General features: G+C 60.5%; 52 protein-coding genes and 1 tRNA gene. 22 read left to right on the forward strand and 31 right to left on the reverse strand.

Going from position 1 to position 57,239, the window contains the following annotated elements; all coding sequences use genetic code 11:
* From ACFIQF_RS17685 to ACFIQF_RS17725, 9 genes are all read right to left on the reverse strand, one after another.
* Positions 1-186 (reverse strand): hypothetical protein (locus ACFIQF_RS17685; protein ID WP_393944876.1); only part of this gene is annotated, 186 nt, incomplete at its 3' end.
* Positions 187-196: 10 nt separating this feature from the next.
* Positions 197-2,089, reverse strand: coding sequence for a site-specific DNA-methyltransferase (locus ACFIQF_RS17690; RefSeq protein ID WP_393944877.1), 1,893 nt, complete (start codon positions 2,087-2,089; stop codon positions 197-199).
* Positions 2,090-2,125: 36 nt separating this feature from the next.
* Positions 2,126-3,790, reverse strand: a complete 1,665-nt coding sequence (locus tag ACFIQF_RS17695; RefSeq protein WP_393944878.1) for a GmrSD restriction endonuclease domain-containing protein — start codon at positions 3,788-3,790, stop codon at positions 2,126-2,128.
* 11 nt (positions 3,791-3,801) lie between these two features.
* The gene (locus tag ACFIQF_RS17700) at positions 3,802-4,638 is read right to left on the reverse strand and encodes a DUF4391 domain-containing protein (protein ID WP_393944879.1); all 837 of its coding nucleotides are present in this window, start codon (positions 4,636-4,638) and stop codon (positions 3,802-3,804) included.
* Entirely contained in the window at positions 4,635-7,865 is a 3,231-nt protein-coding gene (locus tag ACFIQF_RS17705; protein ID WP_393944881.1) for a helicase-related protein, read from the reverse strand. Before ACFIQF_RS17705 ends, ACFIQF_RS17700 begins: the two co-directional genes overlap by 4 nt.
* A gap of 54 nt (positions 7,866-7,919) precedes the next feature.
* A complete protein-coding gene (locus ACFIQF_RS17710) occupies positions 7,920-8,339 on the reverse strand; it encodes a type II toxin-antitoxin system RelE/ParE family toxin (protein WP_393944883.1) in 420 nt (139 codons plus the stop codon).
* A gap of 4 nt (positions 8,340-8,343) precedes the next feature.
* Positions 8,344-8,646, reverse strand: a complete 303-nt coding sequence (locus ACFIQF_RS17715; RefSeq protein ID WP_393944884.1) for a type II toxin-antitoxin system Phd/YefM family antitoxin — start codon at positions 8,644-8,646, stop codon at positions 8,344-8,346.
* A 151-nt stretch (positions 8,647-8,797) separates the two neighbouring features.
* Entirely contained in the window at positions 8,798-9,601 is an 804-nt protein-coding gene (locus ACFIQF_RS17720; RefSeq protein WP_393944885.1) for a hypothetical protein, read from the reverse strand.
* A gap of 4 nt (positions 9,602-9,605) precedes the next feature.
* On the reverse strand, positions 9,606-10,322 hold the full coding sequence (locus tag ACFIQF_RS17725) for a cysteine peptidase family C39 domain-containing protein (protein WP_393944886.1): 717 nt from the start codon (positions 10,320-10,322) through the stop codon (positions 9,606-9,608).
* Between the two features lie 379 nt (positions 10,323-10,701).
* Here ACFIQF_RS17725 and ACFIQF_RS17730 point away from each other — a divergent pair, with 379 nt between their 5' ends.
* Together ACFIQF_RS17730 and ACFIQF_RS17735 are read left to right on the forward strand one after the other, a co-directional pair.
* Positions 10,702-10,923, forward strand: a complete 222-nt coding sequence (locus ACFIQF_RS17730) for a helix-turn-helix domain-containing protein (protein ID WP_393944887.1) — start codon at positions 10,702-10,704, stop codon at positions 10,921-10,923.
* Positions 10,924-11,098: 175 nt separating this feature from the next.
* Complete coding sequence (locus tag ACFIQF_RS17735; RefSeq protein WP_393944888.1) at positions 11,099-12,130, forward strand: phage/plasmid replication protein, II/X family; 1,032 nt, start codon at positions 11,099-11,101, stop codon at positions 12,128-12,130.
* 51 nt (positions 12,131-12,181) lie between these two features.
* On the opposite strand, the gene ACFIQF_RS17740 is transcribed toward ACFIQF_RS17735, so the two are convergent.
* A complete protein-coding gene (locus tag ACFIQF_RS17740; protein ID WP_393944889.1) occupies positions 12,182-13,357 on the reverse strand; it encodes a hypothetical protein in 1,176 nt (391 codons plus the stop codon).
* A gap of 667 nt (positions 13,358-14,024) precedes the next feature.
* Positions 14,025-15,026 carry a heat-inducible transcriptional repressor HrcA gene (gene hrcA / locus ACFIQF_RS17745; protein ID WP_393944891.1) on the reverse strand — a complete coding sequence of 334 codons (1,002 nt, stop codon included), beginning with the start codon at positions 15,024-15,026 and terminating at the stop codon, positions 14,025-14,027.
* A gap of 28 nt (positions 15,027-15,054) precedes the next feature.
* On the opposite strand from hrcA, the gene ACFIQF_RS17750 reads away from it, so the two are divergent.
* Genes ACFIQF_RS17750 through rapZ form a run of 3 tightly spaced genes read left to right on the forward strand, consistent with a single transcriptional unit; the run spans position 15,055 to position 18,495 of the window.
* Positions 15,055-15,957 (forward strand): NAD kinase, encoded by a 903-nt coding sequence (locus tag ACFIQF_RS17750; RefSeq protein WP_393944893.1) that lies wholly within the window; start codon positions 15,055-15,057, stop codon positions 15,955-15,957.
* Positions 15,954-17,612: a DNA repair protein RecN gene (gene recN, locus ACFIQF_RS17755; protein ID WP_393944894.1), complete on the forward strand. Its 1,659-nt coding sequence runs from the start codon at positions 15,954-15,956 to the stop codon at positions 17,610-17,612. Before ACFIQF_RS17750 ends, recN begins: the two co-directional genes overlap by 4 nt.
* Entirely contained in the window at positions 17,602-18,495 is an 894-nt protein-coding gene (rapZ, locus tag ACFIQF_RS17760) for an RNase adapter RapZ (protein ID WP_393944895.1), read from the forward strand. The genes recN and rapZ overlap by 11 nt, the downstream gene beginning before the upstream one ends.
* A gap of 11 nt (positions 18,496-18,506) precedes the next feature.
* Here rapZ and mutY read toward each other — a convergent pair whose 3' ends face one another.
* Both mutY and mutM read right to left on the reverse strand, forming a co-directional pair.
* Positions 18,507-19,541 (reverse strand): A/G-specific adenine glycosylase, encoded by a 1,035-nt coding sequence (mutY, locus tag ACFIQF_RS17765; RefSeq protein ID WP_393944897.1) that lies wholly within the window; start codon positions 19,539-19,541, stop codon positions 18,507-18,509.
* Between the two features lie 22 nt (positions 19,542-19,563).
* Positions 19,564-20,376 (reverse strand): bifunctional DNA-formamidopyrimidine glycosylase/DNA-(apurinic or apyrimidinic site) lyase, encoded by an 813-nt coding sequence (gene mutM, locus ACFIQF_RS17770; protein WP_393944899.1) that lies wholly within the window; start codon positions 20,374-20,376, stop codon positions 19,564-19,566.
* 45 nt (positions 20,377-20,421) lie between these two features.
* Here mutM and ACFIQF_RS17775 point away from each other — a divergent pair, with 45 nt between their 5' ends.
* From ACFIQF_RS17775 to pth, 7 genes are all read left to right on the forward strand, one after another.
* Entirely contained in the window at positions 20,422-22,191 is a 1,770-nt protein-coding gene (locus ACFIQF_RS17775) for a tetratricopeptide repeat protein (protein WP_393944900.1), read from the forward strand.
* Positions 22,188-22,703: an outer membrane lipoprotein LolB gene (locus tag ACFIQF_RS17780; RefSeq protein WP_393944902.1), complete on the forward strand. Its 516-nt coding sequence runs from the start codon at positions 22,188-22,190 to the stop codon at positions 22,701-22,703. Before ACFIQF_RS17775 ends, ACFIQF_RS17780 begins: the two co-directional genes overlap by 4 nt.
* Before the next feature lie 47 nt (positions 22,704-22,750).
* Entirely contained in the window at positions 22,751-23,608 is an 858-nt protein-coding gene (gene ispE, locus ACFIQF_RS17785; RefSeq protein ID WP_393944904.1) for a 4-(cytidine 5'-diphospho)-2-C-methyl-D-erythritol kinase, read from the forward strand.
* 39 nt (positions 23,609-23,647) lie between these two features.
* A tRNA-Gln gene (locus tag ACFIQF_RS17790) sits at positions 23,648-23,724 on the forward strand.
* 56 nt (positions 23,725-23,780) lie between these two features.
* Complete coding sequence (locus ACFIQF_RS17795; RefSeq protein WP_393944906.1) at positions 23,781-24,743, forward strand: ribose-phosphate pyrophosphokinase; 963 nt, start codon at positions 23,781-23,783, stop codon at positions 24,741-24,743.
* A gap of 127 nt (positions 24,744-24,870) precedes the next feature.
* A complete protein-coding gene (locus ACFIQF_RS17800; RefSeq protein ID WP_393944908.1) occupies positions 24,871-25,473 on the forward strand; it encodes a 50S ribosomal protein L25/general stress protein Ctc in 603 nt (200 codons plus the stop codon).
* Between the two features lie 91 nt (positions 25,474-25,564).
* Positions 25,565-26,173 (forward strand): aminoacyl-tRNA hydrolase, encoded by a 609-nt coding sequence (gene pth, locus ACFIQF_RS17805; RefSeq protein ID WP_393944909.1) that lies wholly within the window; start codon positions 25,565-25,567, stop codon positions 26,171-26,173.
* Between the two features lie 77 nt (positions 26,174-26,250).
* Here the strand turns inward: pth and ACFIQF_RS17810 are convergent, their stop codons facing one another.
* Positions 26,251-26,505: a YfhL family 4Fe-4S dicluster ferredoxin gene (locus ACFIQF_RS17810; RefSeq protein WP_393944910.1), complete on the reverse strand. Its 255-nt coding sequence runs from the start codon at positions 26,503-26,505 to the stop codon at positions 26,251-26,253.
* A gap of 197 nt (positions 26,506-26,702) precedes the next feature.
* Here ACFIQF_RS17810 and ACFIQF_RS17815 point away from each other — a divergent pair, with 197 nt between their 5' ends.
* The 7 genes from ACFIQF_RS17815 (at position 26,703) to ACFIQF_RS17845 (ending at position 34,834) form a co-directional block, all read left to right on the forward strand.
* Positions 26,703-27,665, forward strand: a complete 963-nt coding sequence (locus ACFIQF_RS17815) for an ABC transporter permease (RefSeq protein WP_393944911.1) — start codon at positions 26,703-26,705, stop codon at positions 27,663-27,665.
* Positions 27,666-27,668: 3 nt separating this feature from the next.
* Positions 27,669-28,556: an ABC transporter permease gene (locus ACFIQF_RS17820; protein WP_393944912.1), complete on the forward strand. Its 888-nt coding sequence runs from the start codon at positions 27,669-27,671 to the stop codon at positions 28,554-28,556.
* A 9-nt stretch (positions 28,557-28,565) separates the two neighbouring features.
* On the forward strand, positions 28,566-29,561 hold the full coding sequence (locus tag ACFIQF_RS17825) for an ABC transporter ATP-binding protein (protein WP_393944914.1): 996 nt from the start codon (positions 28,566-28,568) through the stop codon (positions 29,559-29,561).
* The gene (locus tag ACFIQF_RS17830; protein WP_393944916.1) at positions 29,558-30,397 is read left to right on the forward strand and encodes an ATP-binding cassette domain-containing protein; all 840 of its coding nucleotides are present in this window, start codon (positions 29,558-29,560) and stop codon (positions 30,395-30,397) included. The genes ACFIQF_RS17825 and ACFIQF_RS17830 overlap by 4 nt, the downstream gene beginning before the upstream one ends.
* A gap of 104 nt (positions 30,398-30,501) precedes the next feature.
* Entirely contained in the window at positions 30,502-31,992 is a 1,491-nt protein-coding gene (locus ACFIQF_RS17835) for an ABC transporter substrate-binding protein (RefSeq protein ID WP_393944917.1), read from the forward strand.
* 95 nt (positions 31,993-32,087) lie between these two features.
* Positions 32,088-33,494, forward strand: coding sequence for an amidase (locus ACFIQF_RS17840; protein ID WP_393944919.1), 1,407 nt, complete (start codon positions 32,088-32,090; stop codon positions 33,492-33,494).
* Between the two features lie 11 nt (positions 33,495-33,505).
* Positions 33,506-34,834, forward strand: a complete 1,329-nt coding sequence (locus ACFIQF_RS17845; RefSeq protein ID WP_393944921.1) for a tetratricopeptide repeat protein — start codon at positions 33,506-33,508, stop codon at positions 34,832-34,834.
* Positions 34,835-34,841: 7 nt separating this feature from the next.
* On the opposite strand, the gene ACFIQF_RS17850 is transcribed toward ACFIQF_RS17845, so the two are convergent.
* The 17 genes from ACFIQF_RS17850 to ACFIQF_RS17930 all read right to left on the reverse strand — a co-directional run bounded on the left by ACFIQF_RS17850 (position 34,842) and on the right by ACFIQF_RS17930 (position 53,567).
* Positions 34,842-35,501 (reverse strand): LysE family translocator, encoded by a 660-nt coding sequence (locus ACFIQF_RS17850; protein ID WP_393944923.1) that lies wholly within the window; start codon positions 35,499-35,501, stop codon positions 34,842-34,844.
* Positions 35,502-35,570: 69 nt separating this feature from the next.
* Positions 35,571-36,437 carry a DUF429 domain-containing protein gene (locus ACFIQF_RS17855; protein ID WP_393944925.1) on the reverse strand — a complete coding sequence of 289 codons (867 nt, stop codon included), beginning with the start codon at positions 36,435-36,437 and terminating at the stop codon, positions 35,571-35,573.
* Between the two features lie 4 nt (positions 36,438-36,441).
* Positions 36,442-37,332 carry an EamA family transporter gene (locus tag ACFIQF_RS17860; protein WP_393944927.1) on the reverse strand — a complete coding sequence of 297 codons (891 nt, stop codon included), beginning with the start codon at positions 37,330-37,332 and terminating at the stop codon, positions 36,442-36,444.
* An 86-nt stretch (positions 37,333-37,418) separates the two neighbouring features.
* Complete coding sequence (folE, locus tag ACFIQF_RS17865) at positions 37,419-38,159, reverse strand: GTP cyclohydrolase I (RefSeq protein WP_393944929.1); 741 nt, start codon at positions 38,157-38,159, stop codon at positions 37,419-37,421.
* Between the two features lie 130 nt (positions 38,160-38,289).
* The gene (locus ACFIQF_RS17870) at positions 38,290-39,045 is read right to left on the reverse strand and encodes an endonuclease/exonuclease/phosphatase family protein (protein WP_393944930.1); all 756 of its coding nucleotides are present in this window, start codon (positions 39,043-39,045) and stop codon (positions 38,290-38,292) included.
* Entirely contained in the window at positions 39,042-39,518 is a 477-nt protein-coding gene (gene nudB, locus ACFIQF_RS17875) for a dihydroneopterin triphosphate diphosphatase (RefSeq protein ID WP_393944932.1), read from the reverse strand. Before nudB ends, ACFIQF_RS17870 begins: the two co-directional genes overlap by 4 nt.
* A 225-nt stretch (positions 39,519-39,743) precedes the next feature.
* Complete coding sequence (gene aspS, locus ACFIQF_RS17880; protein ID WP_393944934.1) at positions 39,744-41,552, reverse strand: aspartate--tRNA ligase; 1,809 nt, start codon at positions 41,550-41,552, stop codon at positions 39,744-39,746.
* Between the two features lie 37 nt (positions 41,553-41,589).
* A complete protein-coding gene (locus ACFIQF_RS17885) occupies positions 41,590-42,222 on the reverse strand; it encodes a DUF502 domain-containing protein (RefSeq protein WP_393944936.1) in 633 nt (210 codons plus the stop codon).
* Positions 42,223-42,236: 14 nt separating this feature from the next.
* Positions 42,237-42,545 (reverse strand): FmdB family zinc ribbon protein, encoded by a 309-nt coding sequence (locus ACFIQF_RS17890; protein ID WP_393944938.1) that lies wholly within the window; start codon positions 42,543-42,545, stop codon positions 42,237-42,239.
* A gap of 102 nt (positions 42,546-42,647) precedes the next feature.
* Positions 42,648-44,117, reverse strand: a complete 1,470-nt coding sequence (locus ACFIQF_RS17895; RefSeq protein WP_393944940.1) for a high affinity choline transporter 1 — start codon at positions 44,115-44,117, stop codon at positions 42,648-42,650.
* A gap of 27 nt (positions 44,118-44,144) precedes the next feature.
* Entirely contained in the window at positions 44,145-45,710 is a 1,566-nt protein-coding gene (ubiB, locus tag ACFIQF_RS17900; protein ID WP_393944942.1) for a ubiquinone biosynthesis regulatory protein kinase UbiB, read from the reverse strand.
* Entirely contained in the window at positions 45,707-46,336 is a 630-nt protein-coding gene (locus ACFIQF_RS17905; protein WP_393944943.1) for a ubiquinone biosynthesis accessory factor UbiJ, read from the reverse strand. Before ACFIQF_RS17905 ends, ubiB begins: the two co-directional genes overlap by 4 nt.
* A 78-nt stretch (positions 46,337-46,414) precedes the next feature.
* Positions 46,415-47,410, reverse strand: a complete 996-nt coding sequence (locus tag ACFIQF_RS17910; RefSeq protein ID WP_393944945.1) for a Tim44 domain-containing protein — start codon at positions 47,408-47,410, stop codon at positions 46,415-46,417.
* Between the two features lie 162 nt (positions 47,411-47,572).
* A complete protein-coding gene (gene ubiE / locus ACFIQF_RS17915; RefSeq protein ID WP_393944947.1) occupies positions 47,573-48,304 on the reverse strand; it encodes a bifunctional demethylmenaquinone methyltransferase/2-methoxy-6-polyprenyl-1,4-benzoquinol methylase UbiE in 732 nt (243 codons plus the stop codon).
* Positions 48,305-48,504: 200 nt separating this feature from the next.
* Positions 48,505-48,921, reverse strand: a complete 417-nt coding sequence (locus tag ACFIQF_RS17920) for a gamma-butyrobetaine hydroxylase family protein (protein ID WP_393944950.1) — start codon at positions 48,919-48,921, stop codon at positions 48,505-48,507.
* Between the two features lie 115 nt (positions 48,922-49,036).
* Positions 49,037-49,498, reverse strand: a complete 462-nt coding sequence (locus ACFIQF_RS17925) for an HIT family protein (protein ID WP_393944952.1) — start codon at positions 49,496-49,498, stop codon at positions 49,037-49,039.
* Between the two features lie 157 nt (positions 49,499-49,655).
* On the reverse strand, positions 49,656-53,567 hold the full coding sequence (locus tag ACFIQF_RS17930) for a DUF3683 domain-containing protein (RefSeq protein ID WP_393944953.1): 3,912 nt from the start codon (positions 53,565-53,567) through the stop codon (positions 49,656-49,658).
* A gap of 474 nt (positions 53,568-54,041) precedes the next feature.
* Between ACFIQF_RS17930 and ugpB the strand changes: the two genes are divergently transcribed.
* The 3 genes from ugpB to ugpE all read left to right on the forward strand — a co-directional run bounded on the left by ugpB (position 54,042) and on the right by ugpE (position 57,199).
* Positions 54,042-55,358 (forward strand): sn-glycerol-3-phosphate ABC transporter substrate-binding protein UgpB, encoded by a 1,317-nt coding sequence (ugpB, locus tag ACFIQF_RS17935; protein WP_393944955.1) that lies wholly within the window; start codon positions 54,042-54,044, stop codon positions 55,356-55,358.
* 108 nt (positions 55,359-55,466) lie between these two features.
* Positions 55,467-56,348, forward strand: a complete 882-nt coding sequence (ugpA, locus tag ACFIQF_RS17940; RefSeq protein ID WP_393944957.1) for a sn-glycerol-3-phosphate ABC transporter permease UgpA — start codon at positions 55,467-55,469, stop codon at positions 56,346-56,348.
* 2 nt (positions 56,349-56,350) lie between these two features.
* A complete protein-coding gene (gene ugpE / locus ACFIQF_RS17945; RefSeq protein WP_393944959.1) occupies positions 56,351-57,199 on the forward strand; it encodes a sn-glycerol-3-phosphate ABC transporter permease UgpE in 849 nt (282 codons plus the stop codon).
* Positions 57,200-57,239: the final 40 nt, after the last annotated feature.

A 57,239-nucleotide genomic window follows, 5' to 3' on the forward strand; every position in this document is an offset into this window, starting at 1 on the left:
CTCAGACGGCAGCCGTGGCATAGCCACGGCTGGGGTTTGGGGGAGCTTGGCCTGAAATCGATTTATGCAACAACGCCCCGTGACGGTGAACACCGAGCGGCAGACCTCCTGCCCACGGAAAAGATCGCAAACCGCCTCAATGGCGGCGGCCTGGTAAGGCAGGTCGGACTCGAAATGAAGTTTCATCCGACTGTCCTTACAAGCTGCGCACGTGCTTCACGCCGTGCTGCTCCAAGATGGCAGCCAGATTGCTCTTGGCTACATCATTCTCGAAAGCACTGTCCCTGAATACAACGGTGGTTTCTGTCGCGGTGCCTTGTTGCTCGCGCCACTGGGCCATGCCCAAAGCCAAGGGCTCCGCATCTGCCACGCTGATGTGTTCGTCCAGGCAGGCCAGCAAAGCGCCTTCACCGATGCTGTGTACTGACTTGCCTGCGATCAGCTGCTGCTCAATTGGAACGCACAGGTCCAAGCCCAGTTTGAGCAACACTTCGTAGAGGACATCGTCATTGCTTCTTCCCGGTTCGATGTGTTCAAGGTTGGCGAGTAAAGTACTCGCCATGTCCTGAGAATCTGGATTCCATGGTCGAATATTGGATGTGTCCAGCCGGAAGGATCGGAAGCCCAAATCCTGAGTATTTATTGGCGTAGCATCTTTGATGCGCGCTGAAACTCGCTTGAGCCGTTCCCTTGTTACTCCCGACAAAGTAGCAATTGGGCGATCAGGAGCAGGCTCTGGTAGTTGCACCAGTACGAATCGTCTTTTCCCACCATCCTCTGCGTTCTGATCGAACACTGCCTGACCTGTTGTTCCGCTGCCAGCGAAGAAATCAAGAACCAGATCATCTGATTCTGCTGAGGTTGCAATCTGGAGAATTCGTCGGATTAGTCGAGTTGGCTTTGGTGTGTCAAAGGGCAGCCCGTCTTGAAAGAGACTCTTAAGCTCTTTTTTTGATTCGTCGTTGTGACCTGCATCCTCATGTGTCCACCACGTAGTCGGCACAACCCCTCGTTTAACTTCCGTCAGGAAGAGTTTTTTGGATGGCTTGCTGGAACCGTCTTTCCCAAACCATAGACGGCCATCCGCAAGAAGGGCAGGTAGTTCCTCTTTTGTGAATACCCAACTTCTACCTTGGGCAGGATAGACCTCTCGCCCACTTGGCGTGGTGATCGGATAGAAAGCATAGTCCCGATGCTCAGCACGTGTTGCATCTACCGATTTCCAAGGGCCTCGGGGATCGTTGTCCTGGTTAACGTAAGCGTCGTCTTGCTTTGCCGTCCTAGGAAGAAGATTAACTTTAGCATGTTCACTCCTTGCATACACGAGAACGTAATCGTGCATCGCATCAATTCCACGCTTGTCGTTTGCAGGGCTGTACGTCTTCTGCCAGGAAATACATGCTGAGAAATTCTCTTCTCCGAAAATTTCGTTGCAGATGGCTCTTAGATTAGAAATTTCGCCATCGTCAAGGCTGATGAATATAAAACCATCCTGACTAAGCAAAGCATGCGCTAGCTTGAGCCTCGGATACATCATATTTAACCAGTCAGTGTGGAATCTTCCGCTGGCTTCGGTGTTTGTTGTGATCTTCGCGCCACCCGCAGTCTGGCCTGTCAATTCCAGATAGTTCTTTATGTTGTCTTGGAAGTTGTCCGGGTAAACGAAGTCCTTGCCCGTGTTGTACGGTGGGTCGATATAGATCAGCTTGACCTTGCCTGCGTAGCTCTTTTGCAGCAACTTGAGCACTTCGAGGTTGTCGCCCTCGATCATGAGGTTCTGTGTGGTGTCCCAATCGACGCTCTCATCGGGCGCTGGTCGCAAGGTGCCCGTGCTGGGGAGCAATGCCATCTGGCGCGCCTTGCGCTTACCGTGCCAGTTCAACCCATACTTTTCTTCGGAGTCTGCGGCGGTGGCATCGCCAATGAGGTTCTTCAGCACTTCCACGTTGAGGGTCGCCGTGGTCTTGCCGCCTTGCGTGGTTTCGGTCAGCAGCTCAGGAAACATGGCCTTGAGCTTGGCAATGTTGTCCGCGATGAGGTCTGCGCTTTGGGCTTCTGGCGAATGTGCTTCGATTTTTTGGATGCTCATTGATGTGTCTCGTGATCGGTTCTTGCGTCGAGCGTCTTAGACGATCAACCAGGCGAACTTGGCTGCGATCAGGTTCTTGCGCTCAGCAATGAAGTCTTCAAACCGGTCCATGCTCCACAAACTCTTGTCCTTGGGGATGAGGTGGAGACTCAGGTAGTCATCGTCTTTGTCTTTGAACCAGTCGGCAGGTGCGGTGTCGCTCTTTCCACCAGCCCCGTTCTCTGCTCGGGTCAGCAGCATGCAATTCGCCAACTGGTTGCGGGCGTCGTCGCGGTACTTCATCACCGGGCGTCCGGTTTCAGGGCTTGCGATCTTCACCGCCTTCAGTCGGCTTTGAGGAAACACGTGGTCCACCTGCGGCAGGTTGTTGTCGTAGGCCGGGGTGTGGCTGAATGCGGGATACCAAAGGTTCAAGATCAGGTGGATGGTCTTGGAGCCGTAACCCATCTCGAAAAACCGATCTTTGGTGATTTCGAGGCTGCGGTTCTGAGAGCGAATCACAGTGAAGCCCTCATCCGCATCAAAGCGTTCGATTTCCTTGAAGCGTTTGACAAGGGCATCGATGACCCGGTCAGACTGTCCACTGAAGGCGCCCGCCAGAAGTGTGCGTACCAAGAAGGTATCGACCTGCTTGGCGGAGGCCCAGCCGCTCGGGTAGTGGTGACGAACGTAGATCAAGGGGATCAAGGCCAAGTAGGACGGCAGGGCTTTGTCGCACTGGATGTACGTTTTGCTTCTGACGAAGTCGGCTACTGCCTTGATGGAAGCACTCAGTTCATCCCACTTTTCTTCGATTTCTTCGCGCACTCCGGGTTTGCGGAACTTGGACACTTCGTATTGCGCACCTTGATTCAGCAAGACCAAGCAGGTCTTGAGGACGAAGTCACGGTCAAATGCAAAACCGTGCCGGTTTAGTTCATCCAATAGCTCTTCCATGCGGTTGTCCGCCACATCCCAGGTGGCGTTGAGCAATGAAAACAGCAGATCCGACTTTTCCAGCTTGGTGCCACCGGAGTTGGCGCGAATAAAGACCTCAACTACATCGTCTTCTGTGTAGAGGTCTGGGTTGTCGATGCTGTCGAGTTCCTGGTAAGTGATGGATTCATCCATCTTGAAGGTGCGGTCAACTAGATCAAGGTTGCCTTCGATCTTGTCTTTCTCCTCATCGGTGAAAGCGCGACCAGCTTTGGCTTCCATGTCCTGAATCAACTCGCGCTTCTTTCGCGTCGTGAAAACCAGGTCTTTGAACTTGACCCACGGGAAGCCGGTGACCGCACTCTGCCGAAACTCGAATCGGTACTTGATGTCGTCGGGCAGTGCTGCGGTGCCACTCAGCACATCGAAATGAAGTTCCCGCCCAGAGAAGCTGCCGCACAGACCGATGTACAGGCTCTGCAGGCGTTGCTGGCCATCGAGCACCAAACACTTTTTCTTGGTGTCTTCTGGTACGTAGAAGCTGCTCAGTTTGAGTGTGCTGGACCAGTTGTCGATGAACTTGCGGCGACGAATGCCGCTGGTCGTTTTCCACACAAGCAAGGTGCTGATGGGGTACTCCCGCAAGATCGAATCAAATAGGCGGCAGATCTGTTCCTCGCCCCAAACAAAGGGGCGTTGGATGTTGGGTAGCCAAAAGCCGCCGTCTTCATCTGTGTTGTTCAAGAAACCGACGATCTTGCGAATGGTTTGCTTTTGATTCTTCATGCTTTTATCCCTTAAAGACTGTTGGCGGCTTGCTGGCGTTCGGCCATCAATGCCTTGATTTCGAGATTGACCGCCACTTGGCGAGCCATCTGTTTTTCTTTGCTAGCGGCTGCACGCAAGCTGCTGATTTGTGCATCCAGCTCATGGCAGCGGCGCAAGGCTGCGCGGCGAGCGACCGCCTGTTGTGGGCTGACGCATTCAAAGCGACCGGTGACAGCGGCGGCTTGCCATGCAGAGAGCGTGTCCATCCACCCTTGGTACAAGGCGAAAAGATCGGCGCGGGGCTGCATGCTGAGAGGCAAGGCCCTTATGAATGCGTTCAACGTTGCAGCATCAGCCGTGGGTGCTTTGCTCGATCCATTGCGCACAAAGGTGCCTTGGATCAACTCTCCGTCGAGAACGGTTTTGTCGGCTTCCTTTTGCGCCCAGCGGATATGCACCATCGATAGGTAAAGGCTGGCCCCGTCATCCAAGACCATCAAAACGGGGTACGGAATGGCACGGTGCACCAGCTCGGCAAGGCGCACAGTGCTCGATGAAACTTTGGCAGCCTTCATGTCGAGCTGGCTGCCTTGTCGAAGGCGCACGTTCAGCACGACCAGTTCGAGGTAGCTGCGCACTTCGTCCTGGTACACCGGAATGCCCGCATTGCTGGGTTTGAGGGCTGCAACCCATGTGACTTCTTCAATCTGCTCTTGCAAGAGCTTGCGGTCTGCGCTGGTAGCCGTGCCGCGCGAGGTCAGGTTTTCGGCCAACATCTTCTTGGGGATGCGCTGGCCAACGCTGGCCTCGGCAGGCAAGCGCAGTGCTGAAATCAGCTGCTCTGAAGACAGGTCCACCACATTCATGCGGTTTGTTCCTCACCCGTGCCGGGCAAGATCACCATATAGGCCAGCACCTCGAAGTCATTGGAGCCAGCGAACTCGCCCTTCATAGCGTGTGTGCCGCCCGGCGAAAACAGGCTGGCCACAGCGCGTTCTTCAGACTTGCCGACGATGGATGCCACGCTGGCGGACAACAGCTTTTGGGCATGACGCATGTCTTCGCCATGCTTGGTGGCACGGTCGAATCGGGCGCAGGCAGAAGCGTCTGGGAGGTCGCGCCCCAAGGCCATGCGCTTGAGCCGGTCGAGCGTGGTCTTTGCCTGGGTGTAAGGCAAGAGTACGGTGCCGTCGTCACTCGCGTGCACCAAGTAGTGCGGTGCCAACGGATAGCTGGGGTCGATGGCCTTTTCGGCCGCCGCGTCTTCAGCGCGAAGGCAAAAGATCACGCCTGGTGGAATGTCCACATCGTTGCTCGTGGCAACGGCAAACGCGCCCATGGGCAGGCCGTCGAGCTTGCCAGGGTGGAGCTTGTTGAACTCGGCCAGGTCAATGCGGAAGTCGGTCAGCGTCAGGTCGGTGATGGCTACGCCGCTTGAAAGGTCTTCCAAATCAATGACGCTGTCTTGCATCTTCAACAACTGGTTGCGGCGGTACTCCAGATCGTTCATCTGGTTGCCGGACTGTTGTTCGATGATGTTTTCTTCGCCAGTGGCGGAGATGTCCAAGAGCACCATGCGGCCACTGACGCGCTGCTCCAGGTTGATGTACTCCTCCAGTTCCATGTTGGGCCAGAAGTTCACCAGTTGAATGCAGGTGTTGCGCGAGCCGATGCGGTCAATGCGCCCAAACCGCTGGATGATGCGAACCGGGTTCCAGTGGATGTCGTAGTTCACCAGCCAGTCGCAGTCTTGAAGGTTCTGGCCTTCGCTGATGCAGTCGGTGGCGATCAGCAAGTCCAACTCGCCTTCGTGCGCCAAGTCTTCGGGCCGCTCTTTCGAGCGAGGCGAGAAGGCTGTCAGGATGCTGCTGAGGTCGCGGCGCAGTGGCAAGGTGGATTGGTTGCGGCCAGAGCCTGTGACCAAGGCGCTTTCGATGCCCAACTCAGACTTGGCCCAGCCAGACAGTTGCTCGTAGAGGTAGGTTGCCGTGTCTGCGAACGCGGTGAAGATGATGACCTTGCGGTTGCCTGCGTTGATCGGGTTCTTGCACTTGTCGGCGATCAGGTCACGCAGACGGAGCAGCTTGTCATCGCGTGCGGCGCTGACCTGTTCTGCTGCTGCATACAAGGTGGCAAGCCGGTTGCGGTCTTCGATGAGGTCTTGCTTCCAACGTACCAAGTCCACGTCGCTGAGCAACACCTTGACCTTGCGACCCACGAGCAGGGATTCAAAGGTGGGGTCGTCAACGTCCACATCGGCGATGTCGAGTTCTTCAAACTCTGCAGGGTGTGAATCTATCCGGGCCAAAGTGGCCTCCACATCTTCCAGCTGGCGATGTACCGTGAGTGCAAAGGACGAAACCGCACTTTCCATGCGCTTGAGCACGTTGACGCGCAACAAGTGGATCAAGCTTTCTTCGCGATCCACCTGCCTGAAGAAACTTTCGCCACCACGAATCTGGGTGCTGTACTTCTGGTCGTAGGCTTCCTGCCTGTGCGGCAGCACGTAGCGCAGCGGGGCGTACGCCGCAAGGTTGAGGCGGCGAATCTCAAGGTTGATGTCGCGGATGGAGCGGAACTCGCCCGCGCGGTCCACGTCTGCCTTGATGTTGATGGGGGGCAACCGATCCGGGAACCGGCCGGTTTCAGACGTGCCGTAGTACCTCTCGATATGCCTGCGCGAACGGGCAATGGTCAGGTGATCGAGCAAGGCAAAGTAATCAAAGCCCAGCATTTCAACCAGCAGCGCAGGCGTTTTCTCCTCGTTGGGGAGTTCTAACCAGCGGTTGAAGGCCTTTTGTGCGCGGCGGGTGGTGCTGTCTATGCTGGCAATGCCGTGGTCGAACAGGGTCGTGTCATCGCCTTCGGTAACAAAGGCAATCTGATTTCTCAGGTCCGCCAGACGGTTGTTGACCGGAGTGGCGGAGAGCATCAGCACGCGCGTCTTCACGCCTTCGCGGATGATCTTGCGCATAAGGCGGTCGTACCGAGTCTCTCGCCCTTTGTTGGCAGCCTTGTTGCGGAAGTTGTGCGACTCGTCGATGACCACCAGATCGTAGTTGCCCCAGTTCACATGAGACAGATCGATGTCCCCGGACAAGCCACCATCCCGTGTCAGGTCAGTGTGGTTCAGCACGTCGTAATTGAAACGGTCCGAAGCCAGCACGTTGCGCTTGTCGTTGGCCTTGTAAAGCGTCCAGTTGTCGCGCAGGCGTTTAGGGCAGAGCACGAGCACGCGGTCATTGCGCAGCTCGCTGTACTTGATGACGGCCAGGGCTTCGAAGGTTTTGCCCAGGCCCACACTGTCGGCAATGATGCAACCGCCGAAGCGTTCCAGCTTGTCGATGGCTCCCACCACGCCGTCACGCTGGAACTTGTACAGCTTCTTCCAGACCACCGTGTTGCGGATGCCCGTGGCGGATTTGACGATGCGCTCTTCGTCCATACCTTCGCCGTTGGAGGCAAAGAGATGCTGGAGCATGAGCGTGTAGACGCTGGTGGCGTCCCGGTGTGTGCTCAGCTCCTTGACCGAAGCGATCAGGGCGGCCTTGGCTTCTGGCTGATCTTGGAGGGCTCCCCACTGCATGTCGAACCATTGGCTCAGCATCTGGGCTTCAGCCGGGCTCTCGGACGTTTGAATCAGGCTCAGCGGGTTGCCCGGCGTAATGCCAAGGCCTTCTGTGCTGAAGGCGAACGAGCCCAACACGGCTTGCTGTGCAGTACCTTGGTCATCGCGCAGGACCATGGTGCCCTGGGGAATGGCACCAGATGCATGTCGAACCTGTGCCTTGGCATCAAGCCAAGCAGCGAACTTACGGGCGAGCCACGGGGCTTGAAGCTTGTTGCGGGCGGCTCGGTCTGCCTTGCTTCCCAGCAGTTCCAGCTGTTCGTGAACACTGACCGAGCCGTCTTTGGGTCGATGCGCGGGAACAACTAAACGTGCATTGGCCAGACGGGGCACGTCGGCCAAGACTTCAGCAAACGCGAACAACGAGAAGGACGGCGACACCACGTCCAATTGGTGGTTGGGCTTCAACCACGGGCGAACCAAATCCACGACACGATCTGTGCCCGCATTGCTGACGAACTTCATGTACCGAGCCCCTCCCTGTAACTCTCTGTTTTTCTCATCATTATGTGCGCCTGTTTACTCGTTCCTGGCCGCATGGCAGAAACTGGGTGAACCGGCAAGCCACATGGATTCCAGGTCGAATGACAACTGCCTGTAATACCGCAAGTTCAACAGGTAGACGGTGTCCGTTGTGGTTGCGTAGATGAGCAGAAATGAGGGCGACACGTATTGCCGGGGCTGGAGGGTTGCCGCCCGCAGCTTCAAGGCTTCTTGAGCCGTCAGCGTCTCAACCGCACCGGCTTTCTCGTCCAGTAACGGGCGGCCAATCCGCGGGAAGCGACCCAAGTAAGGGACGACCTTCGTCGACAGTTCGTCGAGCAAGGCATCGAAGTCTTGGGGATGTCCTTCCTCAGTCAGGAATTGACGTGCCTCATTGAGGCTGGCCTCAAAAGAGGCACTGGCCTTGACTGGGTGGAGTTCCGCTTTGGCGCTCACTGAGTCAGGCCCCCGACTTGTCAGTGCGGCGGCGCTTGAGGGCAGCCAGGGTGGCTTTTGCGTCTTTCACGTTGCCCGCCAGCACGTCATCCAGCCCTTTGCTCGCGTCGTTGAGCAGCAGCAGGTGAATGCGCTCTCGCTCCAGCTGGTGGTAGTAGTCCAGCCGCTGTGCGTCGATCAAGGCAACGTAGCTCTCACCATTCTTGGTGATGACCTTCTCAGCCCCTGCCTTGGCTTGGTCAGCCAATTCGGACAGGTTCGCCCTGGCTTGGGAGAACGGAATCACATCACTGACAGAGATCGCCATGAAGCCTCCAGCGGGCAGGTAATTTGTACAAAGTCTTGCACATCATATCCGCCGCCGATAGGCCCTTCAGCCTTCCAGCACTGGCGCGATCATGGCGAGATCGTGCAGCGCCATAACTCAGTTCGATGGATATTTGATCGGCGTGCCTACGCTACAGCAGCGCAACTACTTCCACGATCAAGCCTTCGGGAACACCTGCCACGGTCACCGGGCACTGCATGTTCTTCAGTCGCCGGCGCAGGCTTTCGTGTTGGGCAAACCGCGCCAATAGTGCAGCCCTCAAGACTCGCCGATAGTCGTCGCTAGCCGGTTGACTTCGCCACGCCCGAGCCAAAGGCCACGGCCAATCTCGCGGGTGCGCCGTCCGCCAGTACTGCCCATTCAGAACAAACGGGTACGCACTGGCGGGATGCAGCCAGCCGAACTCGTCGGCCGGGGACTCCACCGCAACGCGAGGAACCTCCGCCCGCGCGTTCTCCGGTGAGAACTCAATGGCACCATCAAGGTCTGGCCGGTAACTGATGCTGCACCAACCCCGGTCCAGCAACCGAAGGCGCAGGAAGTAGTCTTTGCCGAGGCAACTCAGTTCAGCCAGCAAGAACACGGGCTCCGCCTTTCCGAAGCTGCTGAGGCCTGACCACTGGTCGGGAGTCAGTGAAAGCCTGGGCTCGCATGCTGCAAAGAGCCCGTCGACGTCCTCGGACGGCACCACGTCGAACCGGTAGCCCAGCGTCAGTGCCTCGCCGCTGGACCGAACCCCAATTACCGAGCCAGTTTGGCAGCAGGCAAATCGCAGGGGTGACCTGAACACCAGCGCGGAGTCCGCGAAGTGGATCGCCATGGCGCCAGCCAGCAAACTGTCGGCCACGATGCCAACCTTCTTGCCAGCCGCACGCCATGGCTGGATCAGGTCGATTCGCCTGATGGGCTGAATCAGCAACTGTTCCAGCAGCATGGGGTCAGTCCGACGAATCGTTGCCTGCGCCGCTCTCGGTGGCAGGCACTTCGGAGGCGCCAACTCCTGCGACATCGAGGGACGCCGAGTCCAAGGTCGGCGATACGTCTCCGCCGTCAGCCGACCCAATCGGCGTTATCGACTCCTTCTTCTTTGCGGCCAGTTTGGGCTTTCCCGCCGCTGCCTTGACCACTGCCGTTTTGGGAATCTTGACCGTTGCCACGCCAACCGTCTTCGCGTCAGGGCCCGCCGACTCGACCACTTCAGCCGCAGCCTTCTTGGTGCTCTTCTTGGGCGAGCCCGCTTGCTCAACGAGAAGCACCGGCACGAATGTGTCCAGCTTGATGCGATTCCAGTCCCGCCGCTCCTGCTGCTTGAGCCAGAAGCCAGGGTCGAGCACGCGCTCGTCGCCGTCCGGCAACCGCTCGAAGACGACCAAGTGCGAATTGCCCGTGCTGGGCATCTTGCGCGTCTCCATGATCGCCAGCGAGGGCATGGCAGCCAGGCTCTTGAACGGTGCCTTCTTGCCATGGCCAATGCCGAAATGGGCCAACAGCTTGAAGAGGTTTTCGTGGGTGGTCGTGTACGGGCCGTCTTTCGGATAGCCCAGCTCCTTGATGGCGACCTTGCGCACCGTTGCCAGGGACTGACCACTGACCATGGCGACGCAGGCCAAGCCGCAGTCCGTCAGCGTCTCTTGGGTAACCAGCTTCACAGCCATTTCATCTCTCCTTTGCCGATTCGGTTCATCTCTCGTTCCTTTCGAGGTTGAGCACGGCATGCAGCGGCGCGCCAGTGCTGCCAAGGGCACGGGCTGTCATGTGTGCGGTGGGGGATTTGCGGCGCAGCCGCAGTGAGTCGCGAGCGCAGCGGCCAGTCTGGTCGGTGGCCGTTTCGGCTCGCGCTTTACCGTTTTAGCCGCCTGCGATCAGGTGTGGCAAGCGCCGTGTGACTTCGCCAGACGCGAGTTCTGGATGCCGGTCACCGCAGGCTTTCGCAAGGTCTACCGGCCATGAAACGTGCGATTTGCAGATCAACAAACTGCGCGCTCTGCGTTAACCGAAACCTACATTGGACCCATCGAAACGACGGAGCGATGAATGAAGCAGATTGAGATCAACAACGAGTTGCTGACCGAGGCCCAGGCCGCAGCCTACTTGGGGTTGAAGAACCCCAAAACGCTGGCGGTCTGGCGATGCACCAAGCGGTACCCGCTGACCTTCGTGAAGTACGGGCGCACGGTGCGATACCGCCGCAAGGACCTGGACGCCTTCATTGAATCAGGCGTGACCCGCATTCAAGCACCGGAGGTCAGCAAATGACGCCGTAGACCTTGACCATTTTGCGCCGGGTCCTGGCGCGACCACACCGTGTAATACATGAATCGCTGTTCATATTGGTTATGCAGATATGCCATGTATGACTTGATAAGACATACCAGCTTATAGACCTACCACTACCAATATGGGTCTATGGCATGAAGGAAGTGAGATTGAGATGTTGACCCCCAAGAAAGTATTTGTAGACACCATTGCAACGCAATGCGACCTGCTGTTGCCGGATGATCGTATGAGCGGCACGCAGCATTCTGGCCCGCCCCGCGCAACGCGCTTTCTAATCCCTAATACTGAGTATCAAGACAAAGGCCTTCACGGTCTGTATCTGCCCACCAAAGACATTTTGGTTGTCGAAGGTAGCGTGATTGGATACATGCAAGGTCACAACGTTTTCGGCTCCTGCGATGTGCCGAATCTGGTGCTGGAGTCCTACAAGGCTGCACATATCACCAGTGCGCTGCCACTTGGCAAAGATGAAAAGCGCCGAATTGAACAGGACGAGGGCCTGACGCTGAAGCGACTGGACGTTGGCGTCAATCTGGCCTTGCCTTCGGATACGCCCATCAGCCGTGTGCTGGTCGAACTGGCGCACAAGATGATTGATGCCGGAATCGACACCTCGACCTACGGTCACGGCGAAACGGTCTATCGAAGCCAACACTCGCAGAGTTCGTCGCACAAGTTTTACGACAAGGCCAAGCAGTTATACGACACCCGAGGACTGCCGTTGAACTTTCCGAATCGGGATGCCATTCTGGAGTTCACCAAAACGGTAATCCGGTCTGAGATCGTCCTCCGTTATCCAAAGATGAAAGTCTTGGAGATGACCAAGCCGCGTGATTGGACCTTCGCCAAGTTGAAGGCCGAATTGGTGAGCGCATTCGACAGGTTGCATCTCAGCGGGACAGTGCGTGCGGGTTTGAGCGCGCTCGACCTCCGCGACGTGAAGCACATGTACCGCACAACCTACCGCTGCTGGGAACACGGCGACGATTTGCAGGTTCTGCTGGAGCCCAAGGCCTACAAGCGTCAGGTGGCCTACTTCGAGTCCATCGGCTTCGACATCACGACGCCCCCGCCGGTGAGCGGCAAGGAGACGCCATTGGGCGACATCTTCACGCTGTCCAATGCGGTGGAACCGGCGCCCGAACTGTGGGGCGACGATGACGATGCGGAAGCCGTTGAATGCTGACCAGGCTCGTGATGCGTCTATCGCGTGGCGCATCACCGCCCTGAAGCCCGGTCAATCTGTCCTCATCGCGAAGGCCGTGGCGACGATCTGCCGAAAGGCGTCGTCGCTTTCCTCGATGTACTTCTCGCTGCGCGCCCGCCAATTCGGCACCATTGCGGACGAGCCAATGGCGGCTCCGATCAGGTCGACCAAAACTGTGTTCTTGCGACGCCGCTGCGTCGCATTCCCCGCCACGCCCCCTCTCGGATGGTCAAGATGCCCGTAGTCAGCGTGGAATTGCCTGACGATCAGGTCGCGGTCCAGTCTCGGATTCAGCGTGCCTTGCGCTAATCGTGCTTCAGCAAGTGCGTCCCAGGTTCTGAGCCAAAACGGGTGCAGTTCAACATGCTTGAGCAAGACGCGGCCGACTTTCGCTGCCGCCCGAGGGGAGAAGTCGCCCGCGAAGTCTTCATCCCGAAGAACTGCCTTGCCCATCAACCTCCGGCCGGGGGCCGGCAATGGATCAAGCGCACGCTGTGGGCGTTTTCTCGCAATGGCCTGAGCCCGCTCGAATTCATGCCGAATTGACTCGACCTGCTGGTCGAACGATGCATCGAGCCGGAGGCGAACCAGAACCTCGTTGGCACGAAGGTAGGTGCTGATGTTTTGAGGGCGGTCTGCCGGTGCCTCGTTGGAGATGACCGAGACTGCCGCAGCGGGCGCACCGAACAAGCCGCTCTTGCGCAAGTGGTCGAAATGCGTGGCCGGATTCGGCACGTAGGTGATCCCCCACAGGTCCATGACCCAGCGGTATCGGTTCATCACGAACCATGGCTGCCCCGCTTTCTCCTGCGCCGCAATATAGGAGCCGAAGGTCTCGTCCTGACCTGCAATGGGCGGTTCGCACTGGTGACCAAGCAGCGGGTATGTCGCCCAACCTGGAAAAGCCGGGGGGCTGTCGCTGGTGTAGAAATGCTTGGGACTCGACTTAAAAAAGCTGGGGGACTTGATGCCCAGCTGATCGAGCTTGCGATGTTGCCTGCGGTAACGCGGCATGCGCCGCAACAGTTCCCAGGCCAGTCTCAGGTAGTCGTCGCGCGTGTAGCTGTCCAGCGGCTTGAGCACCGGATACTGGTCCTGCTTGCGCCAGTTGGCACCAGGTGCAAACAGCTCGTGCGACTCTTCGTCACCCGCCTCGAAGCGCAGCCACTTGGGGCGGTCTGCGGGGCTTGAAGGCGTGCGGGGCATGGGTCCAATTGTCTTATGAATGGTAGGCCGTGTTGGACTTGAACCAACGACCAAAGGATTCAGGTTTGCATGAGTTTCCTCATTCCCTGGACTATCTCACCACCCTCGCCAGGGATTACTCCGCGCGTTAGGGTGCCGGGCGCTCTTGGGATGCTTATCGGATTGGCTCCTCACACCCTAGTCTCTGCACCTTCTCGCCTACCGGTCCTTCGACCTGCCTTCGGCGAGCTTGGCTCAGGATTGCCGGGCCATTGACTGGCTGACGGTTTCCCTGAGTTCACCCGGTTTTTCCATTGCCGCTTTCACGGCAAGGTCACCATTTCGATGAGTCCTCTGCTCTAACCAACTGAGCTAACGGCCCATTCATAAAACAACTTCAACCCACTGCGCTTTCAACACCCCGAGGGGCGCCGAAAACTGCCATTTCTCCTTCAGTAGCAAGAATGTAGCAAGCGACCTTCCGCCGACTTCCTCGGTAGCAATCCGGCGAAATCGCCAGAACGCTGTAAGTGCTTGATTTCAAAGCGTTGGAATCAAGCAACCAATCCGAAAGAAACCGCCGGTTAATCGCTTTGGCCTCTTGATTATGAGTCCACTGCTCTAACCAAGCATGAGCTAAGGCCCCTCCCATTCACCTGCTGACAGGTGAAGCCTTGCATTCTAGCGTTTATTTCGAAAGACTCAGCGCGTTGGAGACCAGCTTGGAGGTGATTCCCACAATCTGGATCATCTTTTCGTAGGGCATGCGTTTGGGGCCGATCACACCCAGCGTGCCCACCACTTTGCCATTGATCTGGTAGGGCGTGCTCACCACCGACAGCTCATGCACCGGCAGAATCTGGCTTTCACCGCCGATGTAGATTTGCACCCCTTCGGCGCGGTTGGAGCTTTCCAGCAAATGCAGTATCTGGGTCTTTTGCTCGAACAGGTCGAAGGCGCGGCGCAGGTTCGTCATGTCGTTGCTGAAGTCGCTCACCGCTAGCAGGTTGCGCTCACCGGCAATCACCAACTCGTCTTGCTGCTCGGCAACCGCCTCGTCCACGTTGACGGCTGCCAGCATCAGCGCGCCAATTTCATCGCGCAGCTTGTCCACCTCTTTGCGCAACAGCTGGCGCACCTGCTCCATGGCCAAACCGGCGTAATGGCTGTTCAGGTAGTTGGCGGTTTCGATCAGCTGGCTTTGCGAGTAGTCCGATTCGGTGAAGATGACACGGTTTTGCACATCGCCATCGGGCGAGACCAGAATCACCAGAATGCGCTTTTCCGACAGGCGCAAAAACTCGATATGGCGAAATGCCGAGCTTTTGCGCGGCGCCTGCACCACGCCCACAAACTGCGACAGGTCCGAGAGCACACTGGCCGCGCTGGCGATCACCTTTTGCGGCTGCTCTGGCGCTATTTCCGGCGAAACCAGTTGCTCGTGCTCGATTGTCAACATGGTGTCGACAAACAAGCGGTATCCTTTGGCAGTTGGCACGCGCCCCGCCGAGGTGTGGGGGCTGGCGATCAGGCCCAGCTCCTCCAGATCGGCCATCACGTTGCGGATGGTGGCGGGCGACAGATCCAGGCCCGATGCCTGGGTGAGCGCGCGCGAGCCCACCGGGTGGCCATCCGCTATGTAGCGTTCCACCAGCGTTTTTAGCAACAACCGGGCACGATCATCGAGCATGGTGGCATTTTAATGATGTAATTTGCGTATGCAGTCTCGCTTTCAACATATTGCCCTGATTGGCAAATACCATGCGCCCCCATCCGCTGAAGTGCGCCAGCAGTCGATAGCGGCCTTCAGCCAGATCGCCAGCTATATCGAGGCCCAGGGCGGCACGGCCTATTTGGAGCAAGAGACAGCCAATTTCACCGGCATGGACCATTACCCCACGCTCTCGCTGCACGAAGTGGGCAAGCGCTGCGATCTGGCCGTGGTGCTGGGCGGCGACGGCACCATGCTGGGCGTGGGGCGCGAGTTGGCGCGCTACAACACGCCGCTGGTGGGCATCAACCAGGGCCGCCTGGGCTTTGTCACCGATGTGCCGCTGCAGTCGTATATGGAGCCGCTGTCTGCCATTTTGGCGGGCGAGTACGAGGAAGAAATTCGCTCCATGATCCATGCACTGGTGATGCGCGATGGCGAATGCGTCTTCCAAGCCTCGGCTTTCAACGATGTGGTGGTGAACCGCGGCGGCACTTCGGGCATGGTGGAACTGCGCGTGGAAGTAGATGGTCAGTTGGTGGCCATTCAGCGCGCAGACGGTTTGATCATTGCCACGCCCACGGGTTCGACGGCGTATGCGCTGTCTGTAGGCGGGCCGATTGTGCATCCCGCCGTGCCTTGCTGGGTGATGGCGCCGATTGCGCCGCACACGCTCTCCAATCGCCCGATTGTGGTGCCCGATACGCAAGAGATTTCGCTCGAAGTAATTGGCGGCCGCGATGTGGCGGCCAACTTTGACATGCAGTCCCTTGCCTCCATTTTGCGAGGCGACAAAATTCTGGTGCGCAGCGCGCCCTACAAGGCCCGCTTTCTGCACCCGCGCGGCTGGAACTACTACGCCACGCTCCGCAAAAAACTGGGCTGGAACGAAGGAGGCATTACGCCATGAGCCTCAAGCGCATAGCCCTGCGCGATTTCGTGATCGTCGAGCAGCTGGAAGTCGATTTCCAACCCGGTTTCACCACGCTCACTGGCGAGACCGGTGCCGGCAAATCCATTCTGATCGACGCCTTGCAACTGGTGCTGGGCAACCGCGCCGACACCGGCTTTGTGCGCCAAGGCGCCACCCGCGCAGAGTTGATTGCCGAGTTCGATACGCCACCCGCGCTGACCGGCTATTTGCAAGAGAACGAACTGCAACCCGACGAGACTTTGCTGCTGCGCCGCGTGATTGATGCACAAGGCAAAAGCAAGTTCTGGATCAACGGCATTGCCGCCACCGCCACCCAATTGCGCAGCGTTGCGCCAGCGCTGGTCGACATCCATGGCCAGCACGCTTGGCAAAGCCTGATGCAGCCCGAGCCCGTGCGCCGCTTGCTCGATGCGTACGCGGGCGCAGATACCACGGCCATCGCGCAGGCGCATGGCCAATGGCGTGCGGCCGACAAAGCCTTGCAGAACGCCAAAGCCATGGAGGCCACGCACCAACGCGAGCGCGAACGCCTGCTGTGGCAGATTGCCGAAGTAGACAAACTGGCGCCAGCCGACGGTGAATGGGACGAACTGAACGCCCAGCACACGCGCTTGTCCAACGCGCAATCCCTGATGGATGCCGCCAACAACGCACTGCTCGCCTTGGAAGACGACGACTCCGGCGCTAGCGCCCAAGCCAACCGCGCGCTCTCGCAATTGCAAGACCAGGCACACGTAGAGCCGCAGTTTGCAGCGCTGGCCGAGACGCTGGAATCTTGCGTCGCGCAGTTAGAGGATTTGAGCCGCTCGCTCAGCGGCTATTTGCGCCACGCCGAGCTCGACCCGGACAAGCTCGAACAGCTCGACCAGCGCCTGGGCAGTTGGATGGGCTTGGCGCGCCGCTACAAGCGCCCGCCCGAAGAATTGCCAGCCTTGCTGCAAGGCTGGAAAGCCGAGCTGAAGGCGCTGGACGCATCGGCCGACATAGACAGTCTGGAGCGCGAAACCCAGCTCGCCTGGAAAGCCTACGAAAAAGCCGCACTCGCCCTGCGCAAACAGCGCATGCAAGCGGCTGAGCGCCTGTCGCGCACCATCACCACAGCCATGCAAGAGCTGGGCATGGCTGGCGGCCGTTTTGTCGCCAGCATCCACCCCGCCAAAGAGCCACGCGCGGATGGCATGGACGATGTCGAGCTGCTGGTAGCCGGCCACCCTGGCACCGAGCCCAAGCCGATTGGCAAAGTGGCATCGGGCGGTGAGCTTTCGCGTATTTCGCTGGCTATCGCCATCTCCACCAGCCAGTTGGGCCAGGCGCCCACCTTGATTTTTGACGAGATCGATTCCGGCATTGGCGGCGCCGTTGCCGATGCGGTAGGCCGCGTCATGCGCGCCCTGGGGCAAGATCGCCAGGTGCTCGCCGTCACCCACTTGGCGCAAGTGGCGGCACGCGGCGACACGCATCTGGTGGTTACCAAGCAGCGCAGCAAGCAAGGCACCAGCAGCCATATCCGCGCAGTGGCCGGCCCAGACCGCGTGGATGAAATAGCCCGTATGCTAGGGGGTGAACATATCTCGTCGACCAGCCGGGCCCATGCCCAGGAAATGATTGCAGGAGGAGCGCATGAGCGATAAGGCAGAGCAGCACCAGCCGCTACAAGTGGTGGTGCTGACAGGCATGGCCGGGTCCGGAAAATCCGTCGCACTGCATGCTTTGGAAGACATCGGTTTTTACTGTGTAGACAACCTGCCGCCCGAGCTTTTGCCCGCCCTGGTGTCGCTGGAGCCTTGGCAGCATGGCAACCGCATTGCCATTGCGGTAGATGCGCGCAGTGCCAAGGCGCTGTACTTGGTGCCCGCACAGTTGGAAAAACTACGTGCCGCAGGCGCCCAGGTGCAGCTGATCTATCTGGATGCGCAGCGCGATATTCTCATCCGCCGCTTCTCCGAAACCCGCCGCCGCCACCCGCTCACCAACGAAACCCTGCAGGAGGGCCCGCGCGCGCTGGTGCAGATGATCGACGAAGAGCGCGCCTTGCTGGCCGATCTGCGCGAGCAGGCCCACGTCATCGACACCAGCAATATCCGCGTGGCGCAGCTGCAGGCCTACATCAAGCAAATCATGAAAGCGCCAGCGTCGAGCCTGACGCTGGTGTTCCAGTCCTTCGGCTTCAAAAACGGCATCCCGATGGACAGCGATTTCATGTTCGACGTGCGCATGCTGCCCAACCCCTATTACGAGCCCGATCTGCGCAGCAACTCGGGGCTGGAAGCGCCCGTGGCCGAGTTTCTGGCACAGCAGCCGGCGGTGCAAAAGATGCGCGTCGACATCATTCGCTTCTTGGACAACTGGCTGCCCGAAATGCTCAACAACCACCGCAGCTATGCCACGGTTTCGATCGGCTGCACCGGCGGCCAGCACCGCTCGGTATACCTCGTCAACGCGCTGGCGCAGCACTTTCAAGCGCAGTGGACCACCTTGCAACGCCACCGCGAGCTCGATAAAAAATCGATGTGATCGGCGCTTTGTTAATCGGCGTTCTGCAACAAGTTACGCACCGGCGCCGGCAAGCCCACAGCCGCTAGTTGGCTGGGCGCACACCACTGGCCGGGTGCCCCTGCCATGGCGTTTTTCTGCGCCAAAACCCTGACCGGGTGCAAGTGCAAATCCTTGTGCGTGAGCACATGCAAAAACGGGCCAGGCTGGTGCTCTGCCATGGCACCCAAGCCAGCGGCCGCTTGGTCCAGCGCCGCTTCTGATTCATACACCGGCAAACAATACAAGCCCGCCCAAATACCTTTGGCTGGGCGCTTTTCCAGCCAGATGGCGCCGTCAGCCCGCTGCAACCACAGCAACCACCAACTGGCCGATGTGCGTTTGAGTTTTTTGGTTTTGACCGGATAACGCTCGGGCGCACCTTCGCGCTGCGCCACACAGTGGGTTTGCACCGGGCAAAGCAAACAGCTTGGTTTGCTGGCCGTGCAGATACCTGAGCCCAAATCCATCATGCCTTGGGTGTAGCGCGGCATGGTGTTGTTCAGATCGCGTTCAGGCAGCAAATCTTCGGCCAAGGCCCAGAGTTTCTTCTCGGCCGCGCTGCTGGCCAGATCGTCGGCAAAACCCAGGTAACGCGTCAGCACGCGTTTGACGTTGGCATCCAGAATCGCAGCGCGCACAGCAAAGCAAAACGAGGCAATGGCGCTGGCCGTGGAGCGGCCAATACCGGGCAGCGACGCCAACTCTTCCACCGTTTGCGGGAAAGCGCCGCCAAAGCGCGCCATCACCTCTTGCGCGCAGCGGTGCAGATTGCGCGCCCGGCTGTAATAGCCCAAACCGCTCCACAGCGCCATCACTTCTTCGTCGCTACCAGCGGCCAGATCAGCCACCGTCGGAAAGCGCTGCAAGAAGCGCTCGTAGTAGCCCAAAACGGTGCTGACCTGCGTCTGCTGCAGCATGATCTCGGACAGCCAGACGCGGTACGGATCGCGCGTGTTCTGCCACGGCAAATGGTGGCGGCCATGGACTTGTTGCCAGGCCACAATGTGTTCAGAAAATTGACTCAAGAACGCTTACTCTTTGGTGGGTTTATTTTTGACAACGGCGGCAGTAATAGGTGCTGCGCTGGCCTTGTTTGAGCATTTCGATGGCTCGCCCACATTGGTGACAGGGCTCGCCTGCGCGGCCGTACACATTGGCCTGCGCCTGAAACGCGCCTGCATAGCCATCGACATGGACAAAATCACGCAAGGTGCTGCCGCCCAATTCAATGGCTTTGCCGAGCACTTGCGGTATCGCCTCATGCAGGCGCTTGGCCTGGGGTTTGCTGACCTGGTTGGCGGGTTTGTCCGGCGCAATGCGCGCCAGAAAAAGCACTTCGCTGGCGTAAATATTGCCAACGCCCACCACCACCTGGCCGCCCAGCAGCAGCTGTTTGATGGGCATGCGCGAGCGCTGCAAGCCTTGCCAAAAATGGGCGAAAGTGAAGCCGCTTTCCAGCGGCTCCGTGCCCAGCTTGCTCAGCAGCTTGGCAGCCATGCCCGATTGCAGATCGGGCGCCCAGACCACGGCACCAAAACGCCTGGGATCGTGCAGACGCAAAACGCTGCGGTCGCAAACCAGTTCAAAGTGGTCGTGCACGCCTGCCGCCGGCAAGCTCGGCGCCACCTGCAAACTGCCCGACATGCCCAGGTGGATGAGCAGCACGCCCTGGTCCAACTGCAAAACAATGTATTTTCCGCGGCGCAAAACCTGCTGCACCACCCGCCCTTGCAGAGCTGGCAGCGCAATCCCGAGCGGCCAGCGCAGCGGCTTTCCCAGACTGGCGCGCACGATGGTGGCACCTTCCAAAGGCGCTACCAGACCACGTTTGGTCACTTCCACTTCTGGCAACTCGGGCACTGTTTTCCTTCTGCATGGCACTTGGGCATCGTTTATTATGGGCCGATGAAGCAAGCTCTCCGCAATGTGGCCTATTTTCTCGCAGCCGGCTTGGCAGCGCCCGCCTGGGCCTACTCCAGCCCGCCTCCGTCTGCGGCAGTCAAGCTGTCCGATCTGGCCACCGCAGAGCGCGTTGAGCAAGAGACTTCGCTGTTGAACGCCGAGCTGTTCTACCTGCTTTTGCTGGGCGAAATGTATGCCTACCAAGGCGATGCCACCACCAGCGTAGAGCTGCTGCTGGATGCCGCCCGCCGCACGGGTGACGAAAAGGTCTACCAGCGCGCCGCCCAGATTGCGCTGCTCTCGCGCTCGGCCCAAAAAGCCGGCATGGTAGCCAAGGCCTGGAAAGAGGCGCACCCGCAATCGCGCCAGGCCAGCCGCTACCTGTTGCAAGTGCTGCTGTCCACCAATCATGGCGAAGAAACCGGCGCCCTGCTCAAGCAGGAAATCGCCCTGGCCAAGCCTGAAGAAAAGCTGGAATGGATTCGTGCCATCCCCAGCATTTACCGCCGGGTTGCCGACCAAGCCCAGGCCGCCCGCATTGTGCGCGAAGCCCTGACGCCCGAGCTGGAAAACCCGGCCACCGGCCCCGATGCTTGGGCCGCCATTGGCGCCATGGAGCTGGCGGCCGGCCAGTCCACACAAGCACTGCAATCGGCACGCAAGGCCTTGACGCTGGACGCCAGCAACCAGGCAGCCGGCAGGCTGGCCGCCGCGCTGGTATCGGCCAACGTGCCCGAGGCAGAAACCCTGGTGAACGATTTTCTCAGCCGCTCCAAAAACGCTGATGCTCACCTGGCTTATGCGCGCAGCCTGATGAACAACGAGCGCCTTTCCGAGGCACTGGCCCAGCTCGACGAAGCCACCCGCATCGATCCCAATTCGGCCGACGCCTGGATTTTGAAAGCCGCGCTGCAAGCGCAGATGAAGCAGTATTCCGAGGCCGACGTCTCCTTGCTCAAGCTCGACACCTTGATTGACAAGTTCGAATCGGCCGTGCTGCAAAAAGAAGTGCGCATCCAAAGCCTGATGCTGCGCGAGCAAATGGCCGAAGCGCAGAAAAAATGGAGCGAGGCAGACCGCTGGTCTGACGAAATCGCCAAGGCCGGCAATGTGCCGCTGGCCACGCTGCGCAAAGCATCGGTTCGCATGCAGCAAGGCCAGTTCGACGCTGCCAGCGAGCTGCTGAGCCAGTTGCCAGAAGGCAGCCCGGGCGAGATCCGCAGCAAACTGGCGGCCCAGGTACAGCTGTACAAAACCGCCAAAAACTACAGCAGCGCCCTGGAGGCGCAAACCAAGCTGGTCGAGCTGCTGCCCACCGACCCGGACATGCTGTACGAGCAAGCCATGCTGGCTGAGCGGCTCAACCAGATGGAGCAGGCCGAAAGCTTGCTGCGCAAGCTCATCGCCCTCAAGCCGGATTACCACCACGCCTACAACGCGCTGGGCTATTCCCTGGCCGACCGCGGCCAGAAGCTGGACGAGGCCAAAACCCTGATCGAAAAAGCCCTGGAACTGGCGCCCGGCGACCCCTACATTACCGACAGCCTGGGCTGGGTCGAATACAAGCGCGGCAACCTGGAGCAAGCGGCCCAATGGCTGGAAAAAGCCTATGCCAAACAGCCCGATGCCGAGATTGGCGCCCACTTGGCCGAAGTCTGGTTCAAGCAAGGCAAAACCCAGGCTGCCCAAGAGCTGCTGCGCAACTCCCTCAAGGACGCCCCCGAGAACGAAACGGTGCGCAACACCTTCAAAACCCTGGGCATCACGCCGTGACAACCGCACACACCTGTACACGGCGTCAATGGCTGGCGCTTGCCACCGCCTCATCGGCTTTGGTTCTGGCCGGCTGCGCCACACCGCAGCAGCAACTGACGCCGCCACCCGGTGCCGGTTACTGGAGCGGGCGCATGTCAGTTCAGGTGGGAGGCGCGCAACCGCAGTCCACCAGTGGCAGCTTTGAGCTGTCGGGCTCTGCCGCCCAAGGAGAGCTGGTGTTGCTCAACCCCTTGGGCAACATCGTGGCGCGCGTGCAATGGACGGCGCAGCAAGCCAGCGTGACCCAAGGCCAGCAAACCCGCCAAGCCGGCTCGCTCGACGAGCTCACGCAAGAGCTGATGGGCACCAGCCTGCCAATTGCCGCCTTGTTCGACTGGCTGCAAGGCAAACCCACACCCGCCCAAGGCTGGGAGGCCGATCTGGCCGCCTACGGCGACGGCAAAATCACCGCACAACGCCTGTACCCGCAACCCGAAGCCAGCTTGCGCATCGTGCTCGAGCGCTCCTGACAGCCACGGGTTGCCTGGCATTACCTCTTTTTTCGGATCGATACCCCATGCGTACGCTGTACGACGTGCCCGCCCCGGCCAAGCTCAATCTGTTTTTGCACATCACCGGCCGCCGGGCCGATGGCTACCATTTGCTGCAGTCGGTTTTCATGCTCATCGACTGGGCCGACGAGCTGCACTTTGAGCTGCAGCACAGCGGCGCCATCAGCCGCGAAGACCTCAATGTCAGCCTGCCTGCCGACGACCTGATCACGCGCGCCGCCAAAGCCCTGCAACAAGCCACCGGTTGCCAGCAAGGCGTGCACATTGGTGTGCGCAAAAACCTGCCCGCGCAAGCAGGCATGGGTGGCGGCTCATCCGACGCGGCCAGCACCCTGCTGGCACTCAACCAGCTATGGAATCTGAAGCTGTCGCGTGGCGAGCTGCAACGCATAGCGCTGCAGCTCGGTGCCGATGTTCCTTTTTTTATTTTTGGCAAATCGGCTTGGGTCGAAGGAATTGGTGACATAATACGTCCACTCGAAAACGAGCAGCAGCTAGCAGACACCGCGCTGATAGTTGTGAAGCCGCAAGAAGGCTTGGATACGAAATTAATTTTTTCCAGTCCGAACCTGAAACGCGATTCAAAAGCTGCTACAATTTCGGACTTCGCTGCAAAGCACTTTGACTTCGGTCGAAACGACTTGCAGCCGGTCGCTGAAGGCTTGTGTCCTTCGATAAAAAAAGTTTCTGACTTTTTGAAATCGCAAGGATTACATGCTAGAATGACGGGCTCAGGCAGTGCAGTGTTTGCAGTGAAGAAAACGCAAGCTTTTAGCTGCCAAAGCAGTTTTTCACAAGACTGGACAGTGAAAGATTGCAAGAGTCTGACGGAGCATCCTTTGATAGGATGGGCCCAAGACTGAAGGTTTTAAGAGTTGGTGATGCTTAGCACCAATTCTCGTAGGGGAGTCGCCAAGCTGGTTAAGGCACCGGATTTTGATTCCGGCATGCGAAGGTTCGAATCCTTCTTCCCCTGCCACATTTCTTATCGCGTACTAGCAACGCACACAGCTAACCCATATCCACTGGGACGCTATGCAAAACCATCATCCAGACTTCATGGTTTTCACTGGCAATGCCAACACCGGCCTTGCTACTGAAATTGCACAACATCTTCACACCACACTGGGCGCTGCCGATGTAGGCCGCTTCTCCGATGGAGAAGTCACGGTGGAAATCAAGCAAAACGTTCGCACCCGCGACGTTTTTGTTATTCAGCCCACCTGCGCCCCCACCAACGACCACCTGATGGAGTTGCTGGTGATGGTCGACGCCTTGAAGCGCGCCTCGGCCGAACGCATCTGTGCTGTGATTCCCTACTTTGGCTATGCCCGCCAAGACCGCCGTGTGCGTTCTACCCGCGTGCCCATTACCGCCAAGGTGGTTGCCAACATGTTGCAAGCCGCTGGCGTGAGCCGCGTGCTGACCATGGATTTGCACGCGGACCAGATTCAGGGCTTCTTCGACATTCCCGTCGACAACATCTACGCCTCGCCCGTGCTGCTCGGCGATCTGCGCCAGAAGAACTACGACGATCTGATCGTGGTCTCGCCTGACGTCGGTGGCGTGGTGCGCGCCCGTGCACTGGCCAAGCAACTGCATTGCGACCTGGCCATCATCGACAAGCGCCGCCCCAAGGCCAATGTGTCTGAGGTGATGCACGTGATCGGTGATATCGAAGGCCGCAACTGCGTGATCATGGACGACATGATCGACACCGCAGGCACCTTGGTCAAAGCCGCAGAAGTGCTCAAAGAGCGCGGTGCCAAGAAGGTCTACGCCTATTGCACGCACCCGATTTTCTCCGGCCCGGCCATCGACCGCATCGGCGGCGGCGCTGCACTGGACGAAGTCGTGGTGACCAACACCATCCCTCTGGCATCGAACGCTCGCGCTTGCAGCAAGATTCGCCAGTTGTCGGTGGCACCGCTGTTTGCAGAAACCATCCACCGCATCGCCACCGGCGAATCGGTGATGAGCCTGTTCCAGGACGCTTGATGGTTTTTGGCCACAGGCCAAAAATCCAAGTTCTGCTAAAATCGAGAGTTTCGCTGGCCGCTGTCACTGACAGCGGCCTTTTTAACCGGGTGAACTGGTCGCGGTTCATCCCCTTTGGAGAATTGATATGAACGTCGTCGCTTTTGCGCGCGCTAAGCAAGGTACGGGTGCGAGCCGCCGCCTGCGTAATTCTGGCCGTACGCCCGCCATCATCTATGGTGGTTCGGCTGAACCCCAACTGGTGGAAGTGGACCACAACACCCTGTGGTACGCCCTGAAGAAGGAAGCTTTCCACTCCTCCGTGCTGGACATGGACCTGGAAGGCGCCAAGAGCCAAGTGCTGCTGCGCAATGTGCAATACCACCCGTTCAAGCAACTGGTGCTGCACGTGGACTTCCAACGCGTGGACGCCAACACCGTGCTGACCATGAAGGTGCCTGTGCACTTCAGCGGCGCTGAAGAATCGCCTGCCGTCAAGATCGACAAGTGCATGGTGACCCCGATCGTGACCGAAATCGAAGTGTCCTGCCTGCCCAAGGACCTGCCCGAGTTCATCACCGTGGACCTGAGCAAGCTGGAAAAGGGTCACGTGATCCACGTGAACGAAGTGACTCTGCCCGCAGGCGTGAAGCTGGCTACGCACAGCACCGCTGCCATGGTGTCCGTGGCCGCTCCTGCTGGTGCTGAAGAAGAAGCCGCTCCTGCTGCTGACGCTCCTGCTGCCGAATAATTTTGGCCAAGGTAGCGCCTCGTGCGCTGCCCATCAGGCTGCATTGCTGGTCAATGCAGCCTTTTTTCATTCCGCACGATAATCCACGCCCATGATCAAGCTGTTTGTTGGCCTCGGCAACCCAGGCCCAGAATACGAAGGCACGCGCCACAATGCCGGCTTTTGGTGGATCGATGCGCTGGCGAATGATCTGCGCCTGACGCTGCAACCCGACCGCAATTACTTTGGCCTGGTGGCGCGCACCAGCATCAATGGCGAATCCGTCTGGCTGCTGGAGCCCCAAACCTTTATGAATTTGTCGGGCAAATCGGTCGGTGCGCTGGCCCGCTTTTTCAAGATCAAACCCGAAGAAGTGCTGGTGGTGCACGACGAGCTCGATCTGCCGCCCGGCCAGGTCAAGCTTAAAAAAGGCGGCGGCCACGGTGGCCACAACGGCCTGCGCGATATCCATGCCCAGCTGGGCTCGCCCGATTACTGGCGCCTGCGCATCGGCATTGGCCACCCCGGCGACAAAAATGAAGTGCCCAACTGGGTGCTGCGCAAACCCGCGCCCGATCAGCGCAAGCTCATCGAAGACAGCATCATCCACGCTATGCAAGCCGCACCCGAGCTGCTGGCCGGCGAGATGGAAAAAGCCACGCTCAAAATCCACACCACCAAGCCCCAGCGGCCCAAGCATCCGCGCCCCGAAGGCGTGTGAGCAGCAACAACAAAGCGCCGCATGCGGCGCTTTTTTCATGGTGCAGCGTTTGCGACTCAGCGCACGCTCATCGGTGACTACCTCTTTTCCGCCTGCAGCCGCTCGTACTTCTGCATCAAGGTCTCAGGGCTTTCCACATGCTCGGGATTCACCGGAATGCAAGCCACCGGGCAGATCTGCACGCATTGGGGCTCGTCAAAGTGCCCGACACATTCGGTGCACTTGTGCGGATCAATCTCGTAATACGCCTCGCCCATGTAGATGGCGTCGTTCGGGCACTCGGGCTCGCACACATCGCAGTTGATGCACTCGTCGGTAATCATCAAAGCCATGCTGGCGCCTCCTCCTGGCAATGGGGCAAAAACTGTGACATGAGCGACATTATCCTGCCTCGCTCTTGGCCATACTCGCGACTTTGCGAGTAAGCAGGCATGGCGTGCCAGAATTTTTCGCGCTATGCTGGCGGCGCTTGCCGATTCTGCAGTTTTTGCTATTATTTTTGAGATAACCCTTATAACGACAGCCGACCATGGGTCTTTTTCTGCTCAAACGCACGCTCACGCTGCTGCTCACCTTGCTGGGCACCTCGGTGGTGGTTTTTCTGGTGTTGGAAATCCTGCCCGGCAACGCCGCGCAAATGCTGATGGGCCCCGACGCCGCGCCCGAGGCCGTGGCCGAGCTGGCTGAGCAACTGGGCCTGAACCAGCCCGCCTGGGAACGTTACTGGCACTGGATCAGCGGCCTGGTGCACCTCGACATGGGCAACAGCTACAGCTACGGCACACCAGTGTTGGAATTGATTGTCGAGCGCCTGGCGCTCACCGTGCCGCTGGCAGTCATGGCCATGCTGATCACCACCGTGGTCGCTCTTTTCGCCGGCATCTATGCGGCCAGCCACCACAACAAGATTGGCGATGTGAGCGTGATGGGTTTGGCGCAGTTGGGCATTGCCATTCCCAATTTCTGGTTCGCCATCTTGCTGATCCTGCTGTTTTCAGTGCAGCTCAAATGGTTTTCTGCCGGCGGTTTTCCAGGCTGGACCGAAGCCTCGGGCGGCTCATTCTGGGCAGCGATCAAGGCGCTGCTGCTGCCAGCCATTTCGCTGGCCGTGGTGCAGGCCGCCATTCTGGCGCGCATTACCCGCTCTGCGGTGCTGGAGGTGCTGCGTGAAGACTTTGTACGCACCGCGCGTGCCAAAGGGCTTTCGCAACGTGCAGCACTCTACAAGCACGTGCTGCGCAACGCACTGATTCCGGTGGTCACCGTCATGGGCCTGCAGTTTGCCAACCTGCTGGCGGGCACCATCGTGGTCGAGAACGTGTTCTACCTGCCTGGCATGGGGCGGCTCATTTTCCAATCCATCGCCAACCGCGATCTGATGGTGGTGCGCAACTGCGTGATGCTGCTTGCCGCCATGGTGGTGGTGGTCAACTTCCTCGTCGATGTGCTGTATGCCGCGATCGACCCTCGCATCAAGGCCAGTGATATCTAAGCTATGAGCCAGACCATCGCCTCCCCCTCCGCCACGGCGAGCAGTACTGCTCATGCACCCAGCTTTTGGCGCCGTGCCTTGCGTAATCCCAGCTTCATCATTGGCGCAGTCCTGAGCCTGGCTTTGCTGCTGGCCGCCGGCCTGTCCTATGTCTGGACGCCCTGGTCGCCCTTCGACATGAACATCGACAACAAGCTGCAAGGCCCATCCGCCCTGCACTGGCTGGGTACCGATGCTTATGGCCGCGATGTCGCCTCACAGTTGCTGGTGGGCGCGCGCAACTCCATCTTGGTAGGTGTTGTGGCCGTGGGCATTGGCCTGAGCATTGGCACCGCTCTGGGCTTGCTGGCAGCGGCCAAACGCGGCTGGGTGGAAGAGGCCATCATGCGGCTGTCGGATTTCACCTTTGCCTTCCCGGCCATTCTCTCGGCCATCATGATGACGGCGGTGTTCGGCGCGGGCATTGTCAACTCCATCATCGCCATCGGCGTGTTCAATATTCCCACCTTTGCGCGCATCACGCGGGCATCGGCCAACTCCATCTGGTCGCGCGAATACATTCTGGCGGCCCGCTCCTGCGGCAAAGGCGCGTGGAGCATCACCTGGCAACACGTGCTGCCCAATATTCTGTCGGTGCTCATCGTGCAGGCCACCATCCAGTTTGCGCTCGCCATCCTGGCCGAAGCCGCACTGTCCTACCTCGGCCTGGGCACGCAGCCGCCACAGCCCTCGTGGGGCCGCATGCTGAGCGAGGCGCAAACCCTGATGTTCCAAGCGCCACTGCTGGCGGTGTTTCCCGGTGTGGCGATCGCACTGTCGGTGCTCGGCCTCAACCTGCTTGGCGACGGTCTGCGCGATCTGCTCGACCCTCGCCTGGCGCGCAAACGATAAGGACTGGCCATGGCTTTGATCGACGTCTCCGGCCTCAGCATCCAGCTGCAAACCCACCGTGGCCCGGCACGCGCCGTGCGCGACATCAGCTTTCAAATCGACCGCGGTCAGGCACTGGGCCTGATTGGCGAATCAGGTTGCGGCAAATCCATCACCGCCATGGCACTGATGGGCTTGCTGCCCGAATCGGCCCAGGTCAGCGGCAGCGCCAGCTTTGACGGCCACTCGCTCGTCAACCAGCCCGACAGCTGGTGGCGCACGGTGCGCGGCAACCGCATCGGCATGATCTTTCAAGAGCCGATGACGGCGCTGAACCCGGTGCACACCATCGGCCAGCAAATCAGCGAGCCGCTGCGCCTGCACAAAAACATGAGTGCGCGCCAGGCCAAAACCGAAGCCATTGCCTTGCTGAACCGTGTTGGCATTGCCCAACCCGAGCAGCGTTACGACGCTTATCCGCACCAGTTCTCGGGCGGTCAGCGCCAGCGCATCACCATCGCCATGGCTCTGGCCTGCGGCCCTGATCTGCTGATTGCCGACGAGCCCACCACGGCGCTCGACGTCACCATCCAGCAGCAGATTCTCGACCTCATCAACGAGCTGGTGGCAGAGCGCAACATGGCGCTCTTGCTCATCTCGCACGACCTGGGCGTGATCTCGCAAAACGTCGACCAGATGGTGGTGATGTATGGCGGCACCGTGGTCGAATCCGGCAGCACCGAAGCGGTGTTTGACCACATGGCTCACCCCTATACACGCGGCCTGCTGGCGGCGCGCCCCAGCATGCAGCCACGCATCAACGGCCAACCGCAGCGTCTGCAAACCATTGCCGGCACGGTACCCGAGCTGGTGGATTTGCCTGCTGGCTGCACCTTTGCCGGCCGCTGCAGTTTTACCCATGGCGCCTGCGCCACGCAGGTTCCGCCCTGCATACCACTGAACGAGGAACACCAGGTGTATTGCTCGCGCCCCGAAGCCTACGCCCCCACCGGAGTCGCCGCATGAGCGAGAAGCCTTTGCTGGAAGTACGCGACCTGGTGCGTACCTACACCCTGCCGCGCGAAAAACTATTCGCCCCGCCGCCTACGGTAGAGGCGCTGCGCGGCGTGAGCTTTGCACTGCACGCAGGCAAAAGCCTGGGCGTGGTGGGCGAATCGGGTTCGGGCAAATCTACGCTGGCGCGCCTGGTCATGGCCTTGGACACGCCGAGCGCCGGCCAGGTACTGCTGAACGGGCAGAATCTGCACACGCTGCCCGCGCCAGAACTGCGCCGCGCCCGCAAAGACTTTCAAATGGTGTTCCAAGATCCCTATGGTTCTTTGGACCCACGCCAAACGGTGGAACGCATCATCACCGAGCCGCTGCAAGCACAGCGAGAAACCAGCCGCCCCGAGCAGCGCGAACGCGCCATTGCCGTGCTGCAGCAAGTGGGCCTGCGCCCGCAGGATGTGGACAAGTACCCGCACGAGTTTTCTGGCGGCCAGCGCCAACGCATTGCCATTGCCCGCGCCTTGATCACCAAGCCCAAACTGATCGTGGCGGACGAGCCCGTCAGCGCGCTCGATGTCTCGGTGCAAGCCCAGGTGCTGAACCTGATGCAGGATTTGCAAACCGAATTCGGCATCACCTACATGCTCATCAGCCACGATCTGGCCGTCATCAACCACTTGTGCGACGAAGTGGTGGTGCTGTACAAGGGCGAAATTGTGGAGCGCGGCACGCCTGCGCAACTGTTCCAGCACGCGCAGCACCCGTACACGCAAAAACTCGTCAGCGCAGTGCCACAAGTGCGTCCGCGCCGCCGAGTGGCGCATACCCAGGCCGCTACAGTTCCTGTATAACCACTGCTGAAGCAAAGCACCGGCCCGGACGCAGCTTCCCGGCCTGGGCGCAATGCCTGTTGTTCGCTTACTTTCCAACAATAGCTATTCCAAGGAGTCCCCGCATGCTCAATCGCAGACATCTGCTTGCTGCTGGCGCCATTGCCCCGCTGCCCCTGTGGCTGCCCGGCGTGGCCAATGCGCAGGCCAAAAAAGACACCGTGGTCATCGGCATGACGCTGGAGCCGCCAGGGCTCGATCCCACGGCCGGCGCGGCCTCGTCCATCGCTGAAATCACGCAATACAACATCTACGAAACGCTCACCAAGATCAACGCCGACGGCAGCGTCTCGCCGCTGCTGGCCGAGAGCTGGGAAGTCTCGCCCGACTTGAAGACCTACACCTTCAAGCTGCGCAAAGGCGTGCAGTTCCACAACGGCGAGCCGTTCAACGCCAACACCGTCAAGTTCGCTTTTGACCGCGCCGCTGGCGAGAAAAGCACCAACAAGGACAAGCGCACTTTTGCCAATCTGACGGCCCAGGTGGTGGACGACCACACTGTGGTGATTCTCAACAAAGAGATCGACCCGGATCTGCTGTTTGTGCTGGGCCAGGCCACTTCGGTCATCGTCGAACCCAAGAGCGCCGACAGCAACGCTACCAAGCCCGTTGGCACCGGCCCTTACAAGCTCGGCAACTGGAGCAAGGGCTCGTCGATCACGCTCGAAGCCTGGCCGCAGCACCGCAGCGCCTCAACCTTGCGCGTGCGCCGCGCCACCTTCCGCTTCATCTCGGATGCCGCCGCGCAAGTGGCCGCGCTGCTGGCCGGCGATGTGGATGTGTTCCCACGCGTCTCGGCCCGTGGCATTGACCAGTTCAAAACCAACCCGCGTTACCAGGTGGTGATCAGCGGCTCGCGCGCCAAAACCATTGTGGCCATCAACGAGCGCCGCAAGCCGCTGGACGATGTGCGGGTGCGCCGTGCGCTGTCTGCCGCCATCGACCGCAAGGCTGTCATCGCCGGTGCCGCCGAAGGCCTGGGCGCGCCCATCGGCAGCCACTACGTGCCAGGCGCGTTTGGCTATGTCGACACCACCGGCGTCAACCCGTACGACGTGGAAAAAGCCAAGAAGCTGCTGGCCGAAGCCGGCGTGAAAACGCCGCTGGAGCTGACCATGACGCTGCCACCCACGCCCTACGCACGCCAGGGCGGCGAGATCGTTGCCGCGCAGCTCTCGAAGATCGGCATCAACGTCAAACTGCAGAACGTGGAATGGGCGCAGTGGCTCTCGGGCACCTACACCAACAAGAATTACGATCTGTCGATCATCTCGCACGTCGAGCCTTTCGACCTGGGCAACTACGCCCGCCCCGATTACTACTGGGGCTACCAGTCGGAAAAGTTCAACAAGCTGTTCGAGCAGATCAAGCTGGAAGCCCGCCCTGCCGACCGCGCCCGCCTGCTGGGCGACGCGCAGCGCCTGCTGGCCGAAGACGCGGCCAACGTCTTCCTCTACCAGCCGCAATGGGTGACCATCGCCGCCAAGAACGTGCGCGGTCTGTGGAAAGACATGCCGATCTTTGTGAACGATCTGTCATCCATGTACTGGGCATGATGGACCTAAGTTGCTACGCTTGATATAGCGTCAAGCCCATCACTGGCGCCCGCCAGGATGGGCTTTTTCTTTGGCCTTTTCACCTGTTTTTTGCTATGACCGCGCTTCACGATCTGCCCGCGACCGAATTGCTGGCCGCCTACCAAAAGCATGAGCTCTCGCCTGTTGATGTGATGCAATCTGTCATCGACCACGTCAACCGCTGGGAGCCACAGCTGTGCGCCACCTACCTGTACCGCCCTGAGCTGGCACTGGCGCAGGCGCGGATGAGTGAAGCACGCTGGCAAAAGAACCAACCCGCCGGTTTGCTCGATGGCGTGCCCGTCACCATCAAAGAGAACATTGCCACGCAAGGCGACCCGGTGCCGCTCGGCACAGCGGCCGTTCAGCTGGTGCCGGCAGCAGCCGATGCGCCGCCCGCAGCGCGCATGCGCGAGGCGCACGCCATCATGTTTGCCAAAACCACCATGCCCGACTACGGCATGCTGTCGTCCGGCCTGTCGAGCTTTCACCAACTGGCGCGCAATCCCTGGGACTTGAGCAAAGGCCCGGGCGGCTCCAGCGCAGGCGGCGGCGCCGCTTCAGCAGCCGGCTATGGCCCTTTGCACATCGGCACCGACATTGGCGGCTCGCTGCGCCTGCCCGCCAGCTGGTGCGGCATCTACAGCCTCAAGCCCAGCCTGGGCCGCATTCCCATCGATCCGCCCTACACCGGCCGCGCTGCCGGCCCGATGACGCGCACCGTGGCAGATTCCGCCCTGATGATGCAAGTGCTCTCCGCGCCCGATGTGCGCGACACCATGAGCCTGCCTGCGCAAGACATCGCCTGGGCCTCGGCAGCCAACACCACGCCCGAATACATTCGCGGCAAACGCATTGGCCTGCTGCTCGATGCCGGTTGCGGTCTGCCACTGCAGCCCGAGGTGAAAGCCGCTATTGAGCGTGCCGCACAATTGCTGGAAGCGGCGGGCGCGCAAATCGTGCCCATGCAGCCCTTCATGACGCAAGCCCTGCTCGACGGCATGGACCACTTCTGGCGCATGCGTTCTTACACCGACATGCAATTGCTCAGCGCCGCGCAGCGCGAGAAAGTGCTGCCCTACATCCGCACCTGGGCCGAAAGCGCGCAAGGCATGAGCGGCAGCGAAGTCTTCCACGCCAGCCAGGCTTTCCACCAGGTGCGTGTAGCCACCGTCAAGGCCACCAGTGCCTTCGATTTTGTGATCTCGCCCGTGGCGCCACATGTGGCCTTTGCGGCCGAATGGGCCTCGCCCACCAACGACCCGCTGCGACCGCTGGAACACATTGGCTACACCGTGCCCTACAACATGTCTGAGCAGCCGGCCGCCTCGGTCAACTGCGGCTACACCGCGGCAGGCCTGCCCATCGGTTTGCAGATTGCCGGTGCGCGTTTTGACGATCTGGGCGTGCTGCAACTCTCGCGTGCGTTCGAACAGATCCGCGATCCGCAACACGCCTGGCCACAAGCTCCGGCCCGCTAAAACCACCCACCATGCAAGACAGCTACGGCAACCCGGTCAGCAGCGAAGCCGCCGCCCTGCCCTTTCTCAACGACTTTGCCGAGGGCTTTGCCTCGTGCGAACTGCGGGTGCTGCGGCTGTTGGAGATTGCCGAGCAAGACCACAGCCCGCTCGTGCAAACCTGGTGCGCGGCCCTGCACCTGTTTGCCGAAGACGCGCAGGCAGCTCGCAACGCGCAGCCTTTTCTGCAACGTGCGCAAGCACAGCGCAGCCAGGCCAATGCACGTGAAAAGCAGTGGATAGCCGCGCTGGAAGCCTGGGTTGCAGGCGATACGCCCTTGGTCGTGCAACGCCTGGAAGCCTTGCTGCAAGCGTATCCGCGCGATATTGCCGCGCTCAAACTGGCGCACTACCACGCCTTCAATCTAGGCGATTCGCCGGCCATGTTGCGCATGGCTTTGGCCAGCCAAACGCAGCTGGCCGATGTGCCGTATTTCCACGGCATGCTCGCCTTTGCCTACGAGCAATGCCACCTGCTACGCCAGGCCGAAACCACGGCGCGCCATGCCATCGACATGCGCTTCAAAGAACCTTGGGCGCACCATGCGCTGGCGCATGTGCTGCTGACCGAAGGGCGTGTCGAAGAAGGCCTGGGCTTCATGCAGCAAGCCAGCAGCAGTTGGACAGGTTTGAACTCTTTCATGCAGACGCACAATTGGTGGCACCTGGCCTTGTTTCTGCTGGAAGACGGGCGTGCCGACGAGGCACTGCAACTGCACGACAGCCAGGTCTGGGGCGTGGTTCCGGCCTACTCGCAAGACCAGATCGGCTCCATCTCGCTGCTGGCGCGCTTGGAGCTGGAAGGTGTGGATGTGGGCCAGCGCTGGCAGCAGTTGACGCCCTACTTGCTTGCACGCCAGCACGACCACGTTCTGCCTTTTCTCGATCTGCAATACCTCTACGGCCTGGCCCGTGCAGAGCAATGGCAGGCAGCGCAAACACTGCTGGCCAGCATGGAGCAACACGCCAAGCATTTGACTCAGCCGCAATTGCAAGCCATCTGGCAAAGCGTCTGCGTGCCCGCTGCCCACGGCTTGCTGGCTTATGCCCAAGGGCGCTACCCAGTTGCTGCCGACGCTTTAGGCCAAGCCATACCGCGTCTGCTGGCCGTTGGCGGCAGCCACGCGCAGCGCGATCTGTTCACGCAAATTTATTGCAGCGCTTTGCGCCACAGCGGCCAATGGACAGCCTTGCAAAACCTGGTGCAGCCCTGGCTCAACCAGCAACCCCACTCCAAGCGGCTGGCAGCGCAGATGCGGCGTATTTACCAAGCCTTGGGTTTGCCAGCACAACCGGCCTAGGGCGCTCTCAGCGCTGCGCCGTTGCCAGTTTCACTGCCAAACCCAGGAAGACCACGGCCGTGATCTTGTTGAGCCAGAACTGCGCCTTGGGCGAGCGCAGCAGCAAGTTGCCGAAAGCACCCGAGAACAGGGCAATCGCGCCAAACACCAAAAATGCGGCCAGGATGAAGACGGCGCCGAAGACAAAAATCTGCGGGCCGACGGGGCCGAGCTGCGGGTCCGCGAACTGCGGCAAAAAGGCCAGGAAGAAAATCAGTACCTTGGGGTTGGTGAGGTTCATCACCACGCCGCGGCGCACCATGGCGACCAGTTCCTGGCTGCTGGCTTGCGGGTGCTGGGCGCCGGTGCTGCCGGCTTTGTCATCGCTGTTCTCGCTGGAAACTGGTGCGCGCCAAGCGCCCCAAGCGAGATAGGCCAGGTAAGCGGCACCGCACCACTTGAGCACGGTGAAAGCCACGCTCGATGCGGCAAACACCGCAGCCAGCCCCAGCGCCACGGCCGTGGTGTGCACCACCACGCCCAGGCACAGGCCCACTACTACGGCAATACCTACGCGCCAGCCGCGTTGCACCGACTGCATCAGCACAAACAGATTGTCCGGGCCGGGCGACAAGGCCAGCAGCACGGCAACACCAAAGAACGCGATCAGGGACTGGAGAGTGGGCATACAAGGGCTCGGCAAAACAGCTTCGGGCAAGCTCGGCATTATCGCGCCAAGCGCTGCAAACGGCCTGTGTCAACGCGACAACGGCGCTGTGACTATCCAGCCCTCAAGCGGATCGGTCTGCGCTGGCAAGCCGTACAGCGCATCGCCTTGCAAATGCTGCAGCAAAGCCCAACCGGTCTGCAACATGCAGATGGCTGCGTCCAGATGGTCGCCGCTGGCATCGGCCTGCATTTGCTGCCGCAGCTCGGCACTGGCCTGCAAGCGCAGTTGCAAGCGGTTTTCGCCGCGCAGCAAAGCGACCAGGCAGTCTTGGCGAGCCTCGGCACGCTCTGCGGTTTGGCGCTTGGCATCGTCACTTTTGTAGCTGCGCCGCCCGATCAGCTCACGCGCCAGCAGGCCGGGATAAGCCTCCAACGCCACTTTGCCGCTGTCGTTAGGCAGCAAGCCAGGAAAGCTGACACCGGCAGCCAGCAAGCGCGGCACGCCCGCATGCAGCATGAAGGCGACTGGCGGATTGACCCATTTCATCGATGGGCTGGAGCCGGCCGGCCCGTCAGTGGTGCGGTGAGCAAACTTTTGCCCAGCTGGGCGCGCAGCGCAAAACGCCTTGAATTGCTCGCGAATCTGTTGCCGGCTCAGGCCCGCATAGTGCTGCATGCAAGTGCGCCAGTCGCTAGGCCAAGCCAGCTCTTCGACCAAGGCACGCGGCAAGCCAAAAGGCAAATCAAAGCCGCCCACCCAAGCCGCATCCTGCTGCAGTTGCAGGCTCCAAGCTTCCAGCGTGCTGAAGTGCGCAAAGCCTTGCAAATGCACGCTACGGTTGGCTGCATCCAGCTTTCCCAGCGCATGCACGATGGGCTTTTTGCGGCTCGGGCTGCTGCTGAAATCGCAGCCCAGCAACTGCGGCAAGCGGCTTGCTGCGGCTGCCTCGGCCATGCGTTCAGCCCAAGCCCAGGGCGGTGACGCCCAGCGCAATCAGCACTGCGCCAGCAATGCGCAAGGCGCGGTCGCCTTCGCCCAGCAGCTTGCCGCCAATCAGCGCAGCAAACAGCATGGACACTTCACGTGCCGGTGCCACGTGCGAGATGGGCGCGCTCTGCACTGCGTACAGCACCAGCACGTAAGCGATGGGGCTGAAGATGGCCACGACCAGCGCGTATTTCCACTGCATGTGCCACAGGCGCTTGGTCTCGGCCCAGTTTTTCAGGCCCAGCGGCGCCAGCACCACGCAGCGGATCAGGTTGCCCATGTAGTCGAGCAGGATCGGCGACATCATCAGCATCTTGACCGCGTAGCTGTCGACCACGGTGTAGGACGCAATGAACAAACCGGTCAGCAAGCCGTAGTACAGGCCTTTGATGGTGCGCTCGCGCTTTTCGCCGCTGCCGCCTTGCGTGGCCACGCGCAGCATGGCCGGGCCGCCTGCAATCAGAAAGACGCCGGCCACCACGCCCACAATGCCGGCCGCGCCCAGGGTGGACAAGTGTTCGCCCAAAAACAGCACCGCCACCAGCGACGAGATCAGCGGCCCGCTGCCCCGCGCCAGCGGGTAGACCACGGTGAGATCGGCCACCCGGTAGCCGCGCAGCAAGACGACAAAATAGAACACGTGCAGCAAGGCGCTGGCCGCCACAAAGCCCCATTCCAGCCAGCCCCATTGCGGCACCACATCGCGCCCCAACCACCAGCCCAGCGGCAGCCAGACGAGCGCGTTGAGTACCGAGGTGAAGAGCGAAAAGCGCGAGTCGCCGCCGGCCTTTTTGGCCACGATGTTCCAGAAGGCATGGATGATGCCCGCTACGATAATCAGCGCAAACGCGGTCAGCGTCATGGAAACAATGCCTTGGGTGTTGTAGTGGTTGGCGGCAGAAAAAACGTCGCCCGGACTGGCCGGGCGTTTGCGTCAGAGGCGTGGTGTCAGTTGTTCACCCGTTGCGGGATGAGCGCCAGAAACTCGCGCCGCAAGGTGGGGTTGGTGAGGAACTCACCGCGCATCACCGAGTTGAGCATTTTCGAATCCATCTCGCGCACGCCGCGCCAGGACATGCAGAAGTGCGATGCCTCCAGCACCACGGCCAAGCCGTCAGGCTGGGTTTTCTTCATGATCAGGTCGGCCAGCTGCACGATGGCTTCTTCCTGGATTTGCGGGCGGCCCAGCACCCAGTCCACCAGGCGTGCGTACTTGGACAGGCCGATCACATTGGTGTTCTTGTTGGGCAGCACGCCGATCCAGACCTTGCCGATCACCGGGCACAGGTGGTGGCTGCAGGCACTGCGCACGGTGATGGGGCCGACGATCATCAGCTCGTTCAGGTGCTCGGCGTTGGGAAAAGCGGTCACCTCGGGCTGCGGCACATAACGGCCACGGAAGACCTCGTTGAGGTACATCTTGGCCACGCGGCGGGCGGTGTTGCGCGTGTTGTGGTCGTCCTGGGTGTCGATCACCAGGCTGTCGAGCACGCCCTGCATCTTGTGCTCCACCTCGTCGAGCAGTTGCTCCAGCTCGCCGGGTTCGATGAAGGCGGCGATGTTGTCGTTGGCATGGAAGCGCTGCTGCGCCGCCTGCACCCGCTCGCGGATCTTGACGGACACCGGCGTGCCTTCGTCGCTGGCGGGTGCTTTTTTGGGATCGTTCTGATCGGCGAGTTCGGTAAACATAGCGGTCGATATTACCAGCGAAAGCTGTCCTCAGAGAATATGGTGTTTCTTGCGGGTTGCGCAGATGACAGCTGCGCAAACAGCTATTGATTCAATAGCATGCAAGCCCAAGCGGCGGCAAGCGCCCAGCTCAATCGCGCAAACGGAATTCGGCGATCAGCGGCAGGTGGTCGGACATGCGCCACCAGATGCGGCCACGCGGTACGAACAGACCGCAAGGCGTGAGGCCGCGGGCGTAGACGTGGTCGAGCTGCACCACGGGCAGGCGCGAGGGATAGGTCATCAGCGGCTGCTCGTCGTACTCGAACAAGCCGAAGCCAGCCAGCATGGCCTTGACCTGGAAGCCCCAGTCGTTGAAGTCGCCCGCCACCACCACCGGCTCGTCCTCGGGCACGTGTTCTTGGATGAACTGCTGGATCTGCGCCGTCTGGCGCAAGCGGCTGCCGTGCACCAGGCCCAGATGCACCACGATGGTGTGAATGCGGCGCCCGGCAATCTGCATGGCCACATGCAGCAGGCCACGCTGCTCAAAGCGGTGGTCGGAAATGTCGCGGTGGTGGGTTTCCAGAATCGGCCAGCGCGTCAGCAAGGCGTTGCCGTGCTCGCCCCACTTGGTTTGCGCATTGGTGTGGTAGGCCGCGGTATAGCCCAAGGGCGCCAGAAAATCGGCCTGCGTTTGCTCGGGCCAGTTGTCAAAATAGCTTTGTTCTTTGCGGTTGTCCTTGCGCACCTCTTGCAGGCAGATGATGTCGGCATCCATCTGCTCCACCGCCAGGCCCAGGTTGTGGATTTCCAGCCGGCGCACCGGCCCCAGGCCCTGCACCCCTTTGTGGATGTTGTAGGTGGCCACGCGCAAAATCGGGTTGTCGTCGTCTAAATCGGTCATGGAGCTGTGAACCTCGGCAGCCACAGAATGGCTTCGCTGTTCGATATGGAATAGCAGCGCTCGGCCGCTTCGCGCCAATCATGCCACGCGAAAGCGGTGTGCTCTCTCGGGCTGAGGGTGATTTGGGCGTAGGACGGCACTTGCAGGCTGAGCACATGCTCGGTGTTCATGCGCACACCGGGCGCGTAACGGTACAGCCACTGCGGGTAGATGGGGTAGATGTTTTCCAGATTCCAGTCGCGCAACACGCAGTCGGGCTGATTTGCATCAATACCCGTTTCCTCCCGCACTTCGCGAATCGCAGTCTCCACCCAGGTCTCGCTCTCAGCATCCTTGCTTCCCGTCACCGGTTGCCAATAAGGCACATCGCTGGGGCTGTCAGCCCGGCGCAGCAGCAATACCTGCAGCTCAGCCGTATGGATGATGACGAGCACCGATTGCGGAATTTTGAAAGTGGGAGAAGTTGCGCTCACAGAAGACAGAATCAGAAAACAAAGCACAGGCCGCCAAGCGCCATGGTGGTGGAGCGCTGTAACGGCGTTACCCAGCCATTGTGCGCGTTCAAAAAGACAGCGGCAACAGCGTTGTCTGTATGGCAAAGGCGCACAAAGCAAAACGCCAAAACCGGGCGGTTTTGGCGTTTTCTGTAGGGGTTGGCACGGCACCAGCCCGAGGAGCTGATGCCTGGCCGCGCCGCTTTACTGGGCAGCGATGGGGTTGCGCAGCTTGATGTGCAGCTCGCGCAGCTGCTTTTCGTCCACAGCCGATGGGGCCTGGGTCAGCAGGTCTTGGGCGCGCTGGGTCTTGGGGAAAGCGATCACGTCGCGGATCGATTCGGAGCCGGTCATCAAGGTGATCAGACGGTCCAGACCGAAAGCCAGGCCGCCGTGAGGAGGCGCACCGTATTGCAGCGCGTCCAGCAGGTAGCCGAACTTGGCGCGAGCATCTTCGGGCGAAATCTTCAGTGCGTCGAACACCTTCGACTGCACGTTAGCGCGGTGGATACGCACCGAGCCGCCGCCCAGTTCCCAGCCGTTGAGCACCATGTCGTAAGCCTTGGCAATGCACTTGCCGGGATCGGTGACCATGAGGTCTTCGTGGCCGTCCTTGGGCGAGGTGAACGGGTGGTGCACAGCGGCCCAGCGGTCGTTCTCTTCGTCGTATTCGAACATGGGGAAGTCCACCACCCACAGCGGTGCCCACTTGTTTTCGAACAGGCCGTTGGCCTTGCCGAATTCGCTGTGGCCAATCTTGATGCGCAGCGCGCCAATGGCGTCGTTGACGATCTTTTCCTTGTCTGCGCCAAAGAAAATCAGGTCGCCATCTTGTGCGCCGGTGCGCTTCAGGATTTCGGCAATCGCGGCGTCATGGATGTTCTTGACGATGGGCGATTGCAGGCCGTCACGGCCCTTGGCCAGCTCGTTGACCTTGATGTAGGCCAGGCCCTTGGCACCGTAGATCTTGACGAACTCGGTGTAGCCGTCGATCTCGCCACGCGAGAGACCGCCGTTTTCACGCGCGCCACCAGGCACGCGCAGACCCACCACGCGGCCGCCCTTCATGTTGGCAGCGCCGGAGAAGACCTTGAAGTCCACGTCCTTCATCACTTCGGTCAGCTCGGTGAACTCCAACTTGACGCGCATGTCGGGCTTGTCCGAACCAAAGCGGAAAGCGGCGTCCTGGTAGGTCATGATCGGGAACTCGCCCAGGTCCACACCCAGCTGGGTCTGGAACACTTCCTTGATCATGCGCTGGAAGATGGCGCGGATTTCTTCTTCGTTCAGGAACGAGGTTTCGCAGTCGATCTGCGTGAATTCGGGCTGGCGGTCAGCGCGCAGGTCTTCGTCGCGGAAGCACTTGGTGATCTGGTAGTAGCGGTCGTAGCCGGCCACCATCAGCATCTGCTTGTACAGCTGGGGCGACTGTGGCAGAGCGTAGAACTCGCCATCGTGCACGCGCGAAGGCACCAGGTAGTCACGTGCGCCTTCAGGCGTAGACTTGCCCAGCATAGGCGTTTCGATGTCGACAAAGCCTTCCTTGTCCAGGAAGTTGCGCACCTGGATGGCCGTCTTGTAACGCAGCATCATGTTGCGTTGCATGACCGGGCGGCGCAGGTCCAGCACGCGGTTTGTCAGGCGCACGGTTTCCGACAGGTTTTCGTCGTCCAGCTGGAACGGAGGCGTGACCGAGGCGTTGAGCACGTTCAGCTCGTGGCACAGCACTTCGATCTTGCCGCTCTTGATCGATTCATTGGTGGTGCCAGCGGGGCGCGCACGCACCACGCCCTTGACCTGCACGCAGAACTCGTTGCGCACGCCTTCGGCGGTCTTGAACATCTCGGCGCGATCGGGGTCGCACACCACTTGCACATAGCCTTCGCGGTCGCGCAGGTCGATAAAGATCACACCACCGTGGTCGCGGCGGCGGTTCACCCAGCCGCACAGCGTCACGGTTTCGCCCATCTGGGCCTCGGTCACCAGACCGCAGTATTGGGAACGCATTGCCATAGCCAATCTTCCTGCGCCTTGTGGGCGCTCTAGTCCTCTAGTTTTTTGAATTCAAGGGGCGCTGCTCCGGCGGAGCCACCACACCCATCGAAACGATGTATTTGAGCGCGGCGTCCACGCTCATATCCAGTTCTACGCAATCGCTCTTGCGCACCATCACCAGGTAGCCACCCGTGGGGTTGGGCGTGGTGGGCACGTAAACGCTCAGCCATTCTTCCTCGCCCGCATCCAGGCGGCGGGCCAGCTCGCCACTGGGCGCACCGGTCACAAAACCGATGGTGCGAGCACCGGCGTGCGGCCACTGCACCATGACGGCCGTGCGAAAAGCATTGCCGCTCTCCGAAAACAGCGTGTCCGACACCTGTTTCACGCTGGAGTAGATCGAGCGCACCACCGGGATGCGGCTGACCAGCGCGTCGCCCCAGCTCACCAGCTTGCGGCCGACAAAGTTGCTGGCAATGCCGCCTACCAGCAGCAAGATCGCCAAGGTCAGCACCACGCCAAAGCCGGGAATGTGGATGCCCAGCAGCGTGTCGGGCTGCCAGCCATCGGGCAGGATTTGCAGGGTCTGGTCGAGCGTGCTGACGATCCAGTGCAAAACCCAGACCGTGATCACGCCCGGCACCACCACCAGCAAGCCAGTCAGCAGCCATTTGCGCAGTGAGGACATGGTGCGTACAGCCTTTATGCGGCCGAGCCGGAAGGGGCTGCAGCGGGCGCCGACGCAGCCGGAGCAGGCGCGGCAGCAGGTTTGCTGTCAGCGCTGGAGCTGCTGGACGCGCCAGCCGTGCTACTGTCCGAGCTGGCTTTTTTGCCGCTGAAATCCGTGGCGTACCAACCCGTGCCCTTGAGCTGAAAACCCGGTGCCGTCAGCTGCTTGGAAAAGCTCGCTTGCTGGCATTGGGGGCATTCCGTCAGCGGTGCGTCCGATATTTTTTGCAAAACATCCTTGGCATATCCGCAGGCACTGCACTTGTAGGCGTAAATAGGCATCGCGCAAGTAGAAGAAATTCAGAGAAACCCTTGATTATAGGCGGGTTGCACAAACCGGCCCTGGCGGCAGGTTTCCACCCTGCTGCCGGCCTGTTTATGGCTTCAGCGGCCCGCCGCGGCGCGCACCGGGGTGTCGGGCACAAAGGGCTCGACGTCGGTCTTCTGGTTGCTGATCCACTGCGGAGCCAGCGAACCGATCACCATGCCGGCAAAGGCCGAGAGCACACCGGCGAGCTGCGCCGGGAAGGCGCTGCCCCAGTTCATGTTCAGACCGGCCAGCCAGATGCCGATACCCAGAAACACCGCCAGCAGCGCGCCTTGCGTGGTGGCGCGCTTCCAGTACAAGCCCATGGTCAGCGGCACAAAGGCACCCACCAGAGGCACTTGGTAAGCGCCCGAGACCAGTTCATAGATGGGCGTGCCCTGCATCTTGATGGAGTAGGCCAGCACGCAGATGCTGAACACCAGCACGCTGATGCGCATGGTCAAGAGGTTTTCGCGGTCGCTGACATGCGGGCGGAACTGGCGCCAGATGTTCTCGGTAAAGGTGACGCTGGGCGCCAGCAAAGTGGCCGAGGCGCAAGATTTGATGGCCGAGAGCAGCGCACCGAAGAACAGCACCTGCATGATGAAAGGCATTTTCTCCATCACCAGCGTGGGCAGCACTTTTTGCGGATCTTCTTTGAGCAGGTCGGCCGTGGCCTCGGGCATGATGATCAGTGCGCTGGCCACCATGAACATGGGCACAAAGGCAAACAGAATATAGGCCGAGCCACCGATGACGGTGCCGCGCACAGCCGATTTCTCGCTGTCGGCCGACATCACGCGCTGGAAAACGTCTTGCTGCGGGATCGAGCCGAGCATCATGGTGATGGCGGCGGCGAAGAAGAAGACGATGTCGTGCATCGTCGGCTCGGGCCAGAACTGGAACAGATTGCGGCTGGTGGCCAGGTCGATCACCTTGCCTGCGCCGCCGGCCATGTCCGAGGCAAAGAATGCCAGCACCAGCAGGCCGACCACCAAAATGATCATCTGCACAAAATCGGTCACCGCCACCGACCACATGCCGCCGAACAAGGTGTAGGCCAGGATGGAGACCACACCGATCACCATGCCCATCGAGATGCTGACCGCGCCGTGCGACAGCAGGTTGAACACCAGGCCCAAAGCGGTCACCTGGGCCGACACCCAGCCCAGGTAGCTGAGCATGATGATGAGCGAGCAGATGATTTCCACCGAGCGGCCATAGCGCTTGCGGTAGTAATCGCTGATGGTCAGCAGGTTCATGCGGTAGAGCTTGGCCGCAAAGAACACGCCCACCAGAATCAGACACATGCCGGCGCCAAACGGGTCTTCGACCACGTTGCGCAAACCGCCTTCGATGAACTTGGCCGGCACACCCAGCACGATCTCCGAACCAAACCAGGTGGCGAAGGTGGTGGTGATGATCATGAACAAAGGCAGGCTGCGGCCTGCCACGGCGAAATCGGCCGTGTTATTGACCCGTTTGGCGGCCCACAATCCAACACCTATGGTTACAAATAGATAGGCAATTACCATGGAGAGCAGCACGTTCTCACTCCTGCTTAGCGAAAAGAATTAAAAAAGACGAACGCGAATCAGGAGCTGCAGCACGACCAGCCCCAAGACAAAACCGATACCGCCGCAAATAATGATTTGCAGCAGCTTGTTGGTCAACTTTTGTTGAGCGAGCAGCTCTTTGAGTGTCTCATCGTTGTCACTGCCTTGACGCGAGAGGTACTGGTGCACCAGGCGTGGCATGTCGGGCAGCAGCTTGGCGTAGCGCGGCGCCTGTGATTTGAGTTCGCGCCACAGGCGCTGCGGGCCCATCTGGTCGAGCATCCACTTTTCCAGGAAAGGCTTGGCCGTGCTCCACAGGTCCAGATCGGGGTCGAGCTGGCGGCCCAGGCCTTCGATGTTGAGCAGGGTTTTTTGCAGCAGCACCAGCTGCGGCTGGATCTCGACATGGAAACGGCGCGAGGTCTGGAACAGGCGCATCAGCACCATGCCCAGCGAGATTTCCTTGAGCGGCCGGTCGAAGTACGGCTCGCACACGGCGCGAATGGCCGCTTCGAGCTCGTCCACGCGGGTATCGGGTGGCACCCAGCCGCTTTCAATGTGCAGCTCGGCCACGCGCTTGTAATCGCGGCGGAAAAAAGCGGTGAAGTTTTGCGCCAGGTACTCTTTGTCGAACTCGGTCAGCGTGCCGACAATGCCGAAGTCGAGCGAGATATAGCGGCCAAAGCTCTCTGGCTCCAGGCTCACCTGGATATTGCCCGGGTGCATGTCGGCGTGAAAAAAGCCGTCGCGGAACACCTGGGTGAAGAAAATCGTCACACCGTCGCGCGCCAGCTTGGGGATATCCACACCCGCTGCGCGCAAAGTCTCGACCTGGTTGATGGGCACGCCGTTCATGCGCTCCATCACCATCACCTCCTGGTGGCAAAAATCCCAGAACACCTCGGGGATCAGCACCAGATCCAGGCCTTCCATATTGCGGCGCAGCTGGGCGGCGTTCGATGCTTCGCGCATCAGGTCCAGCTCGTCGTGCAAGTAGGTGTCGAACTCGGCCACCACCTGGCGCGGCTTGAGGCGCTTGCCGTCGGCAGAGAACTTTTCCACCAGCTCGGCCATGGTGCGCATCAGCGCCAGATCGCTGTCGATCACCGGCAGCATGCCGGGGCGCAGCACCTTCACCGCCACATCGCGCAGCTCGCCTTCGCGGGTACGGATGGTGGCAAAGTGCACCTGCGCTATCGAGGCGCTGGCAATCGGCTTTTCGTCAAAAGAGACAAAGACGTCAGCAATCGGCTTGCGGAAGGCGCGCTCGATCGTCTCGACCGCAATGCGCGGATCGAACGAAGGCACACGGTCTTGCAGCAGCGACAGCTCTTCGGCAATATCGGGCGGCAGCAGATCGCGCCGGGTCGACAAGACCTGGCCAAACTTGACAAAGATCGGGCCCAGTTGCTCCAGCGCCTCGCGCAGGCGCTGGCCGCGCGGCTCGGTCCATTTGCGGCCCAGGCGCAGCACGCGGCTGGCGCCCTTGAGCCAGGGATGGTTGAAGCTGGAGAGCACCATGTCGTCCAGCCCATAGCGCCACACCACCCACAAAATGGTGAAGCCGCGAAAGAATCGCTTCATGGGGCGTTGCGCTCGCTGGCCGGCTCACTGCTGTCACCGTAGCCCGGGGGCGTTGGCGGTGCCGGCGGCTGTGCCTGCTGGCGGCCACCAAAGCGGTCTGCCGTGCGCACGCCCATGCTGACAAACTGGCGCAAAGCGCCAGCAATGCGCTGACCGGCGTTGGCCAGCCAATGCGCGGGCGTGTCGCCCACGATGCGGGCCAGGTCTTCTTCCACGTCCCAGCGGACATGGTCTACCAGCCACTGGATTTCGGCGGCAAACTGCACGTCGCCATCAATACGGATGGAGGGCTTGTCGCCTTGCAACACATCACGTGCCAGAGCCAGCGGAGACTCATCCACCACCTGCACACGCAGATCCGGCGTTTCGCCCGCTTCGGCCAGGTCCAGCAAACCTGCCGGGGTGATCTTGAGCGCCAGCACGATGGAGCGCCATTGCACCTGCACCACCCGCCCGCTTTGGCGCACCAGCCGCTCCATGGCCACGCTCTCTTGCATCAGCACATGGTTCAAAAACAGCACCACGCGGTGTTGCACCTCAGACACCAACCACTGCGGTGGCTGGGCCGACTCCAGGATGCGCGCAAAAATGCCGCCCGGAAAAGAAAAAGGGGACTGTGTTGCCATAGCCCCCGATTATTCCCCAAGTCCACCGCCTGTTGCCCGGATTAACAGGCAAAGCGGTGGAGTTTTACAAGCCTGCGCTTACTGCAAAGCCTGCAAGCCTGCTACCAGCCAGCCGCTGGTGCCGTCCTTGGGCTTGGTCATGTTCCAGACTTCGCGGAAGGGGCTGGGGCCGGCGTGGGCTTCTTCGCGGATCATGCCGGAGAACTCGACGCTGGCCATGTAAGCGTGGCCCAGGTCTTCGATACCCAGCAGTTGCGCTTCCAGCATGACCACGTCGGTCTGGTTGGGCTGCGCGCCTTCGCGGTGCTGCTCGCGCTCGGAGAGCTGGCCTTTCACCTCGCTGAGCATGGTGTCGGTCATCATCGAGCGCAGGGTCGTGACATCGCCACGGTCCCAAGCCGCTTGCAGGGTGACAAAGTTGCGCTTGGCTGCTTCGAGGAAGCCTTGGGTATCAAAACCCTCAGGCACGCCCCAGTTTTGCGAGCCCGACAGAGCCGAGCCGATCATGCTGCCACCCGCTGCGGCAGCAACAGGCGCTGCGCCTTGCTCCCAAGGACGGGCCGATGCGTCATTACCCACCTTCTCAGGGTTGTACTGGCGCGCCACGGGTGCCGATTCCGGCGCCTGCGGCGTGGCATTGCCTGCGCCTTGGAAGGCGAAGGGCGAGTTGTTGGCTTGCGCCGAACCGGCTGCACGCTTGCGCAGGATGAAGCCGATCACCGCCAGCACCGCCATGATGATCAAGCCGGCCATCAGCATATTGCCAAAGGCTTCACCAAAACCCAGGCTGTGCGCCAGCCAGGCCAGGCCCAGACCAGCGGCCAGGCCGCCGAGCATCGCGCCCCAAGGCTTCTTGGGTGCCGCTTGTGGCGCTGCGTTAGGGGCTGCCGGGCGCTGCGCCTGCTGTGCAGGTGCTGCCTGGTTGCCGGGCGCCTGTTGGGGCGTTGCCTGCCGCTGCGTTACGTTGCTGGACTGCTGGCCCATCGATTTGCCACCGCCCATGCGCTTGGCATCGGCATCCAGGTGCACGAATGCCAGCAGGACCACCAAGACCACTGACCACAGTTTCGTCATATTTGCTCCGTTTCCTTAGGCCGGCACCGCTCGCAGCGCCGGAAAACTCACCATGCCCACCATTTGGCCCGACAGATTTCTTGTGTTGTATTGCGCGGCACGCTGGGCGGCGTGCTGCTTGGCAATCTGTCGTGCTTAGCTTTCAGCGCTTAGTCAGCACTTTCAGCACTTGATACCCACATGCAAGGCGGTGATGCCTCCCGTCATGTTGTGGTAGTCCACATGGCCGAAACCAGCCTGCTGCATCATGGCCTTCAATTCTTTTTGACCCGGGTGCATGCGGATCGATTCCGCCAGGTAGCGGTAGCTTTCGGCATCGCCCGCCACCATCTGCCCGATACGTGGCAGCACTTGGAAGGAATACAAGTCGTAGACCTTCTCCAGCGGCTTGGCCACCTTGGAAAACTCCAGCACCAGCAATTTGCCACGTGGCTTGAGCACGCGGTTCATCTCGCGCAGCGCCACGTCTTTGTGCGTCATATTGCGCAGGCCAAAGGCCACGCTGACCACGTCGAAATGATTGTCCGGGAAAGGCAGCGCCTCGGCATCGCACACCATGGTCGGCAGGTGGATGCCCTTGTCGATCAGGCGGTCGCGCCCCACGCGCAGCATGGCTTCGTTGATGTCGGTGTGCACCACCTGGCCGCTCTTGCCCACTTTTTTGGCAAAAGCCAGCGACAGGTCGCCGGTACCGCCGGCGATATCGAGCGCACGCTGGCCTTCCTTGAGGTTAGCCACCATCACCGTGTACTGCTTCCAGATGCGGTGCAAGCCACCGGACATCAGGTCGTTCATCACATCGTATTTGCTCGCCACCGAGTCAAACACGCCGCGCACACGGCGCGCCTTGTCCTGCTCGTCAACCGTCTCAAAACCAAAATGGGTGGTACTCATAGTTCGAATGCTAGCAAGCTCTGTAGCGGCTGGGAGACAAAACCCGACGTATGGGAGGGTATGACTTCAAGCCATTTAGACCTGTATCGCCCCAACGGCAAATACAGGCTGCTACGAAATTCATAGTTCTATATACAAAATATTGCGTCTTATCCGCGCAGCAAATGACCAACCCTGGCCACCCTGCGCCGTGCCAACGCTCAGTGGTGGTGGCCACAAGCACCGCCACCCTTGGGCGCCATCGGCTGGTCGCGGTCCACGCCGGCACTGGCCAGCTTGTCCAAATAGTCTTGCCACAGCTCGGCCTGGCGGGTACCCAGCTCGTACAAATACTGCCAGCTGTACAGGCCGCTTTCGTGGCCGTCCGAGAAGATGGGCTTGATAGCGTAATTGCCCACTGGCTCTACCGCCACAATGCCCACTTCGCGCTTGCCGGTCTGCAGCACTTCCTGGCCCGGGCCGTGGCCCTGCACTTCGGCCGAGGGCGAGTAGACGCGCAGAAACTCGAAAGGCAAGCGGAACTCGGCGCCATCTGCGTACTGCACTTCCAGCACGCGCGATGCGCCATGCACGGTCAGCGCCGTCGGTGTCGGGGTGTTCTGGTTCAAGCCAGCCATGAGAATCCTTTGCGGCCCTGCGCCCAGCAGACGCAAAGTCAAGCCCAATTGAAGGCTAACGCTTGATTACCAAGCGCCAGCAGCTTCCATAATAATAGCAAAGCGCAAAAACACCTCAGGCCAGCAGGCGATCGAGGGCTGCCGCCATGCGCGCCTCAGCCGCAGGCAGTTGTTCGGCCAAAGTTGCCTCCAACGCCGCATTGCGCTCGCGCTGCGCTGCCGCCCAGACGGGCGAAGGGAAATGGCTGTCGTCGCTGTAACGCGCAATCACGTGCCAGTGCAGGTGCGGCACCATATTGCCCAGCGTAGCAATGTTGATCTTGCGCGGCGCTGGCACCATGCCGCGCAGCGCCACCTCTACAGCCACCACCGCATCCATGCACCACTGGCGCTCAGCGGCCGACAGGTCTGAGAACTCGGCCACATGCGCAGCCCAGACCACGCGGTAGAAAGCCGGGAACCCAGCCTCTTCCGCATGGATGACACGCAGTTGGGCGCCTGCACGCTCACCTTGCCAGACAAGGCGGCCGCCTTCGCCGTGGCACAGCGGGCAACTTGGATTCGGTTCAGCACTCAATTCCATACTCCATCGCAATACGCTTTGATCACATCGCCCCCGCAAGCATGCCCCAGCCAAGTGACACCCAAGAAGGGCCGCCCCGCACCGCAGGTGTCGTCCCCTTCCCGCGCAGCGAGAGAGGGGGAAGGCGCGGAGCGCCACAGGGGGTGCAGCTTTACACCAACACCCGCTCAATGCCACCGTTGTTGGCGCGGGCCACATACTCCGGCATCCAGTTCTCGCCCAAAATCTCGCGGGCCATCTCGACCACGATGTAGTCGGCTTCGAGCAGGCCGTTTTGCAGGTCGTCCTGGTAGCGGTTCAGGCCTTGCAGGCAGCTGGGGCAGCTGGTCAGCACCTTGACGTTGTCTTTGGGGCCCACCTGGCCGGATTCGCGCAGAGCGGCTTCCCCCTTGCGGATTTCTTCCGTCTTGCGGAAGCGGATTTGCGTCGAGATGTCAGGCCGGGTCACGCCCAGCGTGCCCGATTCGCCGCAGCAGCGCTCGCTCTTGAGCACGTTGTCACCCACCAGCGCCTTCACCGTTTTCATCGGGTCTTGCAGCTTCATCGGCGTGTGGCAAGGGTCGTGGTACATGTACGCGCCCTTGCCTTGCAAGGTGATGCCTTTTTCCAGCAGGTATTCGTGGATGTCGATGATGCGGCAGCCGGGGAAGATCTTGTCGAACTGGTAGCCCTGCAGCTGGTCGTAGCAAGTGCCGCAGCTCACCACCACGGTCTTGATGTCGAGGTAGTTGAGCGTCGTCGCAACCCGGTGGAAAAGCACGCGGTTGTCGGTGATCATCTTCTCGGCCTTGTCGAACTGGCCCGAGCCGCGCTGTGGATAACCGCAGCACAGATAGCCTGGCGGCAACACGGTTTGCACGCCTGCATGCCAGAGCATGGCTTGCGTGGCCAGGCCCACCTGGCTGAACAAGCGCTCCGAGCCGCAACCGGGGAAGTAGAACACCGCCTCGGTTTCCGAGGTGGTGGCCTTGGGGTCACGGATGATGGGCACGTAATCCTTGTTCTCGATGTCGAGCAAGGCGCGCGCCGTCTGCTTGGGCAGGCCGCCGGGCAACTTCTTGTTGACGAAGTGGATCACCTGCTCCTTGATAGGCGCAGTGCCCACCGATGCAGGCGGATGCGCCGTCTGGCGCTTGCCAAAGCCCTTGAGCACATCGACCGCCAAACGCTGGGCCTTGAAGCCAACGCCAACCATGGTCTTGCGCAGCAGCTTGATGGTGTCCGGGTTGGTGGCGTTGAGCATGGCCATGGCCACCTTGTTGCCGGGGCGGAAGCTCTTCTTGCCCATCTGGCGCAGCAGGTTGCGCATGTTCATGGTGACATCGCCAAAGTCGATCTTCACCGGGCAAGGCGTGGCGCACTTGTGGCAGACCGTGCAGTGGTCGGACACGTCTTCGAACTCTTGCCAGTGGCGGATCGAGACGCCGCGGCGCGTCTGCTCTTCGTACAGAAACGCTTCGACCAGCAGCGAGGTCGCCAGAATCTTGTTGCGGGGCGAGTACAACAGGTTGGCGCGCGGCACATGGGTGGCGCACACCGGCTTGCACTTGCCGCAACGCAGGCAGTCCTTGACCGAGTCGGCAATAGCGCCAATGTGGCTTTGCTGCATGATGAGCGATTCGTGCCCCATCAGGCCGAACGACGGCGTGTAGGCGTTCGTCAGGTCGGCGTACATCAGCGATTTGCGCGATTTGTCGCCTTCGTGCGTTTGCTCCAGCAGAATTTTGCGTTCTTCGGGGCGCAGCAGCTTGCCTTTGTTGAAGTGGCCGTGCGGATCAATCTTGGCCTTGTACTCGGCAAAGGGGCGCAGCTCTTCGTCGCTCAAAAACTCGAGCTTGGTGATGCCAATGCCGTGCTCCCCCGAGATCACGCCGCCCAGGCTGCGCGCCAAATCCATGATGCGCGCCACCGCTGCGTGCGCGGTGGTGAGCATTTCGTAATCGTCACTGTTGACCGGCAAGTTGGTGTGCACATTGCCGTCGCCCGCGTGCATGTGCAGCGCCACGAAGACGCGGCCCTTGAGCACGCGCTGGTGGATGGCAACGATCTCATCCATGATCGGCTTGTAGGCCGAGCCGGTGAAGATGGCGGCCAGCGGTGTGCGCAGATCGGCTTTCCAGCTGGCGCGCAGCGTATGGTCTTGCAACTGGCGGAACTGGTCAGCCACGTTGTTCAACCATGCCTGCCAGCGGCCACGCACCTCGGTCACCAGCACCAGCGCCTGGGCCACGCGGTCTTCCAGCAACTCGGCCGAAGGGATTTCACTGGCATCGTCTTGCTTGCCTAAAGGCAGATGGCCGTTGGCAAAGAAGGCGTGCAACTCGTCGCAGAGCTTGAGCTTGTTTTGCAGCGACAGCTCGATGTTGATGCGCTCGATGCCGTCGGTGTACTCGGCCATGCGCGGCAGCGGGATCACCACGTCTTCATTGATTTTGAAGGCGTTGGTGTGGCGGCTGATGGCGGCGGTGCGCTTGCGGTCAAGCCAGAATTTCTTGCGCGCCTCGGGGCTGATGGCGATGAAACCTTCGCCGCTGCGCGAGTTGGCAATGCGCACCACTTCGCTGGTGACGCGGGCCACTTCGTCGGGGTTGTCGCCCACGATGTCGCCAAACAACACCATCTTGGGCAAACCGCCGTGCTTCTTGCTCTTGGTGGCGTAGCCCACAGCCTTCAGGTAGCGGTCGTCCAGATGCTCCAGGCCGGCCAGCAGCACGCCGCAGCGCTTTTGCTCGGCGAACATGTAGTCTTTGATCTCGACGATCGAGGGCACGGCATCTTTGGCATTGCCAAAGAATTCCAGGCACACGGTGCGCGTGTGCGTAGGCATGCGGTGCACCACCCAGCGGGCGCTGGTGATCATGCCGTCGGTGCCTTCTTTTTGCACGCCGGGCAGGCCCGAGAGGAACTTGTCCGTCACGTCCTTGCCCAGGCCTTCCTTGCGGAACTTGTAGCCGGGAATGTCGAGGCGCTCGGTGCGCAGCACTTTCTTGCCAGCGGCGTCGAGGTATTTCAGCTCGAAGCTGGCCATCTCGGCGTCGTGAATCTTGCCCAGGTTGTGGTCCAAGCGGGTAACTTCCAGCCACTGGGCATCGGGCGTGACCATGCGCCAGCTGGCCAGGTTGTCCAGCGCCGTGCCCCAGAGCACAGCCTTTTTGCCGCCGGCGTTCATGGCGATATTGCCGCCAATGCAGGATGCCTCGATCGAGGTCGGGTCCACCGCAAACACAAAGCCGCCGCGCTCGGCCGCATCGGCCACGCGCTGCGTCACCACGCCGGCTTGCGACCAGACGGTGGGCACGGGATGGTCCACGCCGGGCAGCGAGACCATCTCCACCTCGGTCATCTTTTCGAGCTTTTCGGTGTTGATGACCGCGCTGCGCCAGGTCAGTGGAATCGCGCCGCCGGTGTAGCCAGTGCCGCCGCCACGGGGCACGATGGTCAGACTCAGCTCGATACAGGCCTTGACCAGGCCGGCAATTTCTTCTTCGGTATCCGGCGTGAGCACCACGAACGGGTATTCGACGCGCCAGTCGGTCGCGTCGGTCACGTGGCTCACGCGCGAGAGGCCGTCAAACTTGATGTTGTCCTTGGCCGTCAAGCGGCCCAGTGCGCGCTGCACCTTGCGGCGCAGCTCGGTGGCCTCTTGCAAGGTGGTGTCGAACTCGGAGACCGCCACCTGGGCGGCCTCGATCAACTGACCAACCAGCGCATCACGCGCCGCGTCTTCGGCTGGCGAGCGGCGCTTTTGCACTTCGGCCAAGCGGTGGTGCAAGGCCTCGACCAGTTGTTTGCGGCGGCCGGGGTTATGCAGCAAGTCGTCTTGCAGATAAGGGTTGCGCTGCACCACCCAGATATCGCCCAGCACCTCATAAAGCATGCGTGCCGAGCGACCCGTCTTGCGCTCCTGGCGCAATTGGTTGAGCAGGTTCCAGGCATCGGAACCCAGCAGGCGAATCACGATTTCACGGTCGGAGAACGAGGTGTAGTTGTAAGGAATCTCGCGGAGACGGGCTGGCCCGTCGACCTGGGCTTGCAAGCTAGCCAGCGCAATCGGTGCATTCATGAAGGGGACCTGTGGGGGAGTCTGGGCTCCCCGGAAGTGAGCAGTGGGGAGGCCGATTTTATGACATGGGGCAATTACGCATGGCCGCGCGCCACAAATGCAGATAGTGCGCTGTAGTTCTCTGCACACAAGCGCGCAGGAAGCGGCGCTGCGCAATTTTCTCTATTTTTCTCATTTGCGCGTATTTGCACTTTTTTCGCCCGCGTATCGCCGCTAGCACAGGATGATGACAATTCCATATGACAAACCGGTGCCGCTATGGCGCTAATTCCCCTGCGGTTACATTTTTTCTTCCACCTGCGGAGATTGCCTGACTTACAATCGTAACGCCTTGTATTTGCTGGCGCTGTATGCCTATACAACCGGGTTTTCCCAGTTGCTTGATGGGCGGCTCTATGCCACAACGTCACAGAACATTCATAAACGCCACCTACGATTCGTTTTTGAGCGTTTTTTATAACCCCAGGAGCATTCATGCACTTCAAGCGTTTGGCCATCGCTGCCGCTATTGCAGCCACCACCAGCCTGTCCGCCCATGCCGTCACTGAGATCCAGTGGTGGCACTCCATGACCGCCGTGAACAACGAGTGGGTCAATGATCTGGCCAAGGAGTTCAACGAGAGCCAAAAAGACTACAAGGTGGTTCCCACCTTCAAGGGCGTGTATGACGAGTCGATGACCGCCGCCATTGCCGCTTTCCGCTCGGGCAATGCGCCCCACATCCTGCAAGTGTTTGAAGTGGGCACCGCCACCATGATGGCTTCCAAGGGCGCGACCGTGCCTGTGGCCAAGGTGATGGGCGACGCTGGCGTGGCCTTCGACCCCAAGGGTTACATCCCTGCCGTGGCCGGTTACTACACCGCCCCCAACGGCCAGATGCTGAGCTTCCCCTTCAACAGCTCGACCACCATCTTCTATTACAACAAGGACGCCTTCAAGAAGGCCGGTCTGAACGCCGACAAGGCTCCCACCACCTGGCCCGAAGTGTTCGAAGCCGCCAAGAAGCTCAAGGCCAGCGGCCACAGCTGCCCCATGACCTTGGCTTGGCAAGGCTGGACCCAGCTCGAGTCGTTCTCGACCTGGCACAACGTGGAGTTCGCTACCGAGCAAAACGGCCTGTCCGCCAACGGCTACAAGGCCCGCATGAAGGTGAACTCGCCTCTGCACGTCAAGCACATCGACAACCTGGCCGCTGCAGCCAAGGCTGGCGAATTCGTCTACAAGGGCCGTGCTTCGACCGCCCAGGCTTCGTTCACCGCTGGTGAGTGCGCCATGATCCAGACCTCGTCGGGCTTCTACGGCGACGTGGCCAAGAACGCCAAGTTCGCCTACGGTCTGGCCGCTCTGCCTTACTACCCCGATGTCAAGGGCGCTCCTCAGAACACCGTGATTGGCGGCGCTTCGCTGTGGGTCATGGCCGGCAAGAAGGCCGAAGAATACAAGGGCGTGGCCAAGTTCTTCGAATTCCTGTCGCAGACCAAGGTGCAGGCCGCTTCGCACCAGCGCACCGGCTACCTGCCTGTGACCATGGCCGCCTATGACCTGACCGAAAAGTCCGGCTTCTACCAGAAGAACCCTGGCACCGACACCGCTGTGACGCAGATGATCCGCAAGGTCACCGACAACTCGCGTGGTATCCGCCTGGGCAACTATGTGCAGATCCGCACCATCGAGGACGAAGAACTCGAACAAGTGTGGGCTGGCAAGAAGACCGGCAAGGAAGCCCTGGACGCTATCGTGAGCCGCGGCAACGAGCTGCTGGCCCGTTTCGAGAAGTCTTACAAGAAGTAATCCCTTCATCGCCGGCACCGGCCCTGCACGCGTGGGGCCGGTGCACCCGATGAGCCATCGCCCGGATGCTGTTCGCAGCACCGGCGGTTTTTGTTTTTGAGCTCCATCATGGAAAAACGCGTACTTTTCCGCTCCAAATGGCTGCCCTGGGTGCTGATTGCGCCGCAGTTGCTGATCATTGGCATCTTCTTTTTCTGGCCCGCCGGCCAGGCCGTGCTGCAGTCATTCCAGATGGAAGACGCTTTTGGCATGAGCACCGAATGGGTTGGCCTGGAGAACTTCCGCAATCTGTTTGCCGACCCCGCCTACCTCAATTCCTTCAAGCGCACCGCTCTGTTCTCGGTGCTCGTCGCCGGCAGCGGCATCTGCATCTCGCTGGTGCTGGCCATTTTTGCCGACCGCATCGTGCGCTTTGCCATGGTCTACAAGACCTTGCTGATCGTGCCCTACGCCGTGGCGCCCGTGATCGCCGGCGTGCTGTGGGTGTTTCTGTTTTCGCCGTCCATCGGCGTGGTGACCTACTACCTGGGCAAGCTGGGCTACAACTGGAACCACATGATGAACGACAACCAGGCCATGGCGCTGATCGTCATGGCGTCGGTGTGGAAGCAGATCTCGTACAACTTCCTGTTCTTCCTGGCGGGCCTGCAATCCATCCCCAAGGCGCTGATCGAAGCCGCGTCGATTGACGGTGCCGGCCCCTGGCGCCGTTTCTGGAACATCCAGCTGCCGCTGCTCTCGCCCACCACCTTCTTCCTGCTGGTGATCAACATCGTCTACGCCTTCTTCGACACCTTCGGCATCATCGATGCGGCCACCCAAGGCGGCCCGGGCCAATCGACCTCGATCCTGGTCTACAAGGTGTACCAGGACGGCTTCAAGGCGCTGGATCTGGGCGGCTCGGCCGCACAGTCGGTGATTCTGATGCTGATCGTTGTCGTGCTGACCGTGGTTCAGTTCCGCTATGTTGAGAAGAAAGTGCAGTACTGATCATGGTTGACCGCAACCCCTGGCTCAATATTCTGTCCCACGCCGTGCTGGTGCTCGGCGTGGCCATCGTGGCCTTTCCGCTGTATCTGGCACTGATCGCCTCGACCCACACGGCCGAAGCGATTGTCCAGTCGCCCATGCCGCTGCTGCCCGGCGCCCACATGTGGGAGAACTACCGCGACGCCCTGCTGGGCTCGGGCAAACTGGGCTCCAACACCAACGTCGTGCACATGATGTGGGTCTCCTTCTGGGTGGCCATCATCATCACTGTCGGCAAGATCGCCATCTCGCTGCTGTCGGCCTTTGCCATCGTCTACTTCCGCTTTCCGTTCAAGATGATCTGCTTTTGGGCCATCTTCCTGACGCTGATGCTGCCGGTGGAAGTGCGCATTCTGCCCACCTACAAGGTCGTGGCCGAACTGGGCATGCTCAACAGCTACGCCGGTCTGACCCTGCCGCTGATCGCCTCGGCCACGGCCACCTTCCTGTTCCGCCAGTTCTTCCTGACGGTGCCCGATGAGCTGGTGGAAGCGGCCCGCATCGACGGCGCCGGCCCCATGCGCTTTTTCAAGGACATTCTGGTGCCCTTGTCCAAGACCTCGATCGCCGCGCTGTTCGTGATCCAGTTCATCTACGGCTGGAACCAGTACCTGTGGCCTCTGCTGATGACCACCTCCGAAGACATGTACCCGGTGGTGATCGGTATCAAGCGCATGCTCGCCGGCGGCGAAGCCGCAGTCGATTGGAACATCGTGATGGCCACCGCCATCCTGGCCATGTTGCCGCCCACGCTGGTGGTGATGCTGATGCAAAAGTGGTTTGTCAAAGGCCTGGTGGATACCGAAAAGTAAGCCCCGCCCTCGCCTACCCACCAACTTTGACCGATACAAC

This window comes from Comamonas trifloxystrobinivorans, assembly GCF_043359985.1.
GTDB lineage: Bacteria > Pseudomonadota > Gammaproteobacteria > Burkholderiales > Burkholderiaceae_C > Comamonas > Comamonas trifloxystrobinivorans.

Coding starts and splice junctions, on each gene's coding strand:
- ACFIQF_RS17735 (WP_393944888.1), top strand. CDS start 11,099: ATGTTGACCCCCAAGAAAGTATTTGTAGACACCATTGCAACGCAATGC.
- ACFIQF_RS17800 (WP_393944908.1), top strand. CDS start 24,871: ATGAACGTCGTCGCTTTTGCGCGCGCTAAGCAAGGTACGGGTGCGAGC.
- ACFIQF_RS17840 (WP_393944919.1), top strand. CDS start 32,088: ATGACCGCGCTTCACGATCTGCCCGCGACCGAATTGCTGGCCGCCTAC.
- folE (WP_393944929.1), bottom strand. CDS start 38,159: ATGTTTACCGAACTCGCCGATCAGAACGATCCCAAAAAAGCACCCGCC.
- ACFIQF_RS17730 (WP_393944887.1), top strand. CDS start 10,702: ATGAAGCAGATTGAGATCAACAACGAGTTGCTGACCGAGGCCCAGGCC.
- ACFIQF_RS17725 (WP_393944886.1), bottom strand. CDS start 10,322: ATGGCTGTGAAGCTGGTTACCCAAGAGACGCTGACGGACTGCGGCTTG.
- ACFIQF_RS17695 (WP_393944878.1), bottom strand. CDS start 3,790: ATGAAGAATCAAAAGCAAACCATTCGCAAGATCGTCGGTTTCTTGAAC.
- ACFIQF_RS17905 (WP_393944943.1), bottom strand. CDS start 46,336: ATGGCAACACAGTCCCCTTTTTCTTTTCCGGGCGGCATTTTTGCGCGC.
- ACFIQF_RS17860 (WP_393944927.1), bottom strand. CDS start 37,332: ATGACGCTGACCGCGTTTGCGCTGATTATCGTAGCGGGCATCATCCAT.
- ACFIQF_RS17850 (WP_393944923.1), bottom strand. CDS start 35,501: ATGCCCACTCTCCAGTCCCTGATCGCGTTCTTTGGTGTTGCCGTGCTG.
- ugpB (WP_393944955.1), top strand. CDS start 54,042: ATGCACTTCAAGCGTTTGGCCATCGCTGCCGCTATTGCAGCCACCACC.
- ACFIQF_RS17700 (WP_393944879.1), bottom strand. CDS start 4,638: ATGAATGTGGTGGACCTGTCTTCAGAGCAGCTGATTTCAGCACTGCGC.
- ACFIQF_RS17835 (WP_393944917.1), top strand. CDS start 30,502: ATGCTCAATCGCAGACATCTGCTTGCTGCTGGCGCCATTGCCCCGCTG.
- ispE (WP_393944904.1), top strand. CDS start 22,751: ATGCGTACGCTGTACGACGTGCCCGCCCCGGCCAAGCTCAATCTGTTT.
- pth (WP_393944909.1), top strand. CDS start 25,565: ATGATCAAGCTGTTTGTTGGCCTCGGCAACCCAGGCCCAGAATACGAA.
- rapZ (WP_393944895.1), top strand. CDS start 17,602: ATGAGCGATAAGGCAGAGCAGCACCAGCCGCTACAAGTGGTGGTGCTG.
- ACFIQF_RS17810 (WP_393944910.1), bottom strand. CDS start 26,505: ATGGCTTTGATGATTACCGACGAGTGCATCAACTGCGATGTGTGCGAG.
- ACFIQF_RS17870 (WP_393944930.1), bottom strand. CDS start 39,045: ATGACCGATTTAGACGACGACAACCCGATTTTGCGCGTGGCCACCTAC.
- ACFIQF_RS17815 (WP_393944911.1), top strand. CDS start 26,703: ATGGGTCTTTTTCTGCTCAAACGCACGCTCACGCTGCTGCTCACCTTG.
- ugpA (WP_393944957.1), top strand. CDS start 55,467: ATGGAAAAACGCGTACTTTTCCGCTCCAAATGGCTGCCCTGGGTGCTG.
- ACFIQF_RS17845 (WP_393944921.1), top strand. CDS start 33,506: ATGCAAGACAGCTACGGCAACCCGGTCAGCAGCGAAGCCGCCGCCCTG.
- aspS (WP_393944934.1), bottom strand. CDS start 41,552: ATGGCAATGCGTTCCCAATACTGCGGTCTGGTGACCGAGGCCCAGATG.
- ugpE (WP_393944959.1), top strand. CDS start 56,351: ATGGTTGACCGCAACCCCTGGCTCAATATTCTGTCCCACGCCGTGCTG.
- ACFIQF_RS17920 (WP_393944950.1), bottom strand. CDS start 48,921: ATGGCTGGCTTGAACCAGAACACCCCGACACCGACGGCGCTGACCGTG.
- ACFIQF_RS17820 (WP_393944912.1), top strand. CDS start 27,669: ATGAGCCAGACCATCGCCTCCCCCTCCGCCACGGCGAGCAGTACTGCT.
- ACFIQF_RS17830 (WP_393944916.1), top strand. CDS start 29,558: ATGAGCGAGAAGCCTTTGCTGGAAGTACGCGACCTGGTGCGTACCTAC.
- ubiE (WP_393944947.1), bottom strand. CDS start 48,304: ATGAGTACCACCCATTTTGGTTTTGAGACGGTTGACGAGCAGGACAAG.
- ACFIQF_RS17690 (WP_393944877.1), bottom strand. CDS start 2,089: ATGAGCATCCAAAAAATCGAAGCACATTCGCCAGAAGCCCAAAGCGCA.
- ACFIQF_RS17740 (WP_393944889.1), bottom strand. CDS start 13,357: ATGCCCCGCACGCCTTCAAGCCCCGCAGACCGCCCCAAGTGGCTGCGC.
- recN (WP_393944894.1), top strand. CDS start 15,954: ATGAGCCTCAAGCGCATAGCCCTGCGCGATTTCGTGATCGTCGAGCAG.
- ACFIQF_RS17795 (WP_393944906.1), top strand. CDS start 23,781: ATGCAAAACCATCATCCAGACTTCATGGTTTTCACTGGCAATGCCAAC.
- ACFIQF_RS17705 (WP_393944881.1), bottom strand. CDS start 7,865: ATGAAGTTCGTCAGCAATGCGGGCACAGATCGTGTCGTGGATTTGGTT.
- ACFIQF_RS17775 (WP_393944900.1), top strand. CDS start 20,422: ATGAAGCAAGCTCTCCGCAATGTGGCCTATTTTCTCGCAGCCGGCTTG.
- ACFIQF_RS17715 (WP_393944884.1), bottom strand. CDS start 8,646: ATGGCGATCTCTGTCAGTGATGTGATTCCGTTCTCCCAAGCCAGGGCG.
- ACFIQF_RS17910 (WP_393944945.1), bottom strand. CDS start 47,410: ATGACGAAACTGTGGTCAGTGGTCTTGGTGGTCCTGCTGGCATTCGTG.
- ACFIQF_RS17750 (WP_393944893.1), top strand. CDS start 15,055: ATGCAGTCTCGCTTTCAACATATTGCCCTGATTGGCAAATACCATGCG.
- hrcA (WP_393944891.1), bottom strand. CDS start 15,026: ATGCTCGATGATCGTGCCCGGTTGTTGCTAAAAACGCTGGTGGAACGC.
- ACFIQF_RS17720 (WP_393944885.1), bottom strand. CDS start 9,601: ATGCTGCTGGAACAGTTGCTGATTCAGCCCATCAGGCGAATCGACCTG.
- ACFIQF_RS17930 (WP_393944953.1), bottom strand. CDS start 53,567: ATGAATGCACCGATTGCGCTGGCTAGCTTGCAAGCCCAGGTCGACGGG.
- ACFIQF_RS17885 (WP_393944936.1), bottom strand. CDS start 42,222: ATGTCCTCACTGCGCAAATGGCTGCTGACTGGCTTGCTGGTGGTGGTG.
- ACFIQF_RS17855 (WP_393944925.1), bottom strand. CDS start 36,437: ATGGCCGAGGCAGCCGCAGCAAGCCGCTTGCCGCAGTTGCTGGGCTGC.
- ACFIQF_RS17825 (WP_393944914.1), top strand. CDS start 28,566: ATGGCTTTGATCGACGTCTCCGGCCTCAGCATCCAGCTGCAAACCCAC.
- ubiB (WP_393944942.1), bottom strand. CDS start 45,710: ATGAAGCGATTCTTTCGCGGCTTCACCATTTTGTGGGTGGTGTGGCGC.
- ACFIQF_RS17890 (WP_393944938.1), bottom strand. CDS start 42,545: ATGCCTATTTACGCCTACAAGTGCAGTGCCTGCGGATATGCCAAGGAT.